Here is a 54,730-nt window from a genome sequence, read left to right as displayed (position 1 = left end):
ATACTAGGCTGACGCCGTATATATGCGAGCATCCGAACGAATTTCCAAAGTCTATTTTCCCTTGACCATAGGGCGGGGCCATATATGCTCTAAATAATCCTTTTGCCCAATTGGCTGCGTCAAAAGGTTATTTTTTACTCCCGTCATGTACCGAAAAAGTACACTCCTCTCGTAAAACCCCTTTTCCTTGCCCTTGGCGCAAAATCAGCTATTTGGAAAAAGCCCCTAGCAGAAGGTGTTGAGAGTCAAAATCTGCTCAAGCACGCCAGCGTCGGCAGGCAAAAAGCCCAGCGCAGGCGCTTCGTCCGGGCTGACCCAGCGCAGATTTTGTCCTTCGGCGGCGCAAGGCTCACCCACGAAGTCTGTAACGTGAAAAAAATACAGGCGCACGTTGAGGTTCCGGTCTGCGTAGCGGTGTTCAACGCACTGCCAGTAGCTGGCTTCGCGCACGCCGATGCCCAGCTCTTCAGCCAGTTCCCGCTTCAGCGCTTCTTCCGGGCTTTCATTGCCTTCAAGCTTGCCGCCGGGAAATTCCCAGTAGCCTTCCATTATTTTGTTCGTGGGGCGTTGGGAGGCGAGAAAATGCCCGCCGCGCCAGATGATGCCCGCCGCCACGTCAATCGTTTGTGTGTAGTCCATCCCCGATGCTTTCCTTTGATTTCTAGGGAAACGCTGATTTATTCCGTTTGGCGGCGTTGCTTCGTTTTTTTGAAACAGTCGGGGACGGAAGAGTCCACGCCTGCTTCAAAAAAAGATCGCGCCTTGCCAAAAGAAATAACTGCGTGTTTACAGGATCTCTTTAATCAGTGCTTCCCTAGAGCAGATTAACTTTGAAATGCTTCACATTTCAAAGTTGTCATTCTGCCGAAGCTGTCGTTTCGGCAGAATCCATACCGCAGTGCGGCTGGTGATCTGGTTTGGAGCATTTTTATTTTGAAATGCTCAAGTGGCTGCGTAAACAGCAACTCGCCGCGAGGCGCAGGCGCTATGTCTTTGCGCTTTGCGCCGCTGCTGTGAAGCTGCGTATTCCCGCTGCCCAAATCCTGATTTCTGAAAATATACAGATGCGATATCTTCAGGGTGACTTTGCCCTGGCCAGCGGCGTGATGCCGCTCCCCCAACCTTGGCCTAGCCTTCTGTATTCCACCGCGCGCGCACGGCTTCCATGCGCTCTTCAAGAGTGGTCATTTCTTCAAAAAGGTCTTCGCCGCGCTTTTTGCAGGCTTCAAACGTTTTCAGCAATTCCGAGGAACGGGCGTGGTCGGCATACACTTCAGGATCAGCCAGTTGCGCCTCGGCTGCTCCCTGTTCGTCCAGTACTTTGGCCAGTTCCTTTTCCATAGCGTCATAGCGGCTTTGCAGAGGCTTCATTTCCTTGTGCATCGCATTACGCTTTTCAGCCTGCTCACGCTTGAGGCGTTTTTGTTCATCGCGCGAAAGGCCCTGGGCGTCTCCCCCCAGCGAATTGTCTTGCGCCGCGCCAGCGCCCCGCCCTGCATCCGCGTTGCCAGATGGCCCCGTCATGCGGGCGCGTCGCACAGCGTCATAGGAGGCAAAATCGGAGAACACGGTAATGCCCTTCTTGTCAAGCTCCCAGGCTTCCGCCCCTACCTGCGAGAGCAGCCAGCGGTCATGCGCGACCATGAGCAAGGTGCCGGTAAACTTCTGTAATGCCGACACAAGCGCTTCACGGCTTTCAAGATCAAGGTGGTTGGTAGGTTCGTCCAACAGCAGGAAATTGCAGCGCTTCAAAAACAGGCTAGCCAGCACAAGGCGGCTTTTTTCGCCGCCGGAAAGGGCGCTGACCTGGCGGTCAAAGTAGTCTTGCCCGAGAAGAAAGAGGCCGAGCACGCTCATAAGCTCTTCTTCCGTAGTGCGCGGGTCGGACAGACGGCGAATTTCGCCAAGCACCGTAGTGTCTTCACGCAAGGTGTCCATCTGGTGCTGGGTGTAATATCCCATACGCAGTTGTGTGGCTGTAGCCAGATTGCCGCCGCAACGCTCAAGCGTGCCTGCCAGCAGCTTGAGCAGTGTGGACTTGCCGCACCCATTGTGCCCCACCAGGGCCACGCGCTGGCCGCGGTACAGGGTAAAGGTCAGGGGCGGCCACATAACCTTGCCATCGCCAAAATGAAAATCCAGATCAGCGGCAGCCAGAACGATTTTTTCAGAGTGCGGCGCTTCGGGCCAGGAAAAATTCAGTTCTTTGCGCTTGGGTTCCGGTCTGTAATCTTCAAGCTCTTTTTCAAGCTTTTTCGCAATTTTTTGCCGGGAACCAGCCTGACGCGCCTTGGTGGCCTTGGCGCGAAAGCGCTCCACAAAGGCCATTTTTTTGTCGAGGTCTTCCCTGAGGGCGCGGGCTTCGCGCTCGCGCTGGGCGTTGTACTCATCCTGCAAGGTCAGAAACTGGGTATAGGTGGCCTTGCGGAAAACAGGACGCGCCAAGCCAAGGTAAAGCACATGCGTGCCTACCGTATCCATAAAACGGCGGTCATGCGCCACAAAAACCAGAGCGCCCTTGAAGTCCAGCAAAAAGGACTCCAGCCATTCCACGGCTTCCATGTCCAGATGGTTGGTTGGTTCGTCCAGCAGCAGCACGTCGGCTCCTGCGGTGAGCACGCGGGCAAGCTTGGCACGCTCGCGCCAGCCGCCCGAAAGTTCGCGCAGGGTGCGGCCCCACTTGTGCTCGGCAAAGCCCAGGCCCGAAAGCACGGCCTTGGCCCTGTGCTCCGGGTTATACCCATAGAGCGATTCCAGTTCGCTCTGACGGTGCATGAGTTCGGTAAGGCGCGATTCGTCCTTGTCTGCGGCGGCTTCTTCCCATTGGGTCCAGAAGTCGCTCCAGTCGTGCAGCACGTCCAGTACATAGGTGAGCAGGGGCGTGTTGAGGGCATCTTCTGAAAGTTCCTGCTCAACATAGCCCAGGCGGCAGCCACGCGGCAGAATGACACGCCCGCCGTCAGCGGAGTCCGCCCCGGCCAGCAGACGCAAAAAAGTGGATTTGCCCGTACCGTTGGGGCCGCATACGCACAGGCGCACGCCGGAATCCACCTCCATCGAAAAATTGCTGAAGATGTCCCGTCCGCCAAATGATTTGGAAAGTTCCTGAATCGTTATTTTCACAACCAGCCCTCACGGCGGTAGCCTTCAACTGCTTCAGCCATGCCCGCCTCGAGGCTCATGCACGGGGTGAAACCAAGTTCGCGCCGAATGCGGCTGCCATCACAAAGCCAGCCAGCCTGACGGGCTTCGCGGTATTTATCCAGATTCCAGTTGGGCGCGCGGTGCAGGCGGCCACCAAAAGCAGGGGGCAAGTGGGACAGCAGGGCGTCGGCAGTGATGCCGAAAGCTGATGAAAGCGCGGCTGTCAGCGCCATGATGGGCAGGGGCATGCGGATAATGCGCACCTTGCGCGGTTCGCGCGCCAGTGCGGCATCAATGGCAGAACCCATGCTGCGGCAAAAATCGCTCATGGTGTGTGCCTGCCCGTCACTGAGGTGATAGACCCCCTGCGCTTCGGGACGGCAGGCGCAAATGACGGCCTGCCCCATATCGCGCGCGTGTATGGCGCTGACGGGAAACTCACGTCCAAAGCCGGGGCTTACGGCAACGCCGCGCATGACGCCCTTGAACACGGGCAAAAGGCCTTTGTCGCCAGAACCATAGATGATGGGGGGACGCAGAGTGACCATGCGGTCGCCAAGAGCGCGGCCCAGAATTTGTTCAGTAAGCACCTTGGACCAGCCGTAGGCCGACACTGGCGCGGGCAAGACGGTGTCGCTTACGCCGGGGGCCGTACCGCCGGGGCCTGTGGCCGCCTGGCTGGACACCAGCACCAGCCGCTGGATGCCTGCGTGCCCGTTAGCTGCGGCATTCAGGTCAGACTGGCGTATTGCTTCCGCCAGAGAGGCGGCGGCGCGGGCATTGGCGCGCAGGTAGTCCTGCCAGCCAAGGCCGAAAAGAAGAGCGGCCATGTGGATGACCATATCCTGCCCGGCAAGGGCTTCGGCAAGGCCGCGCCCGCTGGCGAGGTCAGCCTGGGCTACGGCCACGCCTTGAGGCAGGCCGCGTGTGCTTGAGCTTGCCCGGGTGAGGCAGGTAACGTGAGCGCCAGCTTCCAGCAATTGCGGCAGCAGATGCCGCCCTACAAAACCGGTGCCGCCCGTAAGCAGAACCTTGACGCCCCTGAGATGCCCGGCGGCGGCAGGGGCGGGCGTGCCGGGGCTTGCAGCGGACGAGGCGTCTGTCTGCTTCATGTCAGTGCCGGGGGCCGAAATACTCATGCTTCGATTTCCCTGCGGTAAATACGGTAGCGCTTGTTGAGGCGGCCTGAAAAATCTTCAAGCAGATCGTTGACGGGCACGTTGTCTTCAAGCACCCAGGAGCCTTCGACCCACTGGAAGTCGGGCCGATGCTGGGCTTTTTCCATCATGAAGTCCAACAAGAGCAGGGGCAGACCCATAAGCCGGAATTCTTCGCGAATGCCGAAAAGAATGGTGCGGTAGCCGCCGCGTATCTCAGCCCGCGCGCGCCACCAGTGCCACAGGGCGGAAAGGCCGAGCTTGCCGTTGAGCCGCCGGAGCAGGGGAGCCATGTCGGGCAGGGCCACCATACCCGCCGCGGGCTTGCCGTTGTGGAAGAACAGGACGAAAAATTCCGGGTCCAGCACGCTTTTAAGTTCTTTGACGTGCTGTTCGGCTTCGCCGTCCGAAAGGGGAGAAAAGCCCCAGTTGTTTGCCCAAGAATCCTTGTACAGGGCCAGCATATCGCGAATGTCTTCGGTCAGCGTGGCCTTGCTGGAGGTGCGGCAGGTGAAGTGCGCCTCGGCCTTGAGGCGGGCCACTTCGTCGTAGAGCCATTCGGGCGGATTGAACGTGCTTCTTTCAATAAGGTAGGCGAAAAGATCCTGCTCTTTGCGGAAATGCCAGCTTTCAAGCAATTCTGGATAATACGGCGGGTTCCAGGGCATCATGATGGTGGGGGCAAGTTCAAAACCGTCCACCAGCATACCGCAGGTGTAGTTTGCAGACGGATTCAGCGGCCCACGCATGAAGGTCATGCCCTGCGCAGCCAGCCAGTCTCTGGCGGCGTCAAACAGGGCATGGGCGGCTTCCTTGTCGTCCTCGCACTCAAAGAAACCAAAGCTTCCGCAGGTTTCGTTGGCGTAGGCATTGTATTTTTCGTCTACAATGGCGGCGATGCGGCCCACAAGGCGTCCGTCGCGTACGGCAAGAAAAAGTTCACGCCGGGCGCTTTCCCAGAAGGGATGTTGCCCTGGCGTAAGCAGTTCGCGCTCCTGACTCTTGATGGGGGGTATCCACAAGGTGCTGTGGGCGTAAATGCTCCAGGGGAACTCAAGAAATCTGGTGAGTTCCGACTCCGACCGGGCTGCGATGATTTCAAGACCCATAATCAGCCCAACTGCAAGCTGCCGCGCAGCTCGTCCAGAGAGGATATGCCCAGGCGCTCGCAGGCAGCGGGAAGTTCCTGCACCATATCAAAGGCGCAGTCTGGCCGCATGAAACTTGCTGTGCCTACCTGCACGGCGTGCGCGCCGACCAAAATGAATTCCAGCGCGTCTTCAACGCAGGATATGCCGCCCACGCCCACCACAGGAATCTTTACCGCGCGGGCTACCTGCCACACGCAGCGAAGCGCCACAGGCTTGATGGCCGGGCCGGAAAGCCCGCCGACCACATTGGCCAGTGAAGGGCGGCGCCTTGGCAGATCAACTGCCATACCCAGCAGGGTATTGATGCAGGATATGCTGTCTGCACCCGCTTCTTCCGCAGCGCGGGCCATGACAGTGATGTCGGTGACGTTAGGCGAAAGCTTGATCATGATGTGCTTGTCCGGCGCGGATTTGCGCACAATGGACGTCACCTGCGCAAGCATGCCGGGGTCCTGGCCGAAGGCAATGCCGCCTTCTCGCACATTGGGGCAGGACACGTTGACCTCAAGCGCTGCCACGCCTTCTTCATCATTGAGGCGGGCGGCCAGCTGGCCGAAATCTTCAACCGAAGCGGCGTAGATATTGGCGATAACGGGAGATTCCTGCCAGGGCAGCATGGGGAGCTTTTGCGCGCAGAAAATATCGACCCCGTCATTTTGCAGCCCCACGGCATTGAGCATGCCCGCTGTGGTTTCCACAATGCGGGGGGTGGGATTGCCATCGCGGGCCTGAAGGGAAAGCCCCTTGACCACCATGCCGCCAAGGCTGGCAAGGTCGCCGTATGTGGCGAATTCCAGGCCGTACCCAAAGGTGCCCGAAGCTGTAAGTATGGGATTTTTGAGGGTCAGATCATGCGTCTGGCCGCTCAGCGTAACGGAAAGATCCATGCCGCGTTCTCCAGTAACCACGCAGACCCGCCATAGCGCAAACCTTTGCGCCGGGGCGGGGCGGTGAGGGGTTGTGTGCCCGCCTGGGGTGAGCTGTTACGGGCTATCGCCGGATTGGCAGCGAGCCTGTACCGCCAGACGGCACGGCGCGCTGCACCAGCTTTGTTCCGTTGCTCTACCTGCCGTTCATGCGCCTTGGCATTTCTGCAAGGAGCAATTTGAACGGCAAAGGCGGAACGCGTGTTTTCGGCGCAGCCTGCCTTGCTTGGCAGAGAGCAGGTTGCCTGCGCCGACGCCCTCAGGGGGCTAAAGTTCTACTTGGTCAGACCAGAAAACGGGGCCGTGGTTGCACACCTGCACCTGGCCGCCGCGTTTGGCGGGCACGGGCCAGTTTTCCGTGGTCTTGCTCACGCAGCCAAGGCAGGCGCCCACACCGCAGGCCATGCGGTTTTCAAGCGAAAGCTGGCAGCGCACGCCCAGTTCAGCGGCAAATTTTTGCACGGTCTGCATAAAGGGGGTGGGGCCGCAAGCCAGCACAAGCCCTTTTTGCTCGGCGTATTCAGCCATGCGTTCCTGAATGGAAAAAATGAAGTTGTCCAGATCGCCGGGCACGGTTTCACGCAGGCTGTCCAGCGGCACATGCTCGTTGATGCTGTCCACCGGGTAGCAGCTTATGGGCTCGCGGTGACCGAAAAGCATGCTGATGTTCCACGGCTTGGGGTGCTCGCTCACGTAGCCCACAAAGGGAACGATGCCCATTCCCCCGGCCAGCAGCAGGGTGGGAGTATCGGGCTCGATAACGAATCCGTTGCCCAGGGGGCCCCATACGCGCACCTTTTCACCGGGGCGCAGTTCGGACATGCGTTTAGTGCCCTTGCCCACGACCTGAAAGAAACAGATCATGTGCCGGGCCGTCATATGGCATATGCCAAGGGGCCGCGCCCAGGGAATTTCAAGGCCGAAAGACTGGGGGCGTATCATGACAAACTGGCCAGGCCGCCACTTGGTCCATTCAGGGCGGGTAAGGCGCAGCGCGAAGAAGCGGCTTTCGTTGCCGGTCTGCCCAAAGGGCACGAGGTCCAGAACACTCAGCTCGCATGATGATGATTGCGACATGCAAAAAGTATAGGCGCACTTGGTCAGGTGGTCAACCGGGTGGATCCAGATAAGTGGATAATTAAATACTCTTTTTTGGTGTTGATTTACGCGGTGCACCATAATAGCCGCGTAAACCGCTGATTGTAACAAATATACGGTGTCTGGCCTGATTTGAATTCTTCGTCAGTCTGCTGTCTGTCCATCGTCTGACTGCCGTTTGTCCACCGCTTGTCTGCCGTCTTTCTGGCGACTGTTGAATTTTACAGAATTGCTGCTGCATATAAGCCACGGCATTTTCAACTTTTCAGGTCAGGGCACTCGCGCTACACTGCTTGCAGGAGAACTGACATGAACCACATTTACGCCAACCGTCGGGAAAAATTGCGTGAGGCCATGCGTGCCCGTGGTCTTGATGCGCTGCTTGTCAGCCAGGCTGCCAACCGTTTTTATCTTTCGGGTTTTGAGCTGCACGATCCGCAGTACAATGAAAGCGCCGGGCGGCTGGTCATCACCGCAGACGGGCGCGATTGGCTGGCTACGGATGCGCGCTATCTGGATGCTGCCGCCCGCCTGTGGGACGTGGAGCGCATTTTTATTTACGGCGGCTATGCGGCCAAAGATATTTACGGTCTGCTGCGGCGCTGCGGCGGGCGCATCGGGGTTGAGGCGCAGGGCGTGAGCCTTGCCTTTGCCCGTGATTTGCGCAAGGCCGGGCCGGGGTTGTACTGCGAAGCCGCTGACGGTCTTGTGGAGCATCTGCGCCGTATCAAGGAACCCTGCGAAGTGGCTGCGCTGGAAAAATCCTTCGCCCTCAACCACAAAATGTTGCAATGGGTGGAAAGCCAGTTGGAGCCGGGCCGCACTGAAGCTCAAACAAGCTGGTTCATCGAAAGGTTTTTCCGTGAAAACGGCGCTTCGGAACTGGCTTTTTCCAACATTGTGGCTGTGGGCAAAAACGCGGCCTTGCCCCACGCCATACCCGGCGAAGATCTTATTACGGACAACTGCCCGGTGCTTATTGATGTGGGCTGCCGCGTTGACGGCTATTGTTCGGATCAGACACGCACCTTCTGGGTGGGGGAACAGCCTACCGACGAATTTCGACGTACCTACGATCTGGTGCGTCAGGCGCAGACAGCCGCCATTGAAAGCATGCATCCCGGGCAACCCATGCGTGATGCCTATGGCTACGCCCGGGCTGTCTTTGAAAAGGCCGGAACCGCAGACGCCTTTACCCACGGTCTCGGGCACGGCGTGGGGCTTGAAACCCACGAAGCGCCAAGTCTGTCGCCCCGCTCTGAAGGTGTGCTTGAGCCGGGCATGGTGGTTACTGTGGAGCCAGGCCTCTATTATAACCAGTGGGGCGGCGTACGCTGGGAATATACAGTACTTGTGGAAGAGGACGGCGTTAGGATTCTGTAACCTGTCCGGGAAATTGGCCCAGCGGCGAGTATTCGCCTTGTTGCGCCGCGAGACTTCACCGTCGCGCAAGTCAGAAAAGTACCAGCAAAACAACATGCTGCTGCATGACGGGCTCTAGATTGAAACACAGAAAGCCGGAGGCAATCCCGGCTTTCTGTGTTTTTATGTGGGGGTATGGAAGGTATCTTAACTTGAAGTCAAGCATCTCTGAAGGGTGGGGCTTGAAAGAGATCCTTTTGCAAAAGAGTCCCTTTCCCGCAAAGCTTTTCAGCGTAAAAGCACCCCAAACGCCTGTTATGCCTTGCTGTGTCTTGCTATATCTTGCGTACCTCTGTGTACCACGCGGCTGCTTCTTCCAGCAGCTTGTTGGTACGCGCTGCCAGGGCCTGCGGGTCTTTGAGGTACCCGTCCAGCAGCAGGCTGGCGTCAAAGACCCCCTGGGTCATTTCGGCCAGGGTCTTGTCGTCCTTGTCAGCCTTGAACATGCGCAACATGCTGCGGAGCAGGGGATGATCGCGGTTGACCTCCAGAACCTTGACGGGCAGGGAGTCGTCCTTTTGCATGACCTTGAGCAGCTTTTCCATAGAAGAGGACATGCCGCCGTCGGGCGAAACCAGCACAGCCGGGCTGTCGGCCAGACGGTGCGAAATTCGCACGTCTGTAACCTTGTCGCCAAGAAGTTCCTTCATTTTGGCCATCAGGTCTTCAAAGCTGGTGGAGTCTTCGTCCGAAAGAGGAGCAGCGCTTTCGCGGGCGGCTTTTTCCTTGTCGGCAAAATCCTTCAGGGCGTCGTCAGCCGCGGCCTCAACGGATTTGAATTCCCATTCTTTGTAGCGGCCAAGGCCGTCCATGACGAATTCGTCAATGGGTTCAAAGAGGTAAAGCACTTCAATGCCTTTCTGGCGGAAGAGCTCCATGTGCGGATTCAGGCGGGCGGCCTCGCGGTTGGGCGCGGCTACATACCAGAAGGTTTTTTGGCCTTCGGGTGCACGGCTCATGTAATCGTCGAGGCTGGTCAGAGCTTCTGCGTCGGCCTGCGTTGAGGAATTGAAGCGCAGCAAGGCGGTGACGCGTTCGCGGTTGGCAAAGTCGTGGTAGCCAAGCTTGAAGATCTTGCCGTGCAAGCGCCAAAAGTCATTGTACTTTTCCGCATCGTTGCGGGCGAGTTTTTCCAGATGGCTCAGGGTCTGCTTGACGATGACCTGGTTGATCTTGCGCAAGACCACGTTTTCCTGAAGGGTCTCGCGCGAGATGTTCAGGGGCAAGTCTTCGGTATCCACAACGCCTTTGAGAAAGGCCAGATACTCGGGGATCAGCTCTTTGTTGCGGTGCTGGATAAGCACACGCCGGGCATAGAGATCAAGCCCCCAGAAATCACGGTCTGAGCCAAAGAAATCCTGGGCGCTGGCGGGAATGAAGAACAGCGCGTTGAACTGCACTGGCGCGTCGACCGAGAAATGCAGTTCGTCCAGCGGATCGGCATTGTCGTAGGTAAGGGCCTTGTAGAACTCGGCGTACTGTTCCTTGGTGATGGAAAACTTGGGCTCGCGCCAAAGGGCAGGCTGGGTATTGGCCTGCTCGCCATCCACAAAGACAGGAAAGGGCACAAAGGCAGAATGCTTGCGGATGGCTGACTCTACACGGAATTTTTCAAGAAATTCCTCGGCATCGTCCTTGAGCCACGCCTTGATGACCGTGCCGCGCGCGGGTTCCGCGTCTTCAGACTGGGTCACGGTGTATGTGCCAAGACCGTCGCTGGTCCAGGTGTGCGCGGAACTGTCTTCGCCAAAGGCCGGCCTGGATGTGACCGTAACCTTGTTTGCCACCATAAAGACAGAATAGAAGCCAATGCCGAAACGCCCGATAATGTTGGCGGCGTCTGCCACAGCCTCTTCGCCCTCGGCATCGTCTTCATGCGCCCGGCCATTGCCGGATTTGGCCTTGGCGGCGTTTTCAGCGGCAATGTCTGCCAAAAACTGCTCTGAGCCCGACTTGGCGATGGTGCCAAGATTTTCGGCCAGTTCTTCCGCAGTCATGCCCAGGCCAGTGTCAGCAATGGTGAGGGTTTTTGCGTCTTTGTCGATGGTTATTCGTATTTCCAGCGGCAGGTCGGGCAAGCTGGGGCTTTCGCCACGGTTGATGCGAAAGCGCAGTTTGTCCAACGCATCCGATGCATTGGAAATAAGTTCACGCAAAAAAATTTCACGGTTGGTGTACAGGGAGTTGGTCAGGATATGTAAAACCTTACGCACCTCTGCACGGAACTGGCGGGGTTTTTTACCAGCCTCTGCCATGACAAACCTCCTGAAAAGTTATATCCTTAAAGGTAATGCGGCTTTTGAATTTTTCAAGAGCAGAAGCGGCGCAGTTTTGAAAAAAAAATGGCTTCACTCTAAATAAGAGCGGGTATAGATATAGCGATAAAATGGTTTAACCCAGCATTATTCAAGGATATTGAGTCATATTAATATTCATAATTACTTGCCTTCAATGAGTGAAAATAGTAAGCACAAAGAGGATATATAAGGAGGGCCTAATGGACGTCGTAATGCTTTCACGTCTGCAATTTGCTGTGGCCGTGTTTTTCCACTTCGTTTTCGTGCCTCTCACGCTGGGTCTCTCGGTGATTATTGCCTTGATGGAGACCCGCTATGTACGCACCGGAGATGAATTCTGGAAAAAACAGGCCAAATTCTGGGGAAAACTTTTTGTCATCAACTTCACCCTGGGTGTGGTGACCGGTATTACGCTGGAGTTCCAGTTCGGCACCAACTGGTCGCGCTATTCAGAATATGTGGGCGATATCTTCGGTTCGCTCCTTGCCATTGAGGCCACTGTAGCCTTCTTCCTCGAATCTACCTTCCTTGCGGTCTGGCATTTTGGCTGGAACCGCGTAGGCAAGAAGATGCACTTGGCCAGCATCTGGTTTGTAGCCATTGCGGGCAACCTTTCCGCCCTGTGGATCATTCTTGCCAACGGCTTCATGCAGAACCCCGTGGGCTACTATATTAATGAAGCCACTAACCGCGCCGAACTGGCGAGCTTTTACGACGTTGTTACCAACCCGTATGGTTGGGGCATGTTCGTGCACACGGTACTTGCGGCGTGGGTGCTCGGCGGCTTTTTTGTGCTGGGTGTTTCTTCGTGGCATTTGCTGCGCGGCAGCAATACCGACTTTTTCCGCCGTTCGTTCAGGATGGTGGCTCCCTTTACGCTGATCTTTGCTTTGCTGCTGGGCCTTTCCGGCGACCAGCAAGGCAAGACGGTGGCCAAGTATCAGCCTGCCAAGCTGGCTGCTATGGAAGCGCACTGGGAAACCCAGACCGACGTGCCTTTCTATCTGCTCGTGTGGCCTGACCCTGAAAATGAAACCAACACCGTGCAGGCCATCGGCATTCCCGGTCTTTTGAGCTGGATTGCCTATGACGATGTGCATGCCGAAGTCAAGGGGCTCAAGGATTTTGCCAAGGAAGACAGGCCGCCTGTGCTGCCGACCTTCCTTTCATTCCGCACAATGGTGGCCCTTGGCGGCATTTTCCTGGCGCTTTCTCTCTGGGCTTTCCTGCAACGCAAGAAGGAAGTGCCCAACAAGGTGCTGCTCAAGCTGCTTGTTTTCAATATCCCGCTGCCCTACATCGGCCTGATGGTGGGCTGGGCCGTGACGGAAATTGGCCGTCAGCCCTGGATCGTCTATAATCTCATGCGTACTACGGATGCCGTTTCTCCGGTTCCGGCCGATAACGTGCTCATCTCGCTTATCGCCTTTATCGGCGTGTACTCACTGCTCGGCATTCTGGACATCTATCTGTTGCGCAAATTTGCCATCAAGGGCCCGGACGCCCAGGAGGTGTAGCCATGCTGGAAACCATCTGGTTTGTGCTGTGGGCATTGTTGTGGGCCATGTACTTTATCCTGGACGGTTTTGATCTTGGCATGGGCTCTCTTTTGCCCTTTCTGGGCAAAAATGAAGAAGAGCGCCGTATCATGTATAACGCCGCCGGACCTTTCTGGGACGGCAACGAAGTGTGGCTCATCGCCGCTGGCGGCGTGACCTTTGCGGCTTTTCCCAAGGTGTATGCGGTCATGTTCAGCGCTCTGTACGCGCCTTTGCTGATGCTGCTCTTTGCCCTGATTTTCCGGGCGGTATCGTTTGAGTTTCGCAGCAAGGTCGAGCACGATGCGTGGCGCAGCGTGTGGGACTGCGTACATTTTGTATCCAACCTTGTGCCCTGCATCCTGCTTGGCGTGGCCTTTGCCAACCTTTTCATGGGCATTCCTGTGGATGCGCAGGGCGTGTATCACGGCAACCTGCTTTCCCTGCTCAATGTTTACGGTTTGGCGGGCGGGGTGTTCTTCCTTTGCATGTTCGTGCTGCACGGATCGCTGTGGTTGAGCATCAAGAGCCGCGGCGAACTGCAAATCCGCGCGGTAGCTACGGCCAGCTTTGTGTGGCCCATCATGCTCATTCTGCTGGTGGCCTTTCTTATTCTTACGGCTTTTTACACCAAGCTGTATGATAACTATCTGGCCATGCCCGTTCTGCTGGTATTGCCTCTGCTGGCCCTTGCCGGGCTGGTGGGCGCGCGCATCATGCTGCACGCGGGCAAGCTCTGGTGCGCCTGGGCCTTCAGCGCCCTGTTCATTCTGGGCGTCACCTTCTTCGGCGTTGTGGGCATGTTCCCCGGCATGATTATTTCTTCCATTGATCCTGCCGCCACGGTAACTGCCTTTAACGGCTCCTCAAGCCAGCTCACGCTCAAGATCATGCTTGGCGTGGCCCTGGTTATGGTGCCCATCGTGCTGCTGTACCAGTTCTGGATGTACCGGTTGTTCTCTGCTCCGGTGCTGCCCAAGGATCTGGACGACGACCACGCCTATTAGGCGCAGCGTCAGCACCTCAGTTATAATCAAGGCCGCGCCCGCAAGGGGGCGGCCTTGTGCGTTCAACAGGAAAAGGTAAAGATTGTGACAGCGGCTGCCAGAAAAAACGGCCTGCCGTCCGGTAAATTTCAGGCATTTGTTTTCAGGGCGAATCGCCTATGCAATGCCTGACGGAACACCTGGATTTTGGGTCGGCAAGCTGGTCGGGGCGGCATAAATATGAAAAGGCTTTGCGGAGGGCATATGAAAAAGACAGCAACTGCCTTGTCACGCCACATGCAAAATCTGCTGCGGCCGAACAAATCCAATCCTGCTTCAGCGCGCATACCTGTACGCGTCCGGTTCAGCCTGATGCTTGCGCTCTGCCTTGCCCTTGTTCTTTGCATGGGAGCCTGCACCCACCACGAGCGGCGGCCGCTGACGTTTGAAGAACAGCAGGATCTTGAAGCCTACCGGCAATGCAGAAGGGAAGCGACTTCAATGAATCCGGAGTGGCGGGGTGATACCAGCTATTTTCCCTGGCGGGCCTATTTTGACATGTGCATGAAGCGTATGGGTGTGAGTAATGAACAGATGCGGCGGATGCGAATCTGATCTAGCTACGGCACAAGCGATTACGGCGACTGCGCTTCTGCGATGGCGCCCGCGCACTTGGATGCGGGATTGGTTCTCAGGCCAGCAGGCTAGGCAGTTTATGGAGAAGGGGCTCATCGCTGCTGCGCCAGAAACAGAGATGCTTGCTGTATTCTAGAGCACTCTAGCTTTGAAAAAGTTTAAGTGCTTCAACGCTGCACAAGAGTGGAGCGCGCCGCAACGCAGTGTGGATTCTGCCGCAAACCGCATCTTCGATAGAATGACAGTTTTGAAATGTAATACGTTTCAAAATTAATCTGTTCGGGACAGGATGAAAATTTTTCGGCACGCTCTGGTCCTGTGGATGCGTGCGTGCCAAGACTGAAAATCGCCGAGCAGCCTTACGTTGCCCGGCGGTTTTTTATGCCAGCTTCATAAGTATGGCTCCACACGCCACAAGAGCTACGGCCACTCCCCGCCAGACCGTGAATTTTTCATGAAGCAAAAGCACGGCCAGCAGCATGCCGAAAATTACCGAGGTTTCGCGCAGGGCCGCCACCATCGCGATGGGGGCGATGGTCATTGCCCATATGGCTATGCCGTATGACCCCAGACCAGCCAAACCGCCGAAAGCGCCAATAAGGGCTCTTTTGCGGATATAGCGGGCATAATCCAGGCCGTGACGCCAGAAAATGAAGGCGTTCAGCGGTATAATGTTGAGTACGAAAATCCAGCAGGCATAGCTTACGGCATTGCCGCTGTGCCGTGCGCCCATGCCGTCTGCCAGCGTGTAGCCCATAATGACAAAGGATGTGCGCAGGGAAAGCAATATGGCGCTTCTGTCTGCGCCGCGCCGTGCGTTGTCTCCAGCAAGACAGAATATGCCGCAACACAGCAGCAGCACGCCGCCCCATGCGCCCAGGCTCAGGCTTACACCGAAGAAAAGCATGGCCAATGATGTCAGCAGGGGCGCGCAGCCACGCATGATAGTGTAGCTGAAAGAAAGGTCTGCCTTCTTGTACGCTTCAGCAATGCAGATGTAATACGTGAAGTGACAAATGCAGGACATGGCAAGATTCGGCCAGGCCTCAGGCAAAAGCGGCGGCAGGAACGGCACTATGCATACTGCGCCGAGTCCGGCTCCCAGCGCATTCAAGCCCGTTTCAAAGAGTTTGTTCTCTCCGCCCTTGACGATAATGTTCCACAAGGCGTGCAGCAGTGCCGCAAAGAGAACTGTAAGCACTATATAGGCAGGCATGAAAATTTCCTACGCGCATCCCGCAACTTTGGCAAACAGGGACCGCGCGGCGCATGTATCTTAAATGAACGTTAGATGGTTTAACCACCAGTGGACCTAAAGAAGTCATGTGCATCAAGAATGGCTAGTCTACAGCTTCTGGCTCAATATAGAGCAATCTTCCCTTGAAATGCTCTGGCAGTTGCGTGAACAAAGTTCGCCGTAACAAACGGCTCTTAAATATTAGGGATATGCACTCCCCGCGTTAATCACCACCAGAATATGCTATTTGGTGTAGGGTTCTGACTGGTTTGCGGGCAACGACGGTAGCTGGTTTGCGCTTCTGCTATGCCCGCGTTCTAGCTACAAAACAAAGCCGGGGAGGCATGAAGCGGTGAGCTAGCATTGCGGCTAGCAACATAACCATATGCGCAAGTACTATGAGAAGAGCGCAGCCTTCGTATTTGTTACGAAGGCTGCGCTCTTTGTTTATATGCCTATACATCTGACATGCGGGTCCGCAAGCGCTTATATGCAGCGCTTGCCTGAACTGCAGCCAGAGTGCTGTAACGTTGAAAAGGTATTCTGCGAAAAGTTATCTGCCCGGAGGGCATCCTGAGGACCGGGCTATTGTACGCGCTTGAGCACCAGCTGGTCGAGCTTGCCGTCCGTTTTGCCGTCATTTTTAAGAATGACCGTGTTCGGGTCCTTGAGAACAAAGTTGAGCGTGTTGCCGTTGTCGTTCTTGAGGGTGAGGGTATCGCCCTTGTCGGACACAACGGTAAACCCGCCAGTGTAGGCGATATTGCCCAGTGCAAAGGCAATGGTTTTGTTTCTGGCGTCAACATCCAGACGGAAATTTTGCACGATGCCCTCAAGCATTTTGGTTACAAAGGGAATTTCGGCAAAATCTTTCTGCACTTCCGGGCTGGCCAGAGCCACGGTGGCCGTGGGGTCTCCCTGCCACTTGCCGTCGAGTTTTTCGAGATTGCTGCCGCAACCGGCCAAAAGCAGAAATATAAAAAGCCATGCAAATTTTTTCATAGCAGCTCCTTTAGCAGCGGGCTATTGGCCCGTACGCTTTTTGGCGTTCAGCTCCATCTTGATGCAGCTGTGCATGACCATGTAACTTTCCCGGCCCGTCTGCGCCACCTCGGTGCAGTGCCGCAGGGTGTTTTCCGGTACATCCGTCATGCTGGCGATGGCAGCCTTGGCTTCGTGCTCGCCATCAACGCAGCCCGACTCAATCACATGGCTGCCCTGTGCAACTTGCTTGCAGTAAGCCTCAATATCAAAATCAGGCACAGCGCCTGCCGTCTTTTTGTTTGTGCCCATTTTTTTGGGGCCATCCGTCGCTGCCGCGTATCCTGCCAGCAGACCAGCCATCATGACCGCCTGTTCCGGGGCAAGTTGCTGTCCCTGTTTTTGGTACTCTGACGTTATCCAGGCGGTCAACTCTTTTGCCTCATCCTCTGTAAGGGGGCAGGGGGGCAAACCTTCCTTGTTTTGTGCCTGAAAGGCCCACATGCCTGCGGTCAACTTGCGGAGGCTGTCCTGTGGGCCTGCCAGCGCCGGGCTGCAGGCAAGAGCGATCAATATTGCGGCAAACACGCCAAGGCGTAACTTCTGCACATTCTCCTCCAGTGCCTTTTGTAAAAAAGGCTAGCGTCAATCGGCCTGAATAGCCAGCAGGGCCGTTGGCCCTCAGAGCCAGGTCGCCCGTTACAGCTTCACAGTATCGGGCCGCCATTTAAATGATATCGCTTGTTGGGAAAAAATGCAGCAGGGTCAGGATGCTCCCCAAAAAGGAGTGCCTGGTGTCATATGCCGCGTGGTGTATGGCCCTGTGGCTGAGGGAGAGAGTCAGAACTGTAAATAAAACTTTAACCATTGGTGTGGGGTTTCAAGAATAATTTGAAAGGCCGATAATCCGATATAAAACATTCCTCTATGGAGGAATGTTTATCAAATATTTAAGTTTGATAGGAGTAAAATACCTGTTAGAATTTTTACTGCAACCCAAAAATACCTGCTGTCATTTTTGGAGAAAAATTCTTGTGGAGGCTTTGTTATGTCTAAGGCTGATGTTTACAGTTATGCCGGACCACTTGCCGCTGTATTGGCCACCATCCTTTGGGGTGGATCTTATGTGGCAATGAAGTTTGCCCTACAGGTCTTTCATCCTATGACCATGATTTTTTTACTTCTGGTTGTATCATCCATTACTTTTTTGGTGTTTTTGCCATCCATGCTGAAAAAGCAGCAGTACTCCAGGGGAGACTGGCGCATTTTTTTGATTCTGGCGCTTTGCGAACCCTGTATGTATTTTATTTTTGAAGGCTACGCCCTTAAATATACGTCCGCTTCGCAAGCGGGAATGCTCAGCGCCACGCTGCCGATCTTTGTTGGCGCTTTTGGTTATTTGCTATTGAAAGAAAAGATAAGCCTTACGGCCTGGGCTGGTTGCCTTATTGCGATTTGCGGGGCGATATGGCTGAGTTTGGGGGCTGTGGCCAATGAACACGCGCCCAATCCCTTGCTTGGAAATTTCTTGCAGGTCAGCGGTATGGCCTTTGCTGCCTTGTGCGCAATTTGCGTGCGGCGGCTTTCGCGTGGCTATACGCCCTTGTTCATTACCGCGCTGCAATCCTGGGCGGGTGTGCTCTTTTTCGCCCCGGTGCTCGTTATTCCGGGCATGGGGCTGCCGGAAGGCGGGGGTACTTTTCTGGCTTGGAGCAGTATTGTCTACCTTGGCCTTGGCGTGTCGTTTGGCGCTTACTCGCTGTATAACTTCAGCATCAGCCGTATGCCCGCAGCCAGGGCCAGCATGTTTATGAATCTGATCCCGGTGTTTACGCTTATTTTGGGTATGATAATACTGGGCGAGCGGCTCACAGTGGAGCAGTGCTTTGCTTCGGCATTGGTATTGGGCGGGGTGGCTGTAAGCCAGAAAACGTAGCTGGCGGTTCGTGGTGTTCAACGGTCTGAAATTTTTGCGTGGCGGTGGGGCTGATCGTCGGTCAGTGTATTAGAAACTTTTACCCTTTTTGCAGGCTCCAGAGTGCGAGCCCTTGCAGGCAGGCTAGCGCACGCTGCTGGACAGCAAAAATGAGAGTGTATGGTTTTTGAACTTGAACCCCGGTCAGCCCGGGGTTTTTTTATGTCCGGGGCACGAATTGTCATGCCTGTTTGCGGTGTTTTCGTTAAACGCAGCGATAACATGCGATGAAGTATTGAAGTCAGGCGTGCGATAGCAGCATGCCTACGTCCAGCATTTCTGCATCATTGCCTGTGAGCGAGCGCTCAATATCCAGCCCGGGATGTTCGCGCAGATCTCTGAGCCTGGGGGGGACTGGCCGTCCGGCAGGATTAAGGGCAATCATGACTTTGGGCAGGGTCGGGTATTCTGGATTGGAGTGACAAACCGCGCCGCGCTCGCCATTGGACAGCAGCACTGGCGTTCCCACTGGGTAAACACCCATCATTTTGATGAAGCGTTCAACATAGCCGGGGGCCCAGGCCTCTTCACGCATTTTGTACATTACAGCCAGAGCGACGTTGGCTGGCATTGGCTCTTTATAGACTCTTTTGGATGAAAGGGCGTCATAATGGTCGCTCAATGAAAGAATGAGGCCATAGATGCTTATTTTGCTACCGCGCAGCCGGTTTGGGTAGCCCGACCCATTATATTTTTCATGATGCTGCATCACGCCTTGCAGCACTTCAGGCCGTATATCTTTTTCTTTTACAAGGTGGTTATAGCCCAGCAGAACATGCGCCTGCATGATGTCACGCTCGGCACTGGTGAGCTTGCGCGGCGCGTCAAGTATTGCCTGGGGAATGAAGATCTTGCCAAAATCATGAAAAAGACCAGCCAGCCCCACAAGGTGCAGCTTGTTTTCGGGAAGACCAAGATAATGCGCATAAGCCACAGAAAATATGGCTACATTGACGGAGTGCGTATAGGCGTATTTGTCGCACCGTCTGAGTTTCGTCAGAGAAAGAAGAGCGTCGCCATTGCGGCCGAGGCTTTTGATAATGGCTTCAATATACGGCTGTGACGCTGCCAGGTCTACAGCGCCTCCCCGTGCGTCCTGCATCAGGTCTTTAACGTGCTCAAAGGTTTCGGCATAGGTCGTTCGTGCCCGAGGCATTTCTTCGCCCAGGGCAACTTTGGGCGCTGTATGATCTGGCCATATATCACCGACAGGTACGGGCGCGCTTTGGCCGCTGCTGGATTGGCGAAATCGGCTGGGGTCATGATATACTTCAGTGTATCCCTGCCTCATTATGGCGTGGATATCGGCATGCGAGGAGATAGGCCCTTCCTGCATGTATAACAGTGGGGACTTGAGCCATGAGATGCCTGGATTGACAATGTACATTCCAGGTTCGGCATCAGAAATGGGTATTTTAACGGGATTAATAAGCCAACCCTCTTTCTGGCTGTACTGACAGGGTGGATTTTCACATCAGAAGATTGCTGCTGCACATTCAGAACAGGTGACGATTGCTCTGATCATGCACGCAAGTTATGTGCTGGCTACAATCTGATTTGCACCCTGCGTTGCCGGGAAATCCAGATCTGGAAATTCCGTATGCCATTAGCTTGATTTGCCGGGCGCGCGTGATGCGCCACGGGCGATCTGATTCACAAATTTTTACAATCTAAGCATGTTGATGGGCGTAAGTATATGTATTCGATGTTTCTATGAATGAAGTGCGTTTTTTCGAAAACTAGATTGAAGGCGCAGGTCATGCCCTTACTGGGGCGGAGTGATTGGGCTGTGCGGAGGTGGTTTTTGGGTTCTATTTATCTATTAAATATTTTTAATGGATGCACGGATAAAAAAATGAGCGCGTGTGGATTGGGGATAGCGCAGTGTAAATTTAATTAAGGCCGAGCCATATGCTATCAATGAAATGTGGCGGAATCAGGCGGGGGCTGTGAAAGGCGGATCTGTGCAGATGGATCTGTGGCCGACGCATTTTGACTGCTTAAGAATGCAAATGGTGCGTACGCATGCGTTGCGATGCGTATGGTTTTATGCGTGCAGAAAATATTCTGATGTGGGCCGTTTTGAATATATACGGCCATGAGGGTGTCGATAATTCATCCAAAAATAGAAAAGGCGGTTAGCTTTTAAAGCTAACCGCCTGGTATTTCTTGGTGGGTCGTGCGGGGTTCGAACCTGCGACTCTCTGCTTAAAAGGCAGATACTCTACCTGCTGAGTTAACGACCCGTTGAGACGCGCAATATATATATTGGCGATTTGCCTGTCAAGTGCCAAAATGCATGTCTGACAAGCCAATTGTACTTTAAATTGCAGATATTTGCTAACATGCTGATTTTCAATCAGTTGTTTGGGGTTGCTCCACGCCGTGGGCGGCGCCCCTGTATCTGCAAAAAATGCTGACCGCGGTTGTTATCCCTTCTTTTCCTGCTTGGCCCAGGTGTCGCGCAGGGTCGTCGTGCGGTTAAAGACAGGGCGGGCATCTGTGCTGTCCTTGTCTTTACAGAAATAGCCCAGACGCTCGAACTGTATCTTGTCGCCAACAGGCAGGGTAGCCAGGGCTGGTTCCAGCAGACCTTCAACAACCGTGAGGGACTGAGGATTGATATAATCCAGAAACGTCTGGCCTTCGGGAGACGCATTGGGATTTTCAGCGGCAAAAAGCTGGTCGTACAGGCGTACTTCTGCCGGGATGGCATGCGGGGCCGATACCCAGTGGATTGTGCCCTTGACCTTGCGCCCATCCGGGCTTTGGCCGCCACGGCTTTCGGGATCGTACACGCAGCGCAGTTCGATCACGTTACCAGCGTCGTCCAGAATAGCCTCGCGGCAGGTGATGAAGTAGGCGTAGCGCAGGCGCACCTCCGCGCCGGGGGCGAGGCGGTGGTACTTCTTGGGCGGCTCCATGCGGAAGTCGTCGCGCTCGATGTACAATTCACGCGAGAAGGGAACCGTACGGCTGCCGTAGCTTTCGTCTTCAGGGTGGTAGGGCATGGTGAATTCTTCCACCTGGCCTTCAGGGTAGTTTTCAATGACCACCTTGATGGGATCAAGTACGGCCATAGCCCGCGCTGCGTTGGCGTTGAGGTGTTCGCGCACGCAGAATTCCAGCATGGAGTATTCCACTGTGGAGTCTGCACGCGCCATGCCGATGCGGGAGCAGAACTCGCGCAGGGCTTCGGGCGGCACGCCCCGGCGGCGCAGGCCGCAGAGTGTGGGCATGCGGGGGTCGTCCCAGCCGTGAACGTGGCCTTCTTTCACAAGCTGGATGAGCTTGCGCTTGGAAAGCACCGTGTAGGTGAGGTTGAGGCGGGCAAATTCAATCTGCTGCGGGCGGTAAGCGCCAAGGGTTTCGAGTACCCAGTCGTACAGTTCGCGGTTGTTGATAAATTCCAGCGTGCAGAGCGAGTGGGTGATGCCCTCAATGGAGTCCGACAGGCAGTGCGTGTAGTCGTACATGGGGTAGATGCACCACGTGTCGCCCGTGCGGTGATGCGCGGCGTGACGAATGCGGTACAGCGTGGGGTCGCGCATGACAAGGTTGGGCGAAGTCATGTCGATCTTGGCGCGCAGCACGCGTTCGCCATCGGCAAATTCGCCCGCGCGCATGCGGCGGAACAGGTCGAGGTTTTCTTCAACACTGCGGTTGCGCCAGGGGCTTTCGCGTCCCGGTTCGGTGAGGGTGCCCCGGTGTTCGCGGATTTCTTCCGCCGAGAGGTCGTCCACATAGGCCTTGCCTATGGTGATAAGCTGCTCGGCGTAGGCGTACAGCTTTTCAAAATAATTGGAGGCGTAGAATTCGCGGTCCTGCCAGTCGCCGCCAAGCCAGCGCACGTCCTCGCGGATGGAGTCGACGTATTCCTGCTCTTCCTTGGTGGGGTTGGTATCGTCAAAGCGCAGGTTGCACAGGCCGTTGAATTCTCTGGCAACGCCAAAGTTCAAACAGATGGATTTGGCGTGCCCCAGGTGCAGGTATCCGTTCGGTTCGGGAGGAAAGCGCGTATGAACCCTGCCGTCGTAACGGCCAGTGGCATTGTCTTCAATGATACGGGCACGAATGAAGTCCACGCCGGGCTTGTTTGTTGTGTCTGCCGCAGAATCTGTGGCGGCTGAACAGGGGGAATCGGCGGTGGAGGGGGTGATATTTTTTGTCTCGGGGGCCATAATGCGCTCCATTACTTCCTGGCGATAATGTAAACTCTGAAGCTACGCCAAGCTGGGGCGGGGGTCAATCGCGCAGGCGCTGGCCTGCCGGGCCTCACAGGCAATGGACTTTTGCCTGCGAATCTTGCCAATATTGGTTTTGCAGATGTCAGTCTTGTTTGAGGTTATCAGGGCAAGGCGGCAGCAAAAGAACAAAAATACCCGTATGCTTGACAGCCATGCCAACCTGAGCTAGCTTCCATTTCTGCATTCGGGGCGCGTACGTCCCAAACGCGGAGAGGTGTCCGAGTCGGCCGAAGGAGCTCGCCTGCTAAGCGAGTATACGGGCTTAAACCTGTATCGAGAGTTCAAATCTCTCCCTCTCCGCCATATGGCAAATGAGAACGGCGAGTTACTGAATAAGTAACTCGCCGTTTTTGCGTTTGAAAAAAGAGGCCAGTATGGGCGTGGACGAAGTAAAACGCGCAGACGTACAGGCGCTGTTCGAGCAGCTTGAGGCAGAGGGCAAGTACAACACCTCACGCAAGATTGCCGAAAACGCTGTTCGCATTTTCAACTTCGGCATTGCCGTGGGGAAATGCAAGAACAATCCCGCGTATTCCACCTGAAAAAGGGCTTTCGATTAAGCGGACGGACCCGAACCGAGATTCGCCACCATTACCCACCCGGACAAAGTTAGAATCCAAAACGTAGAAGAGAGCCCACTTTCAGTAAGGATCCCATCTTTCCTGGTACTAATGACGTCCCTTTTTGACATAAGATCATTTTGAGTAGCCATTTAAAAGTTTAGATGTTCGACGAACAATCTCAATCATTAGCTCCTCTATAGTGCATTCTTCTGGCAGCCTTATTTCCTTTAAGTGGACACAAAGCGGTCCGGCAACCTCCACGTCATCCATAGGTTGAAGCCGTCTAGCTCCAAGGCCCGTTAGTATCCATTCAGGATTAATCCTCTTTAATCTCAACAAAGTCACAAGCCAATCTGCAGGGATACTCTTCCGTTTCTTCGCATCCGCAACCGACGATTGCTTGATTCCAAGAAACTCCGCCAGTTCAACCTGAGTGCGGCATCCTGCTGCTTCAAAGAATCGATCCAGCGGTGTGGACATGCGCTTGCTCCTTGTCGGGTTGCCATACCCGCTTAAATATCAAGTTTAGAATGTATGCACAATAGGACAGCTGACAAATTAATCAGCTATTTATAAATCAGCTGTCGAGTATGAACAAGGGATGAGAAAAAGACCTCCTTCCAAGTTCGGCGCGGCTCTTATTCAAGAATATAAAAAGCGCGGGTTCACGCAGTATAGCCTTGCCAAAAAGATGGAGCGTAGCACCCGCTATCTGAACAATCTTGAGCATGACAGGAGTGAGCCGCGCTTCACCACCATACTCTTGCTTGCTGACGCCATAGGCATGGAGCCGGGCGAACTGGTAAACGCTGCAGCTGTGTTAAGTTGGGCAGCTTTGGCAGAAGAAGAATCCGCACTGGAGAAGCCGAAGGACGAGGACGCCCCTAAAAAGAAGGGCGAAAGCAAAAAAAGTAAGAAAAAATGAAAAATTTTTAGCCGGGTAACTTTCAAGGTAAGAAATTTTCAATATCTAAATAAATTTAATAATTCCGTACTGATATAAATATAGTTCAAATCTCTCCCTCTCCGCCATATGGCAAGTGAGAACGGCGAGTTACTGAATAAGTAACTCGCCGTTCTTGCGTTTGAAAAATGGGTGTTTTTTGTGGGTACAAGGCAGAAAACATACCGCTCAAAAATAAAAAACGGCAAGCCATCATTGGGGGGGCTTGCCGTTTTTTATGGACAATGCACGGGCAGCGTTACATCCCGTGCGGCCTAAGTGTGTTCCACCTAAGCTATGTCTTGCGTGCCTAGGCCATAGGCCGCAAAGAATTGAGATAGATGCGGGCCACAGTCTCGCGCGTGCCCTCAACGGGGGCTACGGAAAGCAGTAGGCTCAGGGATGGCGTCTGCTCCACAAGGTCGCAGAATGTATCCACGTCGGATTCCTTCACGCCCAGATCCTGAAGCTTCTGAGTCACGCCCAAGCCGAAGAGCCACTGCTCAACAGCCTTGGCAACCTTGTCGGCTTCTTCGGGAACACCTGCAAGACCGGGAACGATGGGCTCAAGAATGTGCGCCAGCACGGCAGGACGCGCAGGGTAGCATTCCTTGATGACGGCAGGCAGCAGCACAGCCAGTCCCAATCCGTGAGACAGGTCGGGGCTTACAGCGCTCAGGGGATGTTCAAGCGCGTGGGTGAAGTGCAGCAGGCCATTGTCAAAGGCCACGCCAGCCTGAAGAGCCGCGAAGCTGAGTCCGTACCGGGCTTTGAGGTCTGCAGGATTTTCCAGCGCTACGGGCAGCCAGTTGTTAACAAGGCTAATGGTTTCCTTGGCCAGATTAACGGCAAAGGGGTTGGAAACCGTGGTGGTGGCCGCTTCAACGACATGGTTCACCGCGTCGATGGAGACATATCGGGTCTGCTCTTCGGAAAGCCCGGTCATCAGTGCGGGATCGTCAATGGCAAAGCGGGGGTAGAGGCAATCGTAGGCAATGGCGGGCTTGTAGTTGAGTCTGGTAACGGTGGCCACAGCAAAGCGGTTCACCTCACTGCCAGTGCCGTGGGTCAGGTTGATGGCGATAATGGGCAGGGCCTTTTCAGGCGTGAAGCGAAAACAGTAAAGATCTTCGCCGCTTTTGCCGGGATTGGCCAACAAAATGGCTGCACTCTTGCCACAGTCGATGGGGCTGCCGCCGCCAATGCAGATCACAGCGCCCGCGTTGATGGTGCGCCCCAATGCCGCAGCCTCATCCACGCTGTCCGTGGTGGGGTTGGGGGTGACGCGGTTGTACAGGGCCAGGGCAATGCCGTGCTTTTGGGCCGCAGCTTCAACCTTGTCCCATGCTCCGGTTGATTTGTAAGAACGCCCCCCGCTGACACAAAGGATGGACGAAACGCCCTCATGCTTCATCTGGGCCAAAATGTCGTCGATTTTGTTGATGGCTCCTACGCCTATATAAGCTGTTGTCTTAACACGGATTTCCCGTACAACGTCATAGTCGTAACTTTCATTCCACATGATAATCTCCTTTTTCAGTAGGATTTTCCTGTGCGGTAGTATATTCAAGACCATTTGTTATTATTTTCACTTGTGTTTTTTTATACTCCCAATCAGATCGAGAGTAAAGCTCATTGAGCGCTCAATCAGTATTTTTATTTAAACTGGCCCCGGCCCTTTTGACGGGGCAGGCGTTGCCATAAGCCTGGAACACTGCAGCTGATTACAGAAGCAGTATTCCAGAAATGCAGGAGCATGACTGTGGAGAGGGCAGCTTGCCGTCAGTGAAGGAGTATAATGAAGCGAAAAAATTATTGATATTTTTCGATAACGAGTAGTTGTGGATCCCTAAGAGGTAAGATTTTATTAAAAATTAACTCCATTTTTATGGCTGTTTATTGCCTTTAAAAGATTTAAGAATCCTTATGTTTTTCAGCCGCAGTTCAATCCATCCCCAACTGCTTACAATCGTGATTCCTGCGAGCACCAGTATCACACCTGCAATAAATCTTGGTTCAATAGACTCATCAAGTAACAAAAAACCAAAAACAACACCAAATATTGGTGTAATGAAGCAAAGAGCTCCAAGTTGCGATGCGGGGTAAACTGTTAATAGCCAGAACCAGAGCATCATTCCAAAAACACATACAATAAAAATCTGAAACATCAGGCTGGCCCAGACAATATTGGTCATGGAAAAATTCAGTCCATCAACAGCTATTGCCCAAGGGAATAAAACACAGCAACATGTCATAAGTTGGATGAACAATGTTTGCGCCGGAGGTGTTTCAGACAGTTTGGTCCGAATCACCACCGTGGTGGCCCCCCATGCCATTCCTCCGCAAAGTCCCAGCAAATCACCTAAAAAAATTGAAGATGGCGACGTAGACGAACCGCTGAAATCAAAAAAAGCTATAACAATGCCACAAAAGGCCAAGCCCATGCCACACCATTGGATGGATTTAAGGCGTTCTTCCGGCAATAAAAAATGTAGGCCTAATGCTGCAAAAGCGGGTGCTGTGTATAGCGTTGTGACCATATGAGAGGCACTGGTCAAACGCAGTCCTTCTCCTACGCACAAAAATTCGAGGGAAAATAAAATCCCCGCAGCCAGCCCGGCCCTCACTTTACCCGCCGAAGGCAACAAGCCCAAACCCTTGGTGCGCAGATAGGCCCCAACAAAAAATGCCGCCAGGCCTGAGCGCACCACCATCTGCAATACTGGCGCCATGTCTGCTGCTGCGGCTTTAATTGCTATTTGCTGCAAGCCTAATATTGCGCAAAGAAAAATCATAAGCCCGATAGCTTTTTCATCTAGTCTTTCATGACACTGCATTAAAATATCCTCCACTGGGGCACCTTTACTCTGGTCTTAAAAAAAGTATATAATGATTTTCTGCCACATAATACCGCAAAGGTGTCAAATGAAGCATTTTCTCCAAGCTCCTTTTAGTACTGCCCTGCCTGCTCCGCTCTACTTACGCACAACACTTATGCCCAACGATGCAATATTCCCATCCCACACACATTCGTGGGGGGAATTTGTCTACGCCTATAATGGGGTGGTCCAGATTATGGTTGGCGATGACCGTTATCTGGTCCCACCGCAATACGGCGTATGGATACCTCCTTTTAAGAGGCATGTAGGGCTTAATAGAAAAGAAGTTTTGCAAACATCGCTCTACGTCAGCAATGAGCTTTGTGGTTGTCTGCCAGATAAATCGCAAGCACTGTTGGTGAGTCCGTTCATCCGTTCGATTCTGGAGCATGCCAAGGATAGTTTTGAAAGATTTGATAGCGATAGCCACCAAAGGCTGCTGAGAGTATTGCTCGACAAACTGGCCGAAACTCCGAGGACTGGAACTTTTTTGCCTGCATCTGAAGATCCCGCATTGCGGCGCTTACTCCAGTATCTTGAAGAGAATCCTGAAGATAAAAAATCTGTAGCTGATCTTGCGCGAGAGTCAGGGATAACAGAACGAACGCTCGCCAGAAAATGCAGAAAGGATTTAGGCATCTCGCTCACCGAATGGAGAAATCGCATGCGTGTGGTTAAAGCTTTGGCTTTACTTGAACATGGTAAAACAGTTGAAGAAATAACGCGGCAGTTTGGGTATTCCAGTGCTTCAGCCTTTATTGCAATGTTCAAAAAAATTATGGGAACGTCACCCGCATGCTGCAAAAACAAGCAGCAGAACGGGGGCGTCCAGGCCAGTGAAGCTACTGCTGAAGTTCCTTTACCTTCTTTCCATCAGGGTTAGGTCGCACAGCCCCTTGGAGAGGTCACCGCGCATAACACTGCGTGGATTCAGCTGAAAAATACCTTTTTTGACAGAATGACAACTTTTAGACGTGAAGGATTTTAATGCTAATCTAGAAGGAGACGTAAGCAGCAAGGATATTCAATGGGGTGCAGGGCGTTTAGCCTTGCCGCGCATATTCAAAAACGGTATGCACTACCGTGAGCGCCTGTCGCCCCGCGCCGCGCAACGCGGCGTTGTTTCCTTCCCCGAACCAAAGGATTTTACGTGCAGTTTTTTGAGCAGATCGCAAAAGAGTTGAGCATCGCCCCAGGCCAGGCCAAGGCCGTGGCAGAGCTTTTGGACGAAGGGGCCACTATTCCCTTTATCGCCCGCTATCGTAAAGAGGCGCACGGTTCTTTGGACGAAGTTGCCGTCGCCGCTGTGCGGGACAGGCTCACGCAACTGCGCGAGCTGGAAACGCGGCGGCAGGCCATTCTCGCCTCCCTCACCGAGCGGGAGTTGCTCACTGACGACCTGCGCAACAGCGTCATTACTGCCGACACAATGACAGCTCTGGAAGACGTATACCTTCCGTACCGCCCGAAGCGGCGCACCCGCGCCACAATGGCCAGAGAAAAAGGCCTTGAACCCTTGGCCTTGAACCTGCTGGAGCAGACGCCGGCGCTTGCGCCCGAAGAAGCTGCAAAGCCTTTTGTGGATGCGGAAAAAGGCGTGGAATCCGTAGAGGCGGTCCTGGCTGGCGCGCGTGATATTATTGCGGAAATTGCCAGCGAACACGGCGCAGCCCGCGCAGCCATGCGTGAGTTTTTCGCCCGCAAGGCCGTAGCTGCTTCAAGCGTTGCCAAGGGCAAGGAAGAGGAAGGCGCGAAGTTTCGTGATTATTTTGACTGGCAGGAAAATGCCGCCAAGGCTGCCGGGCACCGCCTGCTCGCCATGCTGCGCGGTGAGACAGAGGGATTTTTGACCCTGCATTTTCTACCTGAAGCTGAAGCAGCCCAGACCCTGTTTCGGGGCATGTTTGTAAAAAATTCTTCGCCAGCCGGGCAACAGGTTCGGGAAGCGGTGGACGACGGCTATAAACGCCTGCTTGCGCCCTCACTGGAAACAGAGCTGCGCGCGACCCTGCGAAAAAAAGCCGAAAGTGAAGCCATTGCCGTGTTTGCCAAGAATCTGCGTCAGCTTTTGCTGGCGTCACCTCTGGGGCAAAAGCGCGTGCTTGCCATTGACCCCGGCTTCCGCACTGGCTGCAAGGTGGTGTGTCTGGACGCGCAGGGCGCGCTGCTCCACCACGACCTTATCCATATATTGAGCGACGGGCAGCAAAAAGACGCCGGAGAGAAAATCCGCAAACTTGCTGCCGCCTACAAGGCTGAGGCCATTGCCATCGGCAACGGCACGGCGGGCCGCGAGACAGAAACCCTCGTGCGTGTGTTGCAGCTTTCCCTTCCTGTTCTTGTTGTCAGTGAAAGCGGGGCCAGCGTGTATTCCGCCTCTGAAACGGCGCGGCGCGAATTTCCTGACCTTGATCTCACCGTGCGCGGCGCAGTTTCCATCGGGCGCAGGCTTATGGACCCGCTGGCCGAACTGGTGAAAATAGACCCCAAGGCCATTGGCGTTGGGCAGTACCAGCACGACGTGGACCAGACAGACCTCAAAAAAAGTCTGGACGATGTGGTGGAAAGTTGCGTGAACGCGGTGGGTGTAGAGGTAAACACCGCCAGCGTGGAGCTTTTGACGCACGTTTCCGGTCTTGGGCCAGCGCTGGCCAAGTCTGTTGTGGCCTATCGCGAGGCCAATGGCCCCTTTGCCCTGCGTAAAGATTTGAAAAAGGTTCCGCGCCTCGGCCCCAAGGCTTTTGAGCAGGCCGCAGGTTTTTTACGCATCCACGGTGGCACGAATCCGCTGGATGCCTCGGCTGTACACCCTGAATCGTATGGGATCGTAAAGGCGATGGCCAAGGATCTTGGCTGTTCTGTGCCGGATCTGCTTGCCAATGGGGAAACGCGGCGAGGCATCAAGCCCGAGGCCTATGTAACGGAAACCGTGGGCCTGCCCACGCTTCGCGACATCCTTGCCGAACTGGAAAAACCGGGCCGTGACCCGCGCCAGGCCTATGAAGCCTTTGCTTTTGCCGAGGGCGTGACGCGTATTGAAGATCTTGAGGCTGGCATGCGCCTGCCGGGCATTGTCACCAACGTGACCAATTTCGGTGCTTTTGTGGACATTGGCGTGCATCAGGACGGCTTGGTACACATCAGCCAGCTGGCGGACAGCTTTGTCAGCGATCCGCACACGGTGGTGACTGTGCAGCAGAAGGTGAGCGTTACCGTGCTGGAGGTGGACGCGGCCCGCAAGCGCATTTCGCTGTCTATGCGCAAGAATCCGGCGGACGCCCCGGCACGGCAGCAGGCCGGGGGCCATTCGCGCGATCAGGCGCACGGTCAGCCGCGCGGCAATACGCACGGACAGGCTCGCAGGCCCGATGCCGGCGAGCGCAAGCCCTCGCGTGAAAACAGACCGCAGCCCGGGAATGAAAAACGGCAGGAACGGCAAAAGCCGGAACAGGGGCACAGGCCGTTTCAGGACATGCTTTCCAAATTTGGCAAGAAGTAACCTCGGGCGAAGTTTTTGCCTCCCGTTCAGGGGCTGCCGTTAGAACATTTTAACGTTTTCAAAGTTAATCTGCTCCAGACAGCTCTTTTGTTCAATTGTTCAATTGGCTGCGCCAGAAGAGTATTTTGCATTAGCCATATTGTAAGAGCACAGTTTTTTCGCAAAAAAGGCTTTTTGTTCCGGGTTGAGTACCAACAGAGTACTCTCCCGCCACAAAAAGCCTTTTTTGATTGCAAATAAAAAACCGTCTCCTGCAAGTACTGGCCGCATGCCCAAAAAACAAAAGGAAGGCATGCCGAGCCGCAGGGCAGGGCGCTTAACTGAGTTCTTCCAGCCTTTGCTCCACAGTTTCCCAGCGCAGCAGCAGCTCTGTCTGCTCTTCTTCCAGCGCGGTGAGGCGCTCGGTTGTGCGGGTAAAGGCGGCGGGGTCTTTGGTGAAAAGTTCCGGGTCAGCCAGGGCTGTTTCAAGGTTTTCCTGCTCCTGCTCCAGAGCGTCCATCCGTTCCGGCAGGGCTTCCAGTTCCTTGGTCAGCAGGTCAAATTCCCGCTGTTCCTTGAAGTTGCGGCGGCGGGGCTTATCTGAGGGCTGCTGGTCGGTCTGATAGTTTGCTCTGCCGTTTTTTTCTTCCGTCTTTTTTTCCTGAACGGGCGTGGAGCGCTGGCGCAGCCAGTCTGTGTACGCGCCCACATATTCGTGCGCTTTGCCATCGCCTTCAAGGGCAATGACGCTGGTGACAAGATTGTCCAAAAAGCTCCGGTCATGGCTGACGATAAGCACCGTGCCGGAATAATCCGCCAGCAGTTCTTCCAGAAGCTCCAGCGTTTCCACGTCCAGGTCGTTGGTGGGTTCGTCCAGTACCAGCACGTTCGATGGACGGGTGAACAGCTTTGCCAGCAGCAGGCGGTTGCGCTCGCCGCCAGACAGGGCTTTGACAGGCAGACGGAGGCGGTCCGGGGTGAAGAGAAAATCTTGCAGGTAGCCGGCCACGTGGCGCGTATTGCCGCCCACGGTCACCACGTCGTTGCCTTCCGCCACGCTGTCCATAACGCTTTCTTCGGGGTTCAGGCTTTCGCGCAACTGGTCAAAGTAGCTGATCTGCAAATTGGTGCCAAGCTGCGCGGTTCCTTCTGTGGGTGCCAACTCGCCCAGCAGCACGCGGAGCAGGGTGGTTTTGCCTGTGCCGTTGTCGCCAATCAGGCCCACGCGGTCGCCGCGCTGGATGATGGTGGAAAATTCGCTGAACAGCGGCGGCTTGCCGGGGTAGCCAAACGTTACGTTGTCTGCCTCAATGACAAGCTTGCCCGAGCGTCCTGCTTCCTGCGCGGCCATGCGTACGTTGCCCTGTTTGTCGCGGCGCTCGGCGCGTTCGGCCCGCAAGGCTTCAAGGGCGCGCACCCGGCCCATATTGCGCGTGCGCCGGGCCTTGATGCCCTGACGAATCCACACTTCTTCCTGGGCGAGCTTTTTGTCAAAAAGCGCAAAGGCGCGTTCTTCGGTGGCAAGGCGCTCTTCGCGGCGTTCCGGGTAGCGGTCAAATCCGCAGGAATAGCTGTGCAGCTTGCCACGGTCGATTTCCACCACCCGCGTGGCGAGGCGCTTGGAAAAGGCCCGGTCATGGCTGACGAAGATCAGGGTGCGGGCCTTGCGCAGCAGAAAATTTTCAAGCCAGGTGATGGTAGCAAGGTCGAGATGGTTGGTGGGTTCGTCCAGGATAAGGTCTTCAGAGCAGACAAGCGCCCGCGCCAGAGCAACACGGCGTTTGGTTCCGCCGGAGAGCGAGGCGAATTCGGCATCCGGGTCCAGTTCCAGATGATTGATGACGGCAAGTACTTCGCCGTAGCGTTCCCAGTCCGACGCCATATGCAGCCCGGCCTCGTGCCCTGCCGCATCATTGCTGCCAGAAGTCGCAGCAGGCGCAGCGTCTGCGCTGTGGGTCGCGGTATCGTGTCCTGTTCCTGCATGGGCGGCGGCAAGGGCTTTACCTTCTTCGCCAAGAGCTTCGGCTACCAGAGAAAAAACAGAGCCGCGCCAGTTTTCGGGCACGTCCTGGGGCATTTGTCCTATCTGGGTGCCGGGGCGGATGATAATGCCGGAATCCGGCTGCATTTGGCCGCCAAGAAGGGCCAGCAGCGAGGATTTTCCCGCGCCGTTGCGGCCGATGAGGCAAAGCCTTTCGCCAGTTTCAACGGAAAAATCTGCCGCATCCAGCAGCGGTTTGCCGCCGAGGTTCAGGGTTACGCCCTGCATGCTCAAAAATGCCAAGAGGTTCTCCAGCGCTATGTATGATTATGCTTTGGGCAAAGGCGCTTCATAGCCGAGTGATTTTTTGCATCCCGCAAAAAGCCGTGGTGCAGCCAGCGCACGCAATTGCCCTTTCGCTCGCGGATGCTACCAATACCTTAGTGGGCGAACTGGCGCAACGGCCCCATAGCCGGCCAACCGGAAATTCCGCCGACAGGCGCGGCTGATGATGAAATTATGCGGGCAGCGTGTACATGCTGTTGGTGAATGGAGCAGCGTGTTGTTGAACAGCATTTTTTTGACGAAATAATAATTTTTATGAGCACAATACTTTTAGGTTGTTCTGGCTAACTTTACCAGAATAGAATATATGAAACTGTTCAGGTATGTTAAAAATAAAGTATGTCTATAAAAAATACTAATGTAGAAATCATTATTATTGGCAATAAAAGTAGCTATTAGCAATAGATAATATTCTTTAGTGCACACGTACACCATTTTTTAGCAATTTTTATGGCTTAGATACATTGCATATAGCAACAACATGCATAATTAAATATATTAGTCTTTATATGTTATAGAAAGATCTATTTTGATAAAACACGGCAGTTTTTTGACGTAGCGCAGCGCCTGCGGCGTAAAACAAGATGCAGGAAATTGTGTTTTTCGAGTGCGGCTCTGTAGTTTACACGACTGTGTAAATGATTATTTGTGGCGGGTCTGCGGGTTTTCATGCGGCCTGTCTTTGATAAAACCATACAGTTGTATGGCCGAAATACGGCTGTTTGCAGGGATTAAAAAATATACTGTATGAATTTAAATTCTTGACATGTATATAGGCGTGACGTTAGATTCGGTTCGCCAAGAACAGGAACTATTGTTTATAATATCTGAGGCTTGCTTTATGGCCAGCTTCATCTTTGTTTGTGTTCTTGTAGCGGAAGTCGCCTCTGGATTTCCCCACGTGCCTTACTGAATCATACGGCCTTTTACTTTCTATAAGGCCATGATATTCGAGAAGAACTTCGCGAAGTGCTTTTTGTTGCACTGCGCGGAAATGTTCTTTTGCGCGAAAGATTTCTCTTTCTCCCTTCTCCACTATATTGGTGCCTTTTTTGCATTGCCTTTACTGCGCAACAGTTTTTGTTGCGGGTATAGCCCTTTTTATTTCTGTACGTATTTCAATAAAAAGCAGATTTCCTATAAAAGAAGTCTGTAATAAAAGGTGCATTCACATGGCAGACGTAAAGCTCTCCCGCCCGGCCGCAGGACAACATATTTCCGTGCCCAGCACCCCCGATGCCCGCATGGTTCTGGATTTTCCAGCCGATCAGGTAGCTATTAACCGGCCCGAAGGCTCGGATAGCCTGTTTTTCCAGTTTGGCGACGGCGCTTCAATCGAATTGCAAGACTTCTATACGGCATACAACAAAGAAGAGATGCCGGAGTTTCAGATTGACGGGCAGTTGATCGCCGGGGCTGATTTTTTTCAGGCTTTTGGGCCTGACCTTGCGCCTGCCGCCGGGCCTTCGACCAGTGCCGAGCGTGCAGCACGCTACAGCGATCTCGCCAATATGAATCTTGCCGAAGGCACTTGGCACCTCAACGAACTCGATTACCGTCTGGCCTTTGAGGGTCAACAGCCGACGGACGAATGGGCCTATGGCACCATTGCCAACATCGCTCCCAGTCTCAATACTGCTGGCGCGCCTATCACATTGAGCCTGCTTGAAGATGGCTGGAACGGCGCTGGCGGCGAAGTACGCGGCGTGCCCAGCATGCGCGGCAGTTTCACCGTCAATGATCCGGACGGCGACAGCCTCACCGCCACTGTAAATATGGGAGGCAGGGCCGTCAGCGTCAGTCTTGCTGGCCCGACGACCATTGCGAGCGACTACGGCACGCTGGTTATCACGCCCAAGGGCAGCGGCTCCAACATCACGTTTGATTTCGAATACACGCTCAAGCAGGACCCTGACAGCCTTGTGGACAAGCTGTCCAAGGGCGAAGTTCATACAGACGGCATTGTTATCGAAATAAACGACGGTATGGGGCACATTGTGCGCCAGCCTATCAATGCTGTTATTACGGGATCCAACGATGCGCCGGACATCTCGGGCGTGACCGATTTGACGCTGAAGGGTGAGGGCGTATGGGCCTCTGGCGGCCGCTCAACGGATCTTGGGGCCAGGCAGCCCGGCGATGCTCCTGAAAACCGGGCCATCACTACCGATGGCGTGGGCGATGGCGAACACAGAACGCAGAGCCTGGTGGGCCGCATTGAGGCGCACGATCCCGACAACGACGGTCTTGGTGACAATCCCTTTGATATTTCCGCCATGCGCGTAAACGGCGCGGACGTGGCCTTGCCTGTTGGCACTGCCATAATCCCCACGGATTCGCTGCCATTCACCAAGGTGTATTCAACTGAGTACGGCAAGCTGTATGTGAATACCGCTGACGGCACCTACCGGTTTGATCTCGACACCACAACCGGAGGCTCCGTTGACAAGCTTTCCGAGGGTGAAAAGCTCACAGTTTCCTTCACGCCTAGCGTTACCGACATTCACGGCGCAACGGACAGCATGCCCAACGTTCTGCGCGGCGGCCATGACGTGTCGAGCCCTTCTGGCTCGGATAACATCATTGACATCACCATCGTGGGCAGCAACCAACAGCCATATTTCGCAGGTGCGCCCGAAGTCATCACCCTGGCCGAAGACGGCGGGGTAACCATTGCCAACGGCCAGCTTCACGGTGTGGACGTTGACAATGACGGCAATGACCTCGTGTACGGCTTCAACCATGACGGCGTGCGTGTGGATGCGCTGTATGTTGTGCCGGAAAATGGCGGTTACGCGCTTTCAACCACTGCTCCTGCCGACGGTAATTACTATGGCGTCATAACCATGACAGACACCGTCAACGGCAAATTCACCTTCACGCTCAATAATGACGCCCCGTGCGTGCAGGCGCTGGATGACAACCATGTATCGGAAGGGTTGAACATCACGGTGCCCGCTGTGGTGCAGGACGTACACGGCGCGTGGAACAGCACGAACATCGCCATCCGCATTGACGGCGCCAATGATGCGCCTCAGTTCACCTCGGTGGAGAGCGGCTGGGTCAAGGAATCTGGTGTTTTTTATGCTGGCGGTCTGGGCGGCGTTCTTGATGCGCGCGAAAATACCAATCCCGCAGATCACAAGTTGAGCCTTGTTGGCACGGTTACCGCCAGTGATGTGGACACAGGCGATATGGCGCATCTGTCTTTCGGCCTTGCGCAGCATGACGATGGCAGCGCCCCTGTCAGCGGCGTTGTATATGTTACGGCCATCAATGCTGACGGTTCCTTTACCTTTGTGACGGAACAGCCCGCCAGCAACGCCTACTTCGGCACGCTGCAAATGGAATCCGTGGCTGACGGATCGGGCGGCCAGAAGGGGCAGTACACCTTTGTGCTCAATGACGCGGCGGGCAGCCCGGCAGACAAGCTTGGCGAAGGCGAATCCGTAGCGCTTAAAGTGTACCCCACCGTCAGTGATGCTCTGGACGCCAATGACGTTAATGCCAAATCCGTTACCAGCAGCACTCCTATCACCATAACCATCCACGGTTCCAATGAAGCTCCGCAGGTGGATTTGGCGCGAACCGTTACCTCTATTGCCGTCAGTGAGCAGGGTGCGGATCATCCTCACGAAGCGGCAGCGGTTTCTGGCGTTTTTGCCGTGACGGATATGGACAGTAACGACACCATAACCTTCGGCCTTGTGCACCAGGACGGCAAAACCGTAAGCTGGAGCGAAAACACGGCTTCCGGCACGCTCTATGTTGTCATGGGCAGCGGAGATACTGCGGGCAAACTGGTGGTGACTGATGTGCCCCCTGTTCAGGGCACAGCCGCGTATGACAACTACTACGGCATGATAGTCATCAATCCTGACGCAACGGATACAACGGGCAAGACGGCCAACTATACCTTCACGCTTTTCAATGATTCCCGCGCGGTGAACAGCATGGCCGAAGGGCAGAGTCATACCCTGAACTTCTCTTTGGCCGCCAGTGACGACAAGGGCGCGTACGCTGTGCAGAACGTGTCGCTGACCATCAACGGCGCCAATGACGCGCCGCAGTATAATGGACAGTGGAATTCCATTACAGTGCGTGAGCGTGGCGTGTTCAACGGCAATGATCCTACTGTTGCCGATACACCCGACAGGCCCGGCAACGCCGACCCCAACAATGGGTACGTCTTCCCCAGAGAATACCGCCTCAACGATTCCGACGATCTCAGCAGAAGTTTTACTGACGCGGACAATGGCAGCACCTTGCGCTATTCGCTGGACCTCAACGACGGCAACAACACGCAGTGGCTCAAGGCTGGTTCGCCCTTTGAGGCCACCGTTAAGGCTGCCGACGGCGGCACCCGCACCATTGGGGTCACCATTGATGACGTGCAGGAAACCCGGGACAGCAATAATGCGCTGACGTCGCAGGTGATTAAGACCAACGTGGGCACCATCACTCTCGATTGTGTCACTGGTAAATACACCTTTGAACTGGACGACAGCGCTGGCAGCGTGGCTAACAAACTTGCCAACGGCGAGTTTTTTGACTTCAGGTTCCGCAGCGTGGCCACGGATGAGCACGGCGCAAGCGCCAAGCATATGCTCAATATCCGCGTTGAAGGAACCAACGATAAGCCCACGCTTTCACTGGAGGCTCTGCAGCACTACAATGCCAGCGAAGGTCGCTTTGAAGTTGCCGAGGGCAACAATACCAATGTGAACGGAGCTGGCGGCGAAGTTACCTATGCCTTGGGTAAAGCCGTGGGCGACGACGTGGACTACGGCCATAAGCTGCAGTTCGGTCTGGGCAGCGGCACTGTGCTGGAAGCGCAGGGGCAGGCTCCCGCAGAAATGGCGGGCAAGGTAAGCTATACGGCTTCAGGTGATGTCATCACAATGAAGGGCGACTACGGCACCTTGAGCCTCAATACCAGCACTGGCGCGCTTTCCTACAGCGTGGATAGCTCCATTGGCGGCAAGGCCGACAAGCTTGCGGAAGGTCAGACCGGTTCGGACGTCTTTACCGTTCTGGTCAAGGACGAGTTTGGCGCATGGACCACAAAGCCCCTGACCGTGCAGGTTCACGGCACCAATGACGCGCCGGAGTTCACTTCCGTGGAAAGCGGCTGGGTAAAGGAAGCGGGCGTATTTTACGGAGGCGGCCGAAGCAACGTTCTTGATGCGCGCGAAAACACCAGTCCCGCAGACCACAAGCAAACGCTTGTTGGCACAGTTACCGCCTCTGACGTAGACACTGGTGATATGGCGCACCTGTCTTTCGGCCTTGCGCAGAATGCCAACGGCAGCGGCCCTATCAACGGCGTTGTGTACGTTACGGCCATCAATGCTGACGGTTCCTTTACCTTTGTGACGGAACAGCCCGCCAGCAACGCCTACTTCGGCACGCTGCAAATGGAATCCGTGGCCGACGGATCGGGCGGCCAGAAGGGGCAGTATACCTTTGTGCTCAATGACGCGGCGGGCAGCCCGGCAGACAAGCTTGGCGAAGGCGAATCCGTATCGCTTAAAGTGTACCCCACGGTCAGTGATGCTCATGTAGCCAATCCTGTCACCAGCGCCACGCCTATTGAAATTACTATCAAGGGCAGCAACGAACAGCCTGCAATCACAGCACATACGGATAGCCTCAGCGTTACTGAAGCCGCTCTTGGCGGAGCATCCGGTATCGTTTCCGCCAGTGGAAAGGTGCACGGCGAGGACGTGGATAAGGGCGATACCCTCAGCTATCACCTCACCCTTGACGGCGCGCAAGGAACCCTTGATGGCGCTGCCCTGCACAGCACTCTTTATGTGGTGAGCGATGGCGCAGCCGGACTCAAGCTTTCCGCTACCCAGGTTAGCGGCGAAACCTATGGCACCCTGACTATGGGCGCTGACGGCACCTATACCTTCACGCTGGATAACAGCAGCCCGGTCGTGCAGAAGATGAGCACGGGCGACACAAAGTCATTGAGCTTCAACGTGGCCGTGGTGGACGACAAGGGGGCGTATGCCCACGAATCCGTCAATCTGACCATTACTGGCGCCAATGATGCGCCCTATGAACTCAGCAAATACGGCTTCGGTACCGTCAAGGATGACGGCGTGTACAGTGCGGAGAACATTTCGGGTACCCTTAATCCGAACGAGCTCAATAACGTTACTGAGACTAACGCCAACGACCCTGACGCAGGCACGTATAAGCAGAATGTCACTGGTGCGGTAGAAGCCAGGGACTACGAAGGCGATGCGCTCACATACGAACTGGGCGGCGCTTCTCAAAACTTCCCTGATGGTGCTCCTGCTGGTTACACCGCCAGCAACAGTACGGCCATCACGAACGCCTACGGCACCCTCTATCTCAAGAGCGATGGCTCCTACACCTTCGTGCTTGATATGGACAGTAAAGAGGTCAACGCTCTGGGTGAGGGGCAGCTTCATAATGTCACGTTCTCGGTGAGCGCCAGCGACGGCAACAGCAGCACACTGTTTTCCAACGCCATCACCATCACGGTCAAGGGCACCAATGACGCCCCAGTGCTGGAAACGCCGAAATGGACGGCGGGCCATGAGATAACGCAGAATCTTGATCCTTCTGCCAATACTGTGATCTCTGGAACCGTCACAGCTACCGACGTGGACGCCAACGATCAGTCCAGGCTGGAGTTCTTTTTTGTCGGAGGAGATGGCAGCACGGTCGCCACAAAGTTCTATGTGGGGCTTGACGGCAGTCTTACCGCTACAAAGCCCCTAGTAGATTACCTTGGCGAGCTGAATATGAGCAGCAACAGCGACAAGGGAACCTATACCTTTACGCTGAATAACAATTCCCCCACAGTCAAGGCTATGGGTGAAACGGATACCAGGGATATATCCTTCAAGGTCGCAGTGCGTGATCCCAAGGGCGCGTATGATACGCAGGGCGGAGATGTCACCTTGACCATCAGGGGCGGCGACGATCCCACCTTTATTGACACGAAAGCGTTGAACCAGGATCTCAAGCTCATTGAATCCGGCGTGAAGCCCAAGAGTACAGTGAGTGATGTCGACGCCAGAGAATACAAGGACGGCAGCGAAGGCGTTCCCACAGCCAGTGGGCGTATCCATGCCACAGATACCGATGCCAAGGATCAGGCGGAGCTGAACAGTCCCCCGAATACTGAAGGCACAAAGCTGCACTACGTCATCAAGGTCGGCGCAGAGGAACATGATCTTAACAAGCTGATGGCCGACGCTGAAGCCAAGAACGGTAACACCGTTACTATCAAGATGGATTTGGGCTCTCTGTCCATCACGCGCGATTCCGCTGGTGGCTTCAAGTACGAATACACCGTGGACAATACGAACGAAGATGTGCAGAAGATGAACCTTGGTGACAAGACCACTGATGGTTTTTCGGTGCTCATCAAGGATACCGTCGCGGACAAGGTCGTGTCTGAAGCTCCGGTCAAAGTCACCATCACTGGCGCTAACGACAGACCCACCATTGATGTGGACAGCCTCAAGGGCGGCCATATCGAAATTACTGAAAACACCACTGGCAATAATCTGGTGGGCCGGGTTGAGGTCGCCGATTTTGAGCAGGGCGTCGGCCATAAGAGCGGTGCAGATAACTACGAAGCCGTGTCCAAGGGCTTTACCTTCTCGCTGGTGACGGCAACGGATGCTTTGACAGCAGAACAGATTGCAGGGCTCAAGACTGACGGCAATCTTAACGATGAAAAGCTGTTCAACCTTAACAGCGACAGTCCTGTCATACAGGGCACGTATGGCCGTCTGACCCTCGATCAGGCCACGGGCGAATACAAATACGAACGCACGGTAGACCTTACACACCTTGCCGAGGGCAGTTCTGTTACCGATGTCTTCTATGTGCGCGTGAAGGATGCTAACGGTGCCTATTCCGAGATCAAGCCCATTGAAATTACCATCAACGGGCAAGATAACGCGGGCAGTTTGACCAATAACAGCCTGACCATTACGGAAGACGGCGTTGCGGGCAACGTGAAGGGCATCCTGCACTGGCAGGGCGATACGGAAAAACTGGGCGCCAATGAAACCGTGAACAGCGGTGGCATGAGCGGTAAGCTCGACTGGCACGACCCCGACACGAGCGATACGTATAAGGCCAATGATTACAGGTATGGCGAGGCCAAGGTCTCGGCCAGCTCCGACGGCGACAAGCCCTCAACGCCAGAGATCGAGCGTAGCGCGGATGGGCATAGCTACACTGTCAAAGGCTATGGCACCATAACTGTAGACAGCGACGGCAACTACGCTTTCGAAAAAAGTGCGACGGATAACACAGCCTATGATTCCCTTCAGGCTGGGCAGTCCATAACCGTCACCATCCCTGTAACCCTTGAACACGAGACTACTGGCGCGGATATCACCCAGAATCTGGTCATCACCATCAATGGAACCAACGATGCCCCGGTAGTAAGTGGTTTGCCCACAATCAGTGCGGATGTTGATATCAGCACAATCAGTTGGCGGTCTATGATTCTGGGCGACTTTATCCAAAAAGAGGCTCTGGAGCAGATTGCCTACAATAAGAGTCACCATCAGTTTGACTCGGACAGTTGGCTCATAAAGGCCCTCAAGGCTATGGCTCCTGAGGACCCTCCCTATTGGCTTATTAGTGGAGCCTACAGCCAGACGGATATTGCGAACTGGATAGGTATGAAGGACACTTGGTATAGTGAGGCGAAAGGCAACATAATTTTAGATGCCATCCGTGCGGACTCCGAAGCTTCCAAGGCGCTGAAAGATAGCATGGTTGCCAAGGAATCTGCTACAGTTGCTGATGTCAGTAAAATTGACTGGACATCCTCAGTTTTTGAGCAATTTATTGTTGCAGAAGCCCATAAGCAGGCTGATTACAGAGCCAGTCATGGTGGTTATCCTGGGTTTGACCCGTCCAGTTGGCTTGTAAAGGCCGTTAATGGTCGGTTTGATCTTGTTGATATCTATAATTCTAACGACATGAATTCTTGGCTGAAAGATGTAACGATATATAATGCATCAATAGCAAACAAAATGCTCCAGGGCATTTCTGCTGATCCGGCCGCTCAAAGCGCTCTGGAAAAGCTCATTGCCGACCATGCTCCAAGTACGTTTACAGGCGAAGGCATTGCCAACTCCGCTACTGCGCTCATCCCCGCCACGGGCGATGTGTCCAAATATGCCACCGATGTTGATGACTCCCATGCCAGTCTGAAGTTCTTCTTTGTGGATAAGGCTGGCAACGTGGTGCAGAGCTACAAGGGCGAGTACGGAACTTTGATTGTTCAGCCTGATGGCAACTACACCTATGTGCTGGACGAGAATGTCAGTTCGTCCGTAACTGAAAAGTTTGAAATCTATGTGCGCGACCCGCACAATGCCGTGGCCGATAAAACCATCCCCGTGGTCATTACAGCCAAACCCATTCCGGGCGGCGGTACAGGCGGCGGCACGGGCGGCGACGCTATGGCGCTGACCGGGCGCGAATCAGAAGTGCAGGAAGACAAAACCCTCAATGCTGCTGGCGATATGGGCGATGGCACGGACCTGGACCTGCGCCTTACAGGATATACGCAAGGCGGCAATGTAGAAACGGGCCTCAGCGCCAGAAGCATTGTTACCGACTACGGCACCGTTACCCTGCTGCCCAATGGGGAGTATACCTATACGCTTAACAATGACAGCAGGGCAGTGCAGGAACTGACGGCGAACGATCAGATCAAGCAGGTATTTACTGTCAGGAATGGCAAGGGCGAAGAGTCCACTATTACCATCACCGTCAAGGGGACCAATGACGCTCCGTATGTGATTTCTCAGGATGACACTGTGACCTTGAAACAGCAGGCGGGTGGCGTATGGGAACACACGGATCCTGCGGGTTCCTTCAAGGTGGCCGATATTGACGCAGGCGAAACGGATAAGCTCACGCCTAGCGCCGGTAAAAACCTCACTGATAATGGTGACGGAACCTACACTGTTGTGGGTGAAAAGGGCGGTGTCTTCACCATCACAAAGGGCGCTGACGGCAAGTTTGATTATACGTACGCCGCGCCCAAAGATGCGGACAGCACCAACTACAGCGGCGTTGTGGAAGATACGGCAAAGCTGACGCTTTCCAATGGCGCCACCTCTGATGATAAAGTCACAGTCGACCTGAAAGCCAGGCTCGACTATGCCAATGACGCCCCGACACTTACGGGCGCGGATGGCAAGATTATGCTGGCGGAAGGCTCTGCACACACCGTAGTTGAAGACGGCGGCGCACAGATGGTCGTGACAGGCAAAGTTGTGGGCGCAGATCCCGATGTGGCCAGCGACGGCGTCACCAGGGATGGCCTCAGCTACACCATTATTGGCAGCGCCACGGGCATGCAAGATTATATTGATAAAGAAAGTGGAGAAAAGCTCGGCACCCTTATTATGGGTAAGGACGGCAGCTACGAGTTCCATCTCAACACCAGCAGCTCGACGGTGCAGGCTCTTGGTGATGGCGAAACAAAGGACATCTCTTTTACCATCCAGGTAAGTGATGGCCACGATGGTAAGGCTACTGCGGAATTGCCCATCACCATCACGGGCACCAACGACGCCCCGGTTATCAGCCTGCACAATGCCGATGGAAGCGGAGCCGCAGGTTCTGGCGCGCTGCGCGATCTCACGCATAGCGACTTTGGCACAGACTACACCGTGGGTGGTAAGCTGGAATTCAAGGACGTGGATTCCAAGGATGAGGTGAATCTCTCCCTTGGCGGAAAGGTCGATGGCCACGATTTACGTGCGGTGGATGGCAGCGACAGCGACCACACGCATCTGGATATCTGGGCGGTCAAGGACGGCAGTGGCTGGAAGCAGTGCGCTCCTGGCACTGAAGGCGCTGTAAAGATGGGCCATATGGAACTGGAGAACGCGGGCGGCTCCAACAGCGGCAGCGCCAAATACAGTTTTGTGGGCGATGTGGACTCCCTGGCCCTGATCAACAAGGGCGAAAAGCTGGATATCACGGTCAGCATCAATGCTGATGACCAAAGCGGAACGGACAACAGCAGCGCCTCTGCCGACTTTACGGTATCCATCACGGGAACCAACAGTATTCCCACGATTACAACTGCCCCCGTGGATACGAGCATCACAGACGATGGCAAAACATATACGACCAGCGGCACGATTGTTGCCGCCGATGCCGATGGCGACAATCTGACGTATTCTGTTCAGGGAAGCGGCTTAACGCATGTTGAAAACGGCAAGTATGTGGTGAACGGCTACGGCACTCTCACCATAGACAATGATGGAAAATACTCTTTTGAGCTGAATGATGACGGCAAGGAAAAGCTGAAGTCATTGGGCTTGAATGAGGATGGCTCGCCGCAGACAGAGCACATCGGCACGTTTACCGTTGTGGTAAAAGACGCGGTTGGCGCAATGGCGACGCAGGAACTGAAGCTGGGTCTCGTCGGCGCTAACGATGCTCCGGTCATTGATACGGCTACCTACGCAGTGGATGCCAGTGCGGGCCAAAGTGGCGGCTGCCTCACTTTCCACGATTTTGATGAGACAGATCACCTCAGCCTTTCTCTCAAGTATGAAGGCAAGGAATACGCCATAACCAACGGCGATCACATCAACGTTGCGGCACTGGGCGTCTTTACCTTTACAGAGAATGCCCACGGGGACTGGAGCTACGAGTTCACGCCCGATGCCTCCTTGTCAGGAGCCATCAGAGCTGGCGAAGTGGGCAACCAGACCTTCGGGCTGTCTCTGGGCGTCAACGACGGTCATGCCGCAACCGTGTATCATGACCTGAACGTGAATATTCTGGGCACCAACCAGGAGCCAGTGCTTTTATCGGTCGGGCCAGACGGGTTCCACGCATGGTCAGGCACCCTCGCTACGGATGCCGACAGCAGCGTGCTGCATTTCAGTGCTGTTGGCGATAAAGAGCTGGATTTTGGCACACTGCATGTGGGTGCGGACGGCGAATACTCCTACTCGCTGCATACCGACGAAGCCTCCATTGCAAAAATGGGTGCCGCGTATCAGGAATACGGCGTCCTCAAGGAAACTTTCAGCTTTACTGTCACGGACAATGCCGAGCACGGCAATCCTGTCACAGGAGATCTGCATCTCAACATCAATGTGCACGACTGGGACGGACACGGCGGCAAGCTGATTTTTGGCACAGAGGCTGACGCGTCTGGCAATGGCGGGCATGATACTCTTGGCGGCGACGCTGGCAGCGACATCATCTATGGCGGCTCCGGGAATGACCACATTTCCGGCGGCGCTGGCGACGACATCCTTTACGGTGGTCGTGGTGATGACGCCCTTTATGGTAATGCTGGCAACGATCATCTTTACGGCGGCGACGGCAATGATTTTCTTGACGGCGGCGAGGGGTCCAATCACCTCTACGGCGGTTCCGGCAATGATATCTTTGTCTTTCACGCCAACGATGTGATTTTTGGCGGCTCAGTGGCCAGCGACGGAACCGTGGTGGACGACAGCATCGACGTGCTGCTGGTGGCGACTGCCGATATGGGAGCCTTTGCCGACAGCAAAAACGCCACCGGAGTTGAGGTTGTCATCTGCGGTGACGACGTTTCCTGCCTTACCAATCTGAAGGCGCTGGCAGAAATAGGTGTGACCATCAATGATACGGACAAGTCCGTCACACTCAGTCATGACTGGCACCAGAGCGCCGACAGCAATGTATGGTCCAACGGAGACTACTCCATAAGCACACATTCGGATGACGATGCAGTAGCCAAAGCCACAATCCAGATGGCGACAACCAACGGGTAGAGATTATAGTATTGAAGCGGCAGTATGTGCGGTTCCGGGTAGGCCGGGCCGCCTGCTGCACCGCGGCGTGAACCCTGCCGGAGTTCAATCTCGGCAGAACGATAGCCTAAAAAAGCTCCAGAGCAGAAGCTCTGGAGCTTTTTCAAATCAGCTCAAAATAAAACAGTGCTAGCGGCTACAGCCCCAGATCCCGCAAAAGATTGTCCACGGCCATGTGACCCATAGTTTCGGTGGCTCCAGCTGTGGAGGAAGAGCAGTGCGACCCCATGACCAGATTGTCCAGTTCGTACCATGCCGGATCAGCCGGGGGTTCCTGCTCGAACACGTCCAGGCCCGCGCCGTAAATGCTGCCTGCCTGAAGGGCGGCCAGCAGGGCGGTTTCGTCAATAAGGCCGCCGCGTGCGGTATTGATGATAACAGCCGTTTTTTTCATGCTGGCAAGGCGTTGGGCATTGATGCAATTGCGGGTTTCGTCCGTCAGCACCGTGTGCAGTGTAATGAAATCCGCCTCACGGCAAATGCGGTCCACATCCGCGCGTTCCACGCCTTCGCTCTTGGCCCAGGCTTCGTCCCACGCGATGTCGTGGGCCAGAATCTTCATGCCAAAGCCCTGCGCGCGTTTGACCACGCAACGGCCAATGGCTCCCAGGCCAATGATGCCCAAGGTTTTGCCAAAAAGGTCGATGCTGGTGATCTTGCTCCAGTCTTTCTGGCGGCAGCGGCGGTCGATAAGCCCGGCCTTGCGCGCCACCATCAGCATAAGGGTAAGTGCGTAGTCGGCCACGGCGTTGCTGTTGGCCCCAACCGTGCGTGACACGGCGATGCCGCGCTGCTTGCAGGCTTCAAGATCAATATTATCCAGCCCAACGCCGTACTTGGCGATGGCTTTAAGCTCCGGCGCGGCGGCCAGTACCGAGGCGTCCATAGGGTCCACACCCAGAATGACGCCCTGGCAGGAGGCCAGCTTTTCACGCATCATGTCAGCGGAAAGGATGCCGCCGCTGTCGTTGCGCACGACCTCAAGCCCGGCTTGCGCCAGACGGTCGAACAGTTCGGGATTGGTTTTGCCAAAAGAGCGGGGAGTAACAAGAATTTTCACAGCAATACCTCTTGGGGGCGGAGTGGCCGTCCGGCCTGGGCTGGGCCCATGAAAACGTCCGGGTCGGTGGCGTACAGGCTTACTCCAAGAGCGGAAATTGTCAACGCAGAGTATTGTTGATGTATGAAGGCCGCAGGCTTCAACCTGCGGCCTTCATGCTGGCGCGTTGCTGGCAGTAGAGCCTTTTCACTTTGAAATGCTCAGGCGGCTGCGTGAGCGGACACCCGCCGTAGAGGCGTAAGTGCTATTTGTTCGCGCGGTTAACGCCGTAGCGGGCGTGTTTTAAACTTTGAGAGCATATATACTCAAAGCTACTCTGCTTTAAAGCAGCTATGCGTGAAACGGGCGCATAAGGGCAAGCAAGGCTTGCGTTACGCATCCCGCTGCAAGAATCTGAGAGCAAACCCTTGCGGCATTTCAAGCGTAACATGCCCTACACTTCAATATTGACCTTGCCGCCAATGCCCTGAGCCGCCAACCCGGCATTCTTGTCCATGAGGGCCTGCATTTCCTGACCCTTGCCGATGCTGCCGTTGATAACGGCAGCAGACATGCTGGCCTGAAAATTCAGGGCTTCACGGCTGATGGCAACGCTCATGCCCATTTGTACTTCATTCATGGCATGCTCCTTTGCAGCGGGGGCTAATCCCGCTACACTGTACCTATCGGCGTTATGGCGGAAAAGTTTACCCGCATGTCTGATTGGCGCGGTCTGTGCGTCTTAGCCCCCGTGTTTCTTACGGTTCTGACTGCCTTTGCAGCGGTGTTGCGGCAGCATGCCGTTCGGTATACAAGAAAAGAAAAACACAGGATGTTACTATGAGTGAAATGCGTGACCTCAAGGCAACAACCATGCCCCTGCTGGACAGCGTGGTTGAACGCCTTTGCCATCCTTCGTCTCTGGACGCGGTGTGGCACCGTCCGGCACAGGGCGCGGCCATGCCTTCGCTGAAGGACCTTACCGAAATTATGGAACGCCTGCGGGCGGCCATTTTTCCGGGCTACTTCGGTTCCGCGCGGGTATGGCGCGAGTCCATGCGCTACCATCTTTCGGCCAATCTCGACACCATCTACCGCATGCTGTGCGAGCAGATAGTGCGCGGTTTCTGCTTTGGCTGCGCGGGCGACAGCAATCCTTGCACGTCCTGCGAGTCTGATGGCGAAAAAGCCGCCGGGGCTTTTATGGACCGCCTGCCCGAAATTCGCAGGCTGCTGGCGGGCGACGCCAAGGCCGCCTATGAAGGCGACCCCGCAGCCACAAGCCCGGGCGAGACCATTTTTTGTTATCCGTCCATGCAGGCCATGCTGCACCATCGCATTGCCCATGAGCTGTATGAACTCAATGTGCCGGTGATCCCGCGCATCATATCCGAGATGTCGCATTCGGCCACGGGTATTGACCTGCACCCCGGCGCGACCATTGGCGAAGAGTTCTTTATTGACCACGGCACGGGCGTTGTTATTGGTGAAACCTGTGTTATTGGCCGCAATTGCCGCCTGTACCAGGGCGTCACCCTGGGGGCGCTGTCCTTCCCCAAAAATGCGGACGGCACCCTGACCAAGGGCATACCGAGGCATCCCATTCTTTGTGATGGCGTGACAGTGTATGCCGGGGCCACCATTCTTGGCCGCGTGACCATTGGCAAGGGCGCGGTTATCGGCGGTAATGTGTGGATTACCCAGGACGTGCCCGAAGGCGCGCGCATTCTTCAGGAGCGCCCGCGTGCCTGATGCAGGTTCCCGCCGCACTGGCCGCCGTTTTCTGCTCTGTCTTTCACTGCTGGCCTTTCTGGCTCCTCTGGTGCTTTCGGGCTGCGGGCAGGGCGTGCGCGTGCAGCCCAAGGGGCAGATGCAGACGAGTGTTGGCGTAGGCCGTTAAGGCTGTTTTTACTCTGTTTTTTCTTGTAAGTGAGCGGTCTTTTTCATCTTGGTTGCGTACATAACAGTACCCATTCATTATGAAGAAGGCCGCTTTTCTTGTTGCCAATGAACAGCTGTCAGCTGAAAATCTGTCAGTTAAAAATATTCTGGTAAGGGTTTGGAGCGCGAGCTTTTTTGGTGTTGGGCCGGGCATCTGCCCAACCGCATCTGTGCGGTATGGCTGGACGCCGTGCCTTCACAAAAATACAGATACGTGAAGAAATGTTCGGCGTGTAGATAATACCAGCCGCGAGGGACAGGGGCACAGGCCGTGAACCCACAAATTGGGCCGTGCATGGCTGGTCCGATGCGTGCTCTGACACAGAACAGGCAGGCGTGATTTATTGCGATTTTTTCACCTGTTCCGGCAGCCGGAGAATTTCCATTTTTCAAGGCAGGGCGCGGCTAAAAGCATGTAGACATGGCAAGCCGTATGTGGCATCCTGCCGCCTTCATTACGAGGGCGGTTTTTTTACCGCTCTTGCACTCTATATCCATACAGTTTGTTGAAGCTCATGCCCATGCCTGCCCAGAGTTCGATACCTGAATCTGAGCGGTAAACTGCGTAATTAATGACGGTAATCCCGCATGGCGGGCGTCTGGGTATTTTGAGCTTTTTCTGGGGTTGGTTCCCATGTTCGAACCCCGTTTGGCGTCGCACAGTAAGGAGGAAACGCCATGAGTGTGCTGGAAAAATTGTTCAATCCCGCTGCAAGGGGCAGCACGGTCAAAAGAGAAATGCTGGCCGGTCTCACCAGCTTCATGGCCATGTGCTACCTCATCTTTGTGGTGCCCAGCATGCTGGCTGACGCGGGTATGCCCAAGGATTCCGCCGTGGCATCCACCATCTGGGTGACCATTATCGCAACGCTTGTGATGGGCGTTTGGGCCAAATTTCCTGTGGGCGTCGCGCCCGGCCTGGGCATTACTGCCTTTTTTGCCTACTACGTCTGTGGCCCTGCGGGCTATTCCTGGCAGACGGGCCTTGGCGCAGTGTTCATTTCGGGCATAGTTTTTTTGCTGCTTACTGTTACGCGCATCCGTCAGCTCATCATCAACGCTGTGCCGATGGACCTCAAGTTTGCCATTGTGGTGGGCATCGGGGCCTTCATTGCCTTTATCGGCATGAAAAGCTGCGGCATTGTGGCGGCGGATCCGGCCACCTTTGTGACGCTGGGCAATCTTGGCAATCCCCAAACCCTGCTTTCTGTGGTGGGTATTTTTCTTATCGGCGGTCTGATGGCGCTGCGCGTGCGCGGGGCAATGATCATCGGTATTCTGGTCATTACAGTGGCGGGTATTGTGCTTGGCGTGACGCCTTTGCCGCAGGGCCAGATTTTCTCCACCAGCCTGCCCATGCCCACTGAAACTTTTATGCAGATGGATATCAAGGGCGCACTGCACCACGGTCTTATTTCCATTATCTTCACGCTGACGATGGTGGACCTTTTTGACAATATGGGCGTGCTCATCGGTCTTTCGCAAAAAGCTGGCTTCATTCGTGAAGACGGCCACATCGAAAATCTGGACAAAGCCCTTATCACCGACTCTATGGCTACTATGGCCAGCGCCGCATTGGGCGCTACCACGGCCACCAGCTACCTTGAAAGCGCCGCTGGCGTGGCCGAGGGCGGCCGTACGGGTCTCACTGCCGTCACCATTGCCTTTCTGTTCTTTCTGGCGCTCTTTTTCTCGCCCCTGGTGGGCATGGTGCCTGCCTACGCTACCGCGCCCGTGCTCATTATTGTGGGCGCGATGATGATGCAGGAAGTGGGGCGCATCAGCTTTAAGGACTTCACCGTGGCGCTGCCCGCGTTTTTGACCATCATCAGCATGCCGCTGACCTTCAACATCGCCACGGGCTTTGGCTTCGGCTTTGTGAGCTGGGTGGGCATCAAGGCTCTGTCCGGGCGCTTCAAGGATCTGAACATCGTGATGCTCTGCATTGCCATCTGCTTTGTGATCAACTTTGCCCTGCGCCTGCCCTAGGCTGGCGCGGCAACCGTCGATATTCAAGCCCCGGCGTTCTGCGCCGGGGCTTCGCTTTTACGAAGATTCTTCACCTCATCTTGCCTTTGGCGGCGCATAAGTGCATACTTTGCAGCCTGCATGCAATTGGGCCATTAGGGCCATAAAGAATAAGGAACAGCACCATATGACCACGCTTTTGAGATCTGCGCCTGCCAAAAAGCCCCTGTGGCGCGAATATGGCGAAGCACTTTTTGTGGCCCTGCTGCTTGCTCTCGTAATTCGTACATTCGTAGTGCAAGCGTTCAAAATACCATCTGAATCCATGCTGCAAACCCTGCTTGTGGGCGATCACCTGCTTGCCAGCAAATTTGCCTACGGCGTCAAGATTCCCTTTACCAACCACTATGTTTACAAGGGGAGCGACCCGCAGCGCGGCGAAATCATCATTTTTGAATATCCCAATGACCCCAGCGTCGACTACATCAAGCGCATTGTGGGTGTTCCCGGCGATGTCATTGAAGTGCGCGGCAAGCAGCTTTTCCGCAATGGCGAAGCCGTCAAGGAAGGCTATATCCGCTTTACCCAGCCTGACCGCATAGAGCCAGTGCGCGACAACTTCGGCCCGGTAACGGTGCCCGAGGGCAAGTATTTCGTCATGGGCGACAACCGTGACAATTCTCTGGATTCGCGCTTCTGGGGCTTTGTGGACCGCAGCGCCATTCGTGCCAAGGCCTGGCGTATTTACTGGTCTTGGGGCGGGCTTGACAATATGCGTTGGGACCGCATGGGCAAAAAGGTGGAATAGCCGTTACGGCGGTTGATGCACTGCAAGGAGGCCCGGTGGTAGTCCGGCTGAACAGCGGCGGCGTGGAAGGCGTTGACGCCTATCCCGTGGAACTGGAAGTGGACTTTGTGCGTCAGGGCCTGCCGGGCTTCACTATGGTGGGGCTGGCTGAGACCGCGGTGCGCGAAGCCAAAGACCGCGTTTTTGCAGCGCTGCGGGCGGCCAACTTCAAGCTGCCGCCCGCGCGCGTTACTGTCAATCTTGCTCCGGCCTGGCGGCGCAAAAGCGGCGCCAGCTATGACCTGCCCCTTGCCGTGGGGTTGCTTGCCGCCTCTGGCGGCATTCCTGCCGAAGGTCTGCAACGGTTCTTCATGGCCGGAGAACTCTCGTTAAGCGGCGAACTGCGCCCGGTAAGCGGCATTCTGCCACTGGCCCTGCTGGCCCGCCAGCGTGGCGCGGCTGGCATTATCGTGCCGCCGGGCAACGGGGCCGAGGCCGCCGTTGTGCGCGGGCTTTCCGTGTATACTCCCCATAATATAGCGCAGTGCGCGGCCTTTCTGGCTGGCGCGGAACCCCTTGATCCCTTGCCGGAACCGGAAAATACCGAGGTGCCGCCGCCCGTTCACGGCCTGGATTTTGCCGAGGTCAAAGGGCAGGAGGCGGCCAAGCGCGCCCTTGAGATTGCCGCCGCGGGTGGTCACAATGTTCTGCTGCTTGGCCCGCCCGGCAGTGGCAAAACCATGCTGGCGCAGCGCTTGCCCACCATCCTGCCTCCGCTGGATTTTGAAGAATCCCTTGAAGTCACCAAGATTTACAGCGTGGCGGGTAAATTGCCCGACCATCAGGGGCTGGTGCGCCAGCGTCCGTTTCGCGCGCCGCACCACACCATTTCAGACGTGGCCCTGGTGGGCGGCGGCGCTTACCCGCGCCCTGGCGAAGTGAGCCTTTCCCATCGCGGCGTGCTTTTTCTGGATGAGCTGCCAGAATTTCAAAAGAGCGCTCTGGAATCACTGCGGCAGCCACTGGAAGGCGGCGTTGTGCACATTGCCAGATCCGCGCACAGCGTAATTTTTCCCGCTGCCTGCATGCTGGTAGCGGCCATGAATCCTTGCCCCTGCGGCTATCACGGCGACCCCACACATGAATGCAGTTGCCGCCCAGACCAGCGGGCCCGCTATCAGGCGCGCGTGTCTGGCCCTATGCTGGACCGCATCGACGTGCATGTGGAAGTTCCGGCGGTGCCCTATGCGGATTTGCGCCAAAGCCGCGCAGGAGAAAGTTCTGCCGCCATGCGTGAAAGGGTGCTTGCCGCCCGGGCGGTGCAGAGGCAGCGCTATGGGGATGACGGCCCGCGCTGCAATGCGGAGCTTTCCGGCGCGCTGCTGGACGTCCATTGTGAGCTTGACGCTGCCGGGCATGACTTGATGGAAGCGGCGGTAAACCGTCTTGCCCTGTCGGCCCGCGCCTGCGCACGAGTGTTGCGCATGGCCCGCACCATCGCTGATATGGAAGGTCTGGAACGCATTGACGCCGCCCATCTGGCCGAAGCTGTTTCCCTGCGGGTGCTGGACAGGGGATAGCTCTGCACCTGTGAATACTTTTCAGGTGCGTTGCCCCGGCAGAACTGCTGAATGCTTAAACGGAGAGATATCTCCGTATTTCAAAACTATTTTGAACAGATTGCATGCTGCAATGTTTCGCATTTAAAGCTGCTATTCTGCATCCACGGCACGATATGACGTGCTGCATCCGCGTGCATCTGGTGAGACATTTTTTGACTGCAATGAGAAACGGCCCTTTTCTTGAGGTTGAAGATCCTCCAGAAAGGGGCCGTTTTATTGGCCATAAAACAAAATTTTTGCAATGGGCGGGTGTCACAGACCACCGCATTTAAGGCACCAAAATGGTTAAAGGCATTAACTGGCGCGGTCAACCGTGCGCCGTGCGGCCTGATCAGAGTCGCGCTTCTGTTTGCCGCCAGCCTTGGCGGCTTCTTTCTTTTTGGGTTGCTGCTTGGCCTTGGCCGTCTGTTTGGACTTGTTGTTCTGCGCCTTTTTAGCCTTGGTGATCTTTTTGACAGGGGCGTCGTTGGCGCCGCCGTAGGTGAGTCTGGCTTCGCGGGCGGTCTTGTGCATGTCGGGCCTGTACTGCTCTGGGGGCAGGCAGTCCAGCGCAGCTACAACCGAGGCCGCGCGATTGTCGCAAACCTGAAACCCGGCATCCAGCAGGCGAAAGGCCTCAACACCGCGAGTGCGGGAGTCCGGCGCGCCCAGTATGACTGCCAGCAGGCGTTTGTCGCCGTGGCTGGCAGTAAAGATGAGGTTGTAGCCTGAAGCATTGACCCATCCGGTCTTGAGGCCATCCGCACCGGGGTATTGGCCGAGCAGGGGATTTTTGTTCCAGGTGACGCGGCCCTTGTGACTGATAGTGTGGGTATTGTGAAAGCGCAGGGCATCGGGATAGGTCTGCAAATACGCACGGGCCAGGGTAAGCATGTCGCGGGCGGTGGTATATTGCCCGGCGGCTGGCAGGCCGTGAGGATTGCGGAACTGGCTGTCGCGCATGCCCAGGGCTTGCGCCTTGGCGTTCATCATAGTCACGAAGGCCGGGGTGGACCCGCCCACAAATTCCGCAACCGCCGCACTGGCATCATTGCCGGAAGAAACGGCCATGCCCATGAGCAGTTGCTCAAGAGTCACATTGTCCTTTTCACTCAGCCCCATGCGCGAACCGCCTGTGCGCGCGGCCGCCCGGCTGACGGTCACGGGGCTGTCCAGACTGACGCTCCCCTGACGAATCTGGTCCATGGCCAGAAACATCGAAAGTACCTTTGTCAGCGAAGCCGGGGCAATATGCTTGTCGGCATTCTGCTCAAAAAGAATGGCATTGTGGTCCAGATCGTACAAAATGGCGGAACTGGTCTCGAGAGAGCCGTGCGGGGGAATCTCTGGAGCGCTACGGGCTACGCCGGGGTGCAGCAGAGCTGCGGCCAGAAGAATGAAAAAGAGTGGAAGGCTGGACGAAAGCGCGCTGTACTTCAGGCGACGGAAGAAGCAGGTCATGGGCAATCCTTGGGCTGTAGCGCATTGGCGGACATTCAGGTGAACGGAACAAGGCGAGATTGGCCCTGACCCCGTTGAATATTACGTGAAGAACATACCTG

At 55.2% G+C, this 54,730-nt stretch carries 34 protein-coding genes and 2 tRNA genes; 16 read left to right on the top strand and 20 right to left on the bottom strand.

Translation table 11 applies throughout. The features are described 5' to 3' along the window. Window positions 1-225: 225 nt before the first annotated feature. The 6 genes from HNQ38_RS12070 to HNQ38_RS12045 form a co-directional block, all read right to left on the bottom strand. Window positions 226-639: a (deoxy)nucleoside triphosphate pyrophosphohydrolase gene (locus HNQ38_RS12070; RefSeq protein ID WP_183721297.1), complete on the bottom strand. Its 414-nt coding sequence runs from the start codon at window positions 637-639 to the stop codon at window positions 226-228. A 489-nt stretch (window positions 640-1,128) separates the two neighbouring features. Continuing rightward, window positions 1,129-3,123, bottom strand: coding sequence for an ATP-binding cassette domain-containing protein (locus tag HNQ38_RS12065; protein WP_183721294.1), 1,995 nt, complete (start codon window positions 3,121-3,123; stop codon window positions 1,129-1,131). Next, window positions 3,120-4,283: an NAD-dependent epimerase/dehydratase family protein gene (locus HNQ38_RS12060; protein ID WP_246388132.1), complete on the bottom strand. Its 1,164-nt coding sequence runs from the start codon at window positions 4,281-4,283 to the stop codon at window positions 3,120-3,122. Before HNQ38_RS12060 ends, HNQ38_RS12065 begins: the two co-directional genes overlap by 4 nt. Continuing rightward, complete coding sequence (locus HNQ38_RS12055) at window positions 4,280-5,410, bottom strand: hypothetical protein (protein WP_183721291.1); 1,131 nt, start codon at window positions 5,408-5,410, stop codon at window positions 4,280-4,282. The genes HNQ38_RS12060 and HNQ38_RS12055 overlap by 4 nt, the downstream gene beginning before the upstream one ends. Before the next feature lie 2 nt (window positions 5,411-5,412). Continuing rightward, a complete protein-coding gene (locus tag HNQ38_RS12050; RefSeq protein ID WP_183721288.1) occupies window positions 5,413-6,339 on the bottom strand; it encodes a dihydroorotate dehydrogenase in 927 nt (308 codons plus the stop codon). Between the two features lie 306 nt (window positions 6,340-6,645). Then, entirely contained in the window at window positions 6,646-7,455 is an 810-nt protein-coding gene (locus HNQ38_RS12045; RefSeq protein WP_183721285.1) for an iron-sulfur cluster-binding protein, read from the bottom strand. A 330-nt stretch (window positions 7,456-7,785) separates the two neighbouring features. Between HNQ38_RS12045 and HNQ38_RS12040 the strand changes: the two genes are divergently transcribed. After that, window positions 7,786-8,859 (top strand): M24 family metallopeptidase, encoded by a 1,074-nt coding sequence (locus HNQ38_RS12040; RefSeq protein WP_183721282.1) that lies wholly within the window; start codon window positions 7,786-7,788, stop codon window positions 8,857-8,859. Window positions 8,860-9,173: 314 nt separating this feature from the next. Here the strand turns inward: HNQ38_RS12040 and htpG are convergent, their stop codons facing one another. Then, window positions 9,174-11,153 carry a molecular chaperone HtpG gene (htpG, locus tag HNQ38_RS12035; protein ID WP_183721279.1) on the bottom strand — a complete coding sequence of 660 codons (1,980 nt, stop codon included), beginning with the start codon at window positions 11,151-11,153 and terminating at the stop codon, window positions 9,174-9,176. 242 nt (window positions 11,154-11,395) lie between these two features. On the opposite strand from htpG, the gene HNQ38_RS12030 reads away from it, so the two are divergent. The 3 genes from HNQ38_RS12030 (at window position 11,396) to HNQ38_RS12020 (ending at window position 14,334) form a co-directional block, all read left to right on the top strand. Beyond that, entirely contained in the window at window positions 11,396-12,712 is a 1,317-nt protein-coding gene (locus HNQ38_RS12030; RefSeq protein WP_183721276.1) for a cytochrome ubiquinol oxidase subunit I, read from the top strand. Window positions 12,713-12,714: 2 nt separating this feature from the next. After that, the gene (cydB, locus tag HNQ38_RS12025) at window positions 12,715-13,740 is read left to right on the top strand and encodes a cytochrome d ubiquinol oxidase subunit II (RefSeq protein WP_183721273.1); all 1,026 of its coding nucleotides are present in this window, start codon (window positions 12,715-12,717) and stop codon (window positions 13,738-13,740) included. 243 nt (window positions 13,741-13,983) lie between these two features. Continuing rightward, window positions 13,984-14,334, top strand: coding sequence for a hypothetical protein (locus HNQ38_RS12020; protein WP_183721270.1), 351 nt, complete (start codon window positions 13,984-13,986; stop codon window positions 14,332-14,334). Between the two features lie 400 nt (window positions 14,335-14,734). On the opposite strand, the gene HNQ38_RS12015 is transcribed toward HNQ38_RS12020, so the two are convergent. The 3 genes from HNQ38_RS12015 to HNQ38_RS12005 all read right to left on the bottom strand — a co-directional run bounded on the left by HNQ38_RS12015 (window position 14,735) and on the right by HNQ38_RS12005 (window position 17,182). Then, entirely contained in the window at window positions 14,735-15,571 is an 837-nt protein-coding gene (locus HNQ38_RS12015) for a DMT family transporter (protein ID WP_183721267.1), read from the bottom strand. Window positions 15,572-16,177: 606 nt separating this feature from the next. Further along, entirely contained in the window at window positions 16,178-16,594 is a 417-nt protein-coding gene (locus HNQ38_RS12010) for a hypothetical protein (RefSeq protein WP_183721264.1), read from the bottom strand. Window positions 16,595-16,615: 21 nt separating this feature from the next. Further along, entirely contained in the window at window positions 16,616-17,182 is a 567-nt protein-coding gene (locus tag HNQ38_RS12005) for a hypothetical protein (protein ID WP_183721261.1), read from the bottom strand. A gap of 439 nt (window positions 17,183-17,621) precedes the next feature. On the opposite strand from HNQ38_RS12005, the gene HNQ38_RS12000 reads away from it, so the two are divergent. Next, on the top strand, window positions 17,622-18,509 hold the full coding sequence (locus HNQ38_RS12000; RefSeq protein WP_183721258.1) for a DMT family transporter: 888 nt from the start codon (window positions 17,622-17,624) through the stop codon (window positions 18,507-18,509). A gap of 280 nt (window positions 18,510-18,789) precedes the next feature. Here the strand turns inward: HNQ38_RS12000 and HNQ38_RS11995 are convergent, their stop codons facing one another. From HNQ38_RS11995 to HNQ38_RS11985, 3 genes are all read right to left on the bottom strand, one after another. Further along, a complete protein-coding gene (locus HNQ38_RS11995) occupies window positions 18,790-19,956 on the bottom strand; it encodes an HD-GYP domain-containing protein (protein WP_343060179.1) in 1,167 nt (388 codons plus the stop codon). Window positions 19,957-20,718: 762 nt separating this feature from the next. Next, window positions 20,719-20,794, bottom strand: a tRNA-Lys gene (locus HNQ38_RS11990). A gap of 183 nt (window positions 20,795-20,977) precedes the next feature. Beyond that, window positions 20,978-22,729, bottom strand: a complete 1,752-nt coding sequence (locus HNQ38_RS11985) for a glutamine--tRNA ligase/YqeY domain fusion protein (protein ID WP_183721253.1) — start codon at window positions 22,727-22,729, stop codon at window positions 20,978-20,980. A 274-nt stretch (window positions 22,730-23,003) separates the two neighbouring features. On the opposite strand from HNQ38_RS11985, the gene HNQ38_RS11980 reads away from it, so the two are divergent. Together HNQ38_RS11980 and HNQ38_RS11975 are read left to right on the top strand one after the other, a co-directional pair. Next, window positions 23,004-23,098, top strand: a tRNA-Ser gene (locus tag HNQ38_RS11980). Window positions 23,099-23,169: 71 nt separating this feature from the next. Then, window positions 23,170-23,337, top strand: coding sequence for a phage integrase central domain-containing protein (locus tag HNQ38_RS11975; protein WP_183721251.1), 168 nt, complete (start codon window positions 23,170-23,172; stop codon window positions 23,335-23,337). A 153-nt stretch (window positions 23,338-23,490) separates the two neighbouring features. Here HNQ38_RS11975 and HNQ38_RS11970 read toward each other — a convergent pair whose 3' ends face one another. Continuing rightward, window positions 23,491-23,838 carry a helix-turn-helix domain-containing protein gene (locus HNQ38_RS11970; RefSeq protein WP_183721249.1) on the bottom strand — a complete coding sequence of 116 codons (348 nt, stop codon included), beginning with the start codon at window positions 23,836-23,838 and terminating at the stop codon, window positions 23,491-23,493. Window positions 23,839-23,959: 121 nt separating this feature from the next. Between HNQ38_RS11970 and HNQ38_RS11965 the strand changes: the two genes are divergently transcribed. Continuing rightward, complete coding sequence (locus HNQ38_RS11965) at window positions 23,960-24,283, top strand: helix-turn-helix domain-containing protein (RefSeq protein WP_183721246.1); 324 nt, start codon at window positions 23,960-23,962, stop codon at window positions 24,281-24,283. A gap of 328 nt (window positions 24,284-24,611) precedes the next feature. Here the strand turns inward: HNQ38_RS11965 and HNQ38_RS11960 are convergent, their stop codons facing one another. Both HNQ38_RS11960 and HNQ38_RS11955 read right to left on the bottom strand, forming a co-directional pair. Then, window positions 24,612-25,823 carry an iron-containing alcohol dehydrogenase gene (locus HNQ38_RS11960; protein ID WP_183721243.1) on the bottom strand — a complete coding sequence of 404 codons (1,212 nt, stop codon included), beginning with the start codon at window positions 25,821-25,823 and terminating at the stop codon, window positions 24,612-24,614. Between the two features lie 364 nt (window positions 25,824-26,187). Further along, window positions 26,188-27,153 carry an EamA family transporter gene (locus HNQ38_RS11955; protein ID WP_221277887.1) on the bottom strand — a complete coding sequence of 322 codons (966 nt, stop codon included), beginning with the start codon at window positions 27,151-27,153 and terminating at the stop codon, window positions 26,188-26,190. Between the two features lie 73 nt (window positions 27,154-27,226). Between HNQ38_RS11955 and HNQ38_RS11950 the strand changes: the two genes are divergently transcribed. Then, window positions 27,227-28,063, top strand: coding sequence for an AraC family transcriptional regulator (locus tag HNQ38_RS11950; RefSeq protein ID WP_183721241.1), 837 nt, complete (start codon window positions 27,227-27,229; stop codon window positions 28,061-28,063). A gap of 267 nt (window positions 28,064-28,330) precedes the next feature. After that, a complete protein-coding gene (locus HNQ38_RS11945; protein ID WP_183721238.1) occupies window positions 28,331-30,679 on the top strand; it encodes a helix-hairpin-helix domain-containing protein in 2,349 nt (782 codons plus the stop codon). Window positions 30,680-30,995: 316 nt separating this feature from the next. On the opposite strand, the gene HNQ38_RS11940 is transcribed toward HNQ38_RS11945, so the two are convergent. Further along, entirely contained in the window at window positions 30,996-32,942 is a 1,947-nt protein-coding gene (locus tag HNQ38_RS11940; RefSeq protein WP_183721235.1) for an ATP-binding cassette domain-containing protein, read from the bottom strand. A 1,214-nt stretch (window positions 32,943-34,156) separates the two neighbouring features. Here HNQ38_RS11940 and HNQ38_RS11935 point away from each other — a divergent pair. Next, window positions 34,157-45,793 carry a VCBS domain-containing protein gene (locus HNQ38_RS11935; protein WP_183721232.1) on the top strand — a complete coding sequence of 3,879 codons (11,637 nt, stop codon included), beginning with the start codon at window positions 34,157-34,159 and terminating at the stop codon, window positions 45,791-45,793. A gap of 175 nt (window positions 45,794-45,968) precedes the next feature. Here HNQ38_RS11935 and HNQ38_RS11930 read toward each other — a convergent pair whose 3' ends face one another. Both HNQ38_RS11930 and HNQ38_RS11925 read right to left on the bottom strand, forming a co-directional pair. Then, window positions 45,969-46,892: an NAD(P)-dependent oxidoreductase gene (locus HNQ38_RS11930; RefSeq protein WP_183721228.1), complete on the bottom strand. Its 924-nt coding sequence runs from the start codon at window positions 46,890-46,892 to the stop codon at window positions 45,969-45,971. Window positions 46,893-47,325: 433 nt separating this feature from the next. Next, on the bottom strand, window positions 47,326-47,511 hold the full coding sequence (locus HNQ38_RS11925; protein ID WP_183721225.1) for a hypothetical protein: 186 nt from the start codon (window positions 47,509-47,511) through the stop codon (window positions 47,326-47,328). A gap of 200 nt (window positions 47,512-47,711) precedes the next feature. Here HNQ38_RS11925 and epsC point away from each other — a divergent pair, with 200 nt between their 5' ends. The 5 genes from epsC (at window position 47,712) to HNQ38_RS11900 (ending at window position 53,147) form a co-directional block, all read left to right on the top strand. Then, window positions 47,712-48,623, top strand: a complete 912-nt coding sequence (gene epsC / locus HNQ38_RS11920; RefSeq protein ID WP_183721222.1) for a serine O-acetyltransferase EpsC — start codon at window positions 47,712-47,714, stop codon at window positions 48,621-48,623. Further along, complete coding sequence (locus HNQ38_RS11915) at window positions 48,616-48,771, top strand: hypothetical protein (RefSeq protein WP_183721219.1); 156 nt, start codon at window positions 48,616-48,618, stop codon at window positions 48,769-48,771. Before epsC ends, HNQ38_RS11915 begins: the two co-directional genes overlap by 8 nt. 719 nt (window positions 48,772-49,490) lie before the next feature. Then, the gene (locus HNQ38_RS11910; RefSeq protein ID WP_183721216.1) at window positions 49,491-50,801 is read left to right on the top strand and encodes an NCS2 family permease; all 1,311 of its coding nucleotides are present in this window, start codon (window positions 49,491-49,493) and stop codon (window positions 50,799-50,801) included. A gap of 166 nt (window positions 50,802-50,967) precedes the next feature. Next, window positions 50,968-51,588 carry a signal peptidase I gene (gene lepB / locus HNQ38_RS11905; protein ID WP_183721213.1) on the top strand — a complete coding sequence of 207 codons (621 nt, stop codon included), beginning with the start codon at window positions 50,968-50,970 and terminating at the stop codon, window positions 51,586-51,588. Window positions 51,589-51,623: 35 nt separating this feature from the next. Continuing rightward, window positions 51,624-53,147: a YifB family Mg chelatase-like AAA ATPase gene (locus HNQ38_RS11900; protein ID WP_183721210.1), complete on the top strand. Its 1,524-nt coding sequence runs from the start codon at window positions 51,624-51,626 to the stop codon at window positions 53,145-53,147. A 336-nt stretch (window positions 53,148-53,483) separates the two neighbouring features. Here HNQ38_RS11900 and HNQ38_RS11895 read toward each other — a convergent pair whose 3' ends face one another. Then, the gene (locus HNQ38_RS11895; RefSeq protein WP_183721207.1) at window positions 53,484-54,629 is read right to left on the bottom strand and encodes a D-alanyl-D-alanine carboxypeptidase family protein; all 1,146 of its coding nucleotides are present in this window, start codon (window positions 54,627-54,629) and stop codon (window positions 53,484-53,486) included. Window positions 54,630-54,730: the final 101 nt, after the last annotated feature.

The organism is Desulfovibrio intestinalis (genome assembly GCF_014202345.1).
Classification (GTDB): domain Bacteria; phylum Desulfobacterota; class Desulfovibrionia; order Desulfovibrionales; family Desulfovibrionaceae; genus Desulfovibrio; species Desulfovibrio intestinalis.
The sequence above is the reverse complement of the archived record's forward strand: the minus strand, read 5'-3'. Positions and strand labels throughout refer to the sequence as shown.

Excerpts from the sequence above, each read along its gene's own strand:
- HNQ38_RS12070 (WP_183721297.1), bottom strand. The coding sequence starts at position 639 with ATGGACTACACACAAACGATTGACGTGGCGGCGGGCATCATCTGGCGC.
- HNQ38_RS12060 (WP_246388132.1), bottom strand. The coding sequence starts at position 4,283 with ATGAGTATTTCGGCCCCCGGCACTGACATGAAGCAGACAGACGCCTCG.
- HNQ38_RS12055 (WP_183721291.1), bottom strand. The coding sequence starts at position 5,410 with ATGGGTCTTGAAATCATCGCAGCCCGGTCGGAGTCGGAACTCACCAGA.
- HNQ38_RS12050 (WP_183721288.1), bottom strand. The coding sequence starts at position 6,339 with ATGGATCTTTCCGTTACGCTGAGCGGCCAGACGCATGATCTGACCCTC.
- HNQ38_RS12045 (WP_183721285.1), bottom strand. The coding sequence starts at position 7,455 with ATGTCGCAATCATCATCATGCGAGCTGAGTGTTCTGGACCTCGTGCCC.
- HNQ38_RS12040 (WP_183721282.1), top strand. The coding sequence starts at position 7,786 with ATGAACCACATTTACGCCAACCGTCGGGAAAAATTGCGTGAGGCCATG.
- htpG (WP_183721279.1), bottom strand. The coding sequence starts at position 11,153 with ATGGCAGAGGCTGGTAAAAAACCCCGCCAGTTCCGTGCAGAGGTGCGT.
- HNQ38_RS12030 (WP_183721276.1), top strand. The coding sequence starts at position 11,396 with ATGGACGTCGTAATGCTTTCACGTCTGCAATTTGCTGTGGCCGTGTTT.
- cydB (WP_183721273.1), top strand. The coding sequence starts at position 12,715 with ATGCTGGAAACCATCTGGTTTGTGCTGTGGGCATTGTTGTGGGCCATG.
- HNQ38_RS12020 (WP_183721270.1), top strand. The coding sequence starts at position 13,984 with ATGAAAAAGACAGCAACTGCCTTGTCACGCCACATGCAAAATCTGCTG.
- HNQ38_RS12015 (WP_183721267.1), bottom strand. The coding sequence starts at position 15,571 with ATGCCTGCCTATATAGTGCTTACAGTTCTCTTTGCGGCACTGCTGCAC.
- HNQ38_RS12010 (WP_183721264.1), bottom strand. The coding sequence starts at position 16,594 with ATGAAAAAATTTGCATGGCTTTTTATATTTCTGCTTTTGGCCGGTTGC.
- HNQ38_RS12000 (WP_183721258.1), top strand. The coding sequence starts at position 17,622 with ATGTCTAAGGCTGATGTTTACAGTTATGCCGGACCACTTGCCGCTGTA.
- HNQ38_RS11985 (WP_183721253.1), bottom strand. The coding sequence starts at position 22,729 with ATGGCCCCCGAGACAAAAAATATCACCCCCTCCACCGCCGATTCCCCC.
- HNQ38_RS11975 (WP_183721251.1), top strand. The coding sequence starts at position 23,170 with ATGGGCGTGGACGAAGTAAAACGCGCAGACGTACAGGCGCTGTTCGAG.
- HNQ38_RS11970 (WP_183721249.1), bottom strand. The coding sequence starts at position 23,838 with ATGTCCACACCGCTGGATCGATTCTTTGAAGCAGCAGGATGCCGCACT.
- HNQ38_RS11965 (WP_183721246.1), top strand. The coding sequence starts at position 23,960 with ATGAGAAAAAGACCTCCTTCCAAGTTCGGCGCGGCTCTTATTCAAGAA.
- HNQ38_RS11960 (WP_183721243.1), bottom strand. The coding sequence starts at position 25,823 with ATGTGGAATGAAAGTTACGACTATGACGTTGTACGGGAAATCCGTGTT.
- HNQ38_RS11950 (WP_183721241.1), top strand. The coding sequence starts at position 27,227 with ATGAAGCATTTTCTCCAAGCTCCTTTTAGTACTGCCCTGCCTGCTCCG.
- HNQ38_RS11935 (WP_183721232.1), top strand. The coding sequence starts at position 34,157 with ATGGCAGACGTAAAGCTCTCCCGCCCGGCCGCAGGACAACATATTTCC.
- HNQ38_RS11925 (WP_183721225.1), bottom strand. The coding sequence starts at position 47,511 with ATGAATGAAGTACAAATGGGCATGAGCGTTGCCATCAGCCGTGAAGCC.
- epsC (WP_183721222.1), top strand. The coding sequence starts at position 47,712 with ATGAGTGAAATGCGTGACCTCAAGGCAACAACCATGCCCCTGCTGGAC.
- HNQ38_RS11910 (WP_183721216.1), top strand. The coding sequence starts at position 49,491 with ATGAGTGTGCTGGAAAAATTGTTCAATCCCGCTGCAAGGGGCAGCACG.
- lepB (WP_183721213.1), top strand. The coding sequence starts at position 50,968 with ATGACCACGCTTTTGAGATCTGCGCCTGCCAAAAAGCCCCTGTGGCGC.
- HNQ38_RS11895 (WP_183721207.1), bottom strand. The coding sequence starts at position 54,629 with ATGACCTGCTTCTTCCGTCGCCTGAAGTACAGCGCGCTTTCGTCCAGC.